Source organism: Kribbella qitaiheensis (genome assembly GCF_042657745.1).
Lineage (GTDB): Bacteria > Actinomycetota > Actinomycetes > Propionibacteriales > Kribbellaceae > Kribbella > Kribbella qitaiheensis.
In genome coordinates this window covers 277,263-333,084 of sequence record NZ_JBHSKE010000006.1, presented here as the reverse complement: position 1 = coordinate 333,084, position 55,822 = coordinate 277,263, and the positions used below count along the sequence as shown (strand labels likewise).

General features: G+C 68.1%; 51 protein-coding genes and 1 pseudogene (2 of these 52 only partly in view). 30 read left to right on the top strand and 22 right to left on the bottom strand.

Annotated elements, in window-relative coordinates:
• A protein-coding gene (locus tag ACFPJ1_RS06045; RefSeq protein WP_380101869.1) for a CCA tRNA nucleotidyltransferase crosses the window boundary here: on the top strand, window positions 1-1,130 show its 3' portion. 331 nt of this gene lie to the left of the window's left edge; the window shows 1,130 of its 1,461 coding nt (coding positions 332-1,461); its start codon lies beyond the left edge, outside the window; the stop codon is at window positions 1,128-1,130.
• 159 nt (window positions 1,131-1,289) lie between these two features.
• Window positions 1,290-2,060 (top strand): hypothetical protein, encoded by a 771-nt coding sequence (locus ACFPJ1_RS06040; RefSeq protein ID WP_380101868.1) that lies wholly within the window; start codon window positions 1,290-1,292, stop codon window positions 2,058-2,060.
• A gap of 13 nt (window positions 2,061-2,073) precedes the next feature.
• On the opposite strand, the gene ACFPJ1_RS06035 is transcribed toward ACFPJ1_RS06040, so the two are convergent.
• Window positions 2,074-2,889, bottom strand: coding sequence for an aminotransferase class IV (locus ACFPJ1_RS06035; RefSeq protein WP_380101867.1), 816 nt, complete (start codon window positions 2,887-2,889; stop codon window positions 2,074-2,076).
• A gap of 53 nt (window positions 2,890-2,942) precedes the next feature.
• On the opposite strand from ACFPJ1_RS06035, the gene ACFPJ1_RS06030 reads away from it, so the two are divergent.
• The gene (locus ACFPJ1_RS06030; protein ID WP_380101866.1) at window positions 2,943-3,572 is read left to right on the top strand and encodes a hypothetical protein; all 630 of its coding nucleotides are present in this window, start codon (window positions 2,943-2,945) and stop codon (window positions 3,570-3,572) included.
• Window positions 3,573-3,589: 17 nt separating this feature from the next.
• On the opposite strand, the gene ACFPJ1_RS06025 is transcribed toward ACFPJ1_RS06030, so the two are convergent.
• Window positions 3,590-4,039: a GNAT family N-acetyltransferase gene (locus tag ACFPJ1_RS06025; protein ID WP_380101865.1), complete on the bottom strand. Its 450-nt coding sequence runs from the start codon at window positions 4,037-4,039 to the stop codon at window positions 3,590-3,592.
• A 148-nt stretch (window positions 4,040-4,187) separates the two neighbouring features.
• Between ACFPJ1_RS06025 and ACFPJ1_RS06020 the strand changes: the two genes are divergently transcribed.
• Together ACFPJ1_RS06020 and ACFPJ1_RS06015 are read left to right on the top strand one after the other, a co-directional pair.
• Window positions 4,188-5,459 carry an amidase gene (locus tag ACFPJ1_RS06020; RefSeq protein ID WP_380101864.1) on the top strand — a complete coding sequence of 424 codons (1,272 nt, stop codon included), beginning with the start codon at window positions 4,188-4,190 and terminating at the stop codon, window positions 5,457-5,459.
• A gap of 17 nt (window positions 5,460-5,476) precedes the next feature.
• The gene (locus ACFPJ1_RS06015; RefSeq protein WP_380101863.1) at window positions 5,477-5,851 is read left to right on the top strand and encodes a VOC family protein; all 375 of its coding nucleotides are present in this window, start codon (window positions 5,477-5,479) and stop codon (window positions 5,849-5,851) included.
• Window positions 5,852-5,903: 52 nt separating this feature from the next.
• On the opposite strand, the gene ACFPJ1_RS06010 is transcribed toward ACFPJ1_RS06015, so the two are convergent.
• Complete coding sequence (locus ACFPJ1_RS06010) at window positions 5,904-7,862, bottom strand: discoidin domain-containing protein (RefSeq protein ID WP_380101861.1); 1,959 nt, start codon at window positions 7,860-7,862, stop codon at window positions 5,904-5,906.
• Between the two features lie 132 nt (window positions 7,863-7,994).
• Here ACFPJ1_RS06010 and ACFPJ1_RS06005 point away from each other — a divergent pair, with 132 nt between their 5' ends.
• Complete coding sequence (locus tag ACFPJ1_RS06005; RefSeq protein ID WP_380101860.1) at window positions 7,995-9,032, top strand: LacI family DNA-binding transcriptional regulator; 1,038 nt, start codon at window positions 7,995-7,997, stop codon at window positions 9,030-9,032.
• Between the two features lie 57 nt (window positions 9,033-9,089).
• Here ACFPJ1_RS06005 and ACFPJ1_RS06000 read toward each other — a convergent pair whose 3' ends face one another.
• Window positions 9,090-9,743, bottom strand: a complete 654-nt coding sequence (locus tag ACFPJ1_RS06000; protein WP_380101859.1) for a TetR/AcrR family transcriptional regulator — start codon at window positions 9,741-9,743, stop codon at window positions 9,090-9,092.
• Window positions 9,744-9,805: 62 nt separating this feature from the next.
• On the opposite strand from ACFPJ1_RS06000, the gene ACFPJ1_RS05995 reads away from it, so the two are divergent.
• The 6 genes from ACFPJ1_RS05995 to ACFPJ1_RS05970 are packed head-to-tail and all read left to right on the top strand — an operon-like array spanning window position 9,806 to window position 15,291.
• A complete protein-coding gene (locus ACFPJ1_RS05995; RefSeq protein ID WP_380101858.1) occupies window positions 9,806-11,041 on the top strand; it encodes an acyl-CoA dehydrogenase family protein in 1,236 nt (411 codons plus the stop codon).
• The gene (locus ACFPJ1_RS05990) at window positions 11,038-11,841 is read left to right on the top strand and encodes an SDR family oxidoreductase (protein WP_380101857.1); all 804 of its coding nucleotides are present in this window, start codon (window positions 11,038-11,040) and stop codon (window positions 11,839-11,841) included. The genes ACFPJ1_RS05995 and ACFPJ1_RS05990 overlap by 4 nt, the downstream gene beginning before the upstream one ends.
• Window positions 11,841-12,905, top strand: a complete 1,065-nt coding sequence (locus ACFPJ1_RS05985; RefSeq protein WP_380101856.1) for a phosphotransferase family protein — start codon at window positions 11,841-11,843, stop codon at window positions 12,903-12,905. The genes ACFPJ1_RS05990 and ACFPJ1_RS05985 overlap by 1 nt, the downstream gene beginning before the upstream one ends.
• Complete coding sequence (locus ACFPJ1_RS05980; protein WP_380101855.1) at window positions 12,906-13,589, top strand: histidine phosphatase family protein; 684 nt, start codon at window positions 12,906-12,908, stop codon at window positions 13,587-13,589. It abuts the gene before it with no gap.
• Window positions 13,590-13,597: 8 nt separating this feature from the next.
• Complete coding sequence (locus tag ACFPJ1_RS05975; protein WP_380101854.1) at window positions 13,598-14,347, top strand: SDR family oxidoreductase; 750 nt, start codon at window positions 13,598-13,600, stop codon at window positions 14,345-14,347.
• Entirely contained in the window at window positions 14,347-15,291 is a 945-nt protein-coding gene (locus ACFPJ1_RS05970; protein ID WP_380101853.1) for an LLM class F420-dependent oxidoreductase, read from the top strand. Before ACFPJ1_RS05975 ends, ACFPJ1_RS05970 begins: the two co-directional genes overlap by 1 nt.
• A gap of 4 nt (window positions 15,292-15,295) precedes the next feature.
• On the opposite strand, the gene ACFPJ1_RS05965 is transcribed toward ACFPJ1_RS05970, so the two are convergent.
• On the bottom strand, window positions 15,296-15,697 hold the full coding sequence (locus tag ACFPJ1_RS05965) for an SRPBCC family protein (protein ID WP_380101852.1): 402 nt from the start codon (window positions 15,695-15,697) through the stop codon (window positions 15,296-15,298).
• A gap of 52 nt (window positions 15,698-15,749) precedes the next feature.
• On the opposite strand from ACFPJ1_RS05965, the gene ACFPJ1_RS05960 reads away from it, so the two are divergent.
• Entirely contained in the window at window positions 15,750-16,160 is a 411-nt protein-coding gene (locus ACFPJ1_RS05960; protein ID WP_380101851.1) for a MarR family winged helix-turn-helix transcriptional regulator, read from the top strand.
• 70 nt (window positions 16,161-16,230) lie between these two features.
• Here ACFPJ1_RS05960 and ACFPJ1_RS05955 read toward each other — a convergent pair whose 3' ends face one another.
• Genes ACFPJ1_RS05955 through ACFPJ1_RS05945 form a run of 3 tightly spaced genes read right to left on the bottom strand, consistent with a single transcriptional unit; the run spans window position 16,231 to window position 19,274 of the window.
• The gene (locus ACFPJ1_RS05955) at window positions 16,231-16,653 is read right to left on the bottom strand and encodes an MmcQ/YjbR family DNA-binding protein (protein WP_380101850.1); all 423 of its coding nucleotides are present in this window, start codon (window positions 16,651-16,653) and stop codon (window positions 16,231-16,233) included.
• Window positions 16,654-16,687: 34 nt separating this feature from the next.
• Window positions 16,688-18,571 carry a sensor histidine kinase gene (locus tag ACFPJ1_RS05950; protein WP_380101849.1) on the bottom strand — a complete coding sequence of 628 codons (1,884 nt, stop codon included), beginning with the start codon at window positions 18,569-18,571 and terminating at the stop codon, window positions 16,688-16,690.
• Window positions 18,561-19,274, bottom strand: a complete 714-nt coding sequence (locus ACFPJ1_RS05945) for a response regulator transcription factor (RefSeq protein WP_380101848.1) — start codon at window positions 19,272-19,274, stop codon at window positions 18,561-18,563. The genes ACFPJ1_RS05950 and ACFPJ1_RS05945 overlap by 11 nt, the downstream gene beginning before the upstream one ends.
• A gap of 111 nt (window positions 19,275-19,385) precedes the next feature.
• Here ACFPJ1_RS05945 and ACFPJ1_RS05940 point away from each other — a divergent pair, with 111 nt between their 5' ends.
• The 4 genes from ACFPJ1_RS05940 to ACFPJ1_RS05925 all read left to right on the top strand — a co-directional run bounded on the left by ACFPJ1_RS05940 (window position 19,386) and on the right by ACFPJ1_RS05925 (window position 23,783).
• A complete protein-coding gene (locus tag ACFPJ1_RS05940; RefSeq protein ID WP_380101847.1) occupies window positions 19,386-20,462 on the top strand; it encodes a hypothetical protein in 1,077 nt (358 codons plus the stop codon).
• Entirely contained in the window at window positions 20,459-21,757 is a 1,299-nt protein-coding gene (locus ACFPJ1_RS05935) for a peptidoglycan-binding protein (protein WP_380101846.1), read from the top strand. Before ACFPJ1_RS05940 ends, ACFPJ1_RS05935 begins: the two co-directional genes overlap by 4 nt.
• Window positions 21,754-22,446 carry an ABC transporter ATP-binding protein gene (locus tag ACFPJ1_RS05930; protein ID WP_132293235.1) on the top strand — a complete coding sequence of 231 codons (693 nt, stop codon included), beginning with the start codon at window positions 21,754-21,756 and terminating at the stop codon, window positions 22,444-22,446. The genes ACFPJ1_RS05935 and ACFPJ1_RS05930 overlap by 4 nt, the downstream gene beginning before the upstream one ends.
• A gap of 155 nt (window positions 22,447-22,601) precedes the next feature.
• Window positions 22,602-23,783 (top strand): ABC transporter permease, encoded by a 1,182-nt coding sequence (locus ACFPJ1_RS05925; RefSeq protein ID WP_380101845.1) that lies wholly within the window; start codon window positions 22,602-22,604, stop codon window positions 23,781-23,783.
• Here ACFPJ1_RS05925 and ACFPJ1_RS05920 read toward each other — a convergent pair whose 3' ends face one another.
• Entirely contained in the window at window positions 23,784-25,064 is a 1,281-nt protein-coding gene (locus ACFPJ1_RS05920; protein ID WP_380101844.1) for an MFS transporter, read from the bottom strand.
• Window positions 25,065-25,089: 25 nt separating this feature from the next.
• Complete coding sequence (locus tag ACFPJ1_RS05915; protein WP_380101843.1) at window positions 25,090-25,566, bottom strand: DUF4188 domain-containing protein; 477 nt, start codon at window positions 25,564-25,566, stop codon at window positions 25,090-25,092.
• A 76-nt stretch (window positions 25,567-25,642) separates the two neighbouring features.
• Here ACFPJ1_RS05915 and ACFPJ1_RS05910 point away from each other — a divergent pair, with 76 nt between their 5' ends.
• Window positions 25,643-26,272: a MerR family transcriptional regulator gene (locus ACFPJ1_RS05910; RefSeq protein ID WP_380101842.1), complete on the top strand. Its 630-nt coding sequence runs from the start codon at window positions 25,643-25,645 to the stop codon at window positions 26,270-26,272.
• 1 nt (window position 26,273) lies between these two features.
• Here the strand turns inward: ACFPJ1_RS05910 and ACFPJ1_RS05905 are convergent, their stop codons facing one another.
• Window positions 26,274-27,206 (bottom strand): acyl-ACP desaturase, encoded by a 933-nt coding sequence (locus tag ACFPJ1_RS05905; protein WP_380101841.1) that lies wholly within the window; start codon window positions 27,204-27,206, stop codon window positions 26,274-26,276.
• A 228-nt stretch (window positions 27,207-27,434) separates the two neighbouring features.
• Here ACFPJ1_RS05905 and ACFPJ1_RS05900 point away from each other — a divergent pair, with 228 nt between their 5' ends.
• The 3 genes from ACFPJ1_RS05900 (at window position 27,435) to ACFPJ1_RS05890 (ending at window position 29,957) form a co-directional block, all read left to right on the top strand.
• On the top strand, window positions 27,435-27,851 hold the full coding sequence (locus ACFPJ1_RS05900) for an acyl-CoA thioesterase (protein WP_380101840.1): 417 nt from the start codon (window positions 27,435-27,437) through the stop codon (window positions 27,849-27,851).
• Window positions 27,848-28,978, top strand: a complete 1,131-nt coding sequence (locus tag ACFPJ1_RS05895; RefSeq protein WP_380101839.1) for a zinc-dependent alcohol dehydrogenase family protein — start codon at window positions 27,848-27,850, stop codon at window positions 28,976-28,978. Before ACFPJ1_RS05900 ends, ACFPJ1_RS05895 begins: the two co-directional genes overlap by 4 nt.
• 199 nt (window positions 28,979-29,177) lie before the next feature.
• On the top strand, window positions 29,178-29,957 hold the full coding sequence (locus ACFPJ1_RS05890) for a hypothetical protein (RefSeq protein WP_380101838.1): 780 nt from the start codon (window positions 29,178-29,180) through the stop codon (window positions 29,955-29,957).
• A 137-nt stretch (window positions 29,958-30,094) separates the two neighbouring features.
• Here the strand turns inward: ACFPJ1_RS05890 and ACFPJ1_RS05885 are convergent, their stop codons facing one another.
• Window positions 30,095-30,730, bottom strand: coding sequence for a dihydrofolate reductase family protein (locus tag ACFPJ1_RS05885; protein ID WP_380101837.1), 636 nt, complete (start codon window positions 30,728-30,730; stop codon window positions 30,095-30,097).
• Between the two features lie 316 nt (window positions 30,731-31,046).
• On the opposite strand from ACFPJ1_RS05885, the gene ACFPJ1_RS05880 reads away from it, so the two are divergent.
• Both ACFPJ1_RS05880 and ACFPJ1_RS05875 read left to right on the top strand, forming a co-directional pair.
• A complete protein-coding gene (locus ACFPJ1_RS05880) occupies window positions 31,047-32,492 on the top strand; it encodes a pre-peptidase C-terminal domain-containing protein (protein ID WP_380101836.1) in 1,446 nt (481 codons plus the stop codon).
• A 146-nt stretch (window positions 32,493-32,638) separates the two neighbouring features.
• Window positions 32,639-33,328: a hypothetical protein gene (locus ACFPJ1_RS05875; protein ID WP_380101835.1), complete on the top strand. Its 690-nt coding sequence runs from the start codon at window positions 32,639-32,641 to the stop codon at window positions 33,326-33,328.
• Between the two features lie 458 nt (window positions 33,329-33,786).
• Here the strand turns inward: ACFPJ1_RS05875 and ACFPJ1_RS05870 are convergent, their stop codons facing one another.
• A complete protein-coding gene (locus ACFPJ1_RS05870; RefSeq protein ID WP_380101834.1) occupies window positions 33,787-34,458 on the bottom strand; it encodes a transcriptional regulator in 672 nt (223 codons plus the stop codon).
• A 53-nt stretch (window positions 34,459-34,511) separates the two neighbouring features.
• Window positions 34,512-35,156, bottom strand: a complete 645-nt coding sequence (locus tag ACFPJ1_RS05865) for a hypothetical protein (protein ID WP_380102379.1) — start codon at window positions 35,154-35,156, stop codon at window positions 34,512-34,514.
• 376 nt (window positions 35,157-35,532) lie between these two features.
• Here ACFPJ1_RS05865 and ACFPJ1_RS43330 point away from each other — a divergent pair.
• Both ACFPJ1_RS43330 and ACFPJ1_RS05855 read left to right on the top strand, forming a co-directional pair.
• Window positions 35,533-36,255 (top strand): annotated as a pseudogene (locus ACFPJ1_RS43330) (PEP/pyruvate-binding domain-containing protein); the annotation flags it as partial.
• 153 nt (window positions 36,256-36,408) lie between these two features.
• On the top strand, window positions 36,409-36,678 hold the full coding sequence (locus tag ACFPJ1_RS05855; RefSeq protein ID WP_380102371.1) for a PEP-utilizing enzyme: 270 nt from the start codon (window positions 36,409-36,411) through the stop codon (window positions 36,676-36,678).
• A gap of 143 nt (window positions 36,679-36,821) precedes the next feature.
• Here the strand turns inward: ACFPJ1_RS05855 and ACFPJ1_RS05850 are convergent, their stop codons facing one another.
• From ACFPJ1_RS05850 to ACFPJ1_RS05830, 5 genes are all read right to left on the bottom strand, one after another.
• The gene (locus ACFPJ1_RS05850; RefSeq protein ID WP_380101833.1) at window positions 36,822-38,279 is read right to left on the bottom strand and encodes a hypothetical protein; all 1,458 of its coding nucleotides are present in this window, start codon (window positions 38,277-38,279) and stop codon (window positions 36,822-36,824) included.
• On the bottom strand, window positions 38,276-38,452 hold the full coding sequence (locus ACFPJ1_RS05845; protein WP_380101832.1) for a hypothetical protein: 177 nt from the start codon (window positions 38,450-38,452) through the stop codon (window positions 38,276-38,278). The genes ACFPJ1_RS05850 and ACFPJ1_RS05845 overlap by 4 nt, the downstream gene beginning before the upstream one ends.
• 91 nt (window positions 38,453-38,543) lie before the next feature.
• Entirely contained in the window at window positions 38,544-39,395 is an 852-nt protein-coding gene (locus tag ACFPJ1_RS05840) for a DUF72 domain-containing protein (protein WP_380101831.1), read from the bottom strand.
• Window positions 39,396-39,555: 160 nt separating this feature from the next.
• The gene (locus ACFPJ1_RS05835) at window positions 39,556-40,635 is read right to left on the bottom strand and encodes an inositol-3-phosphate synthase (protein ID WP_380101830.1); all 1,080 of its coding nucleotides are present in this window, start codon (window positions 40,633-40,635) and stop codon (window positions 39,556-39,558) included.
• 10 nt (window positions 40,636-40,645) lie between these two features.
• Window positions 40,646-41,227: a helix-turn-helix transcriptional regulator gene (locus ACFPJ1_RS05830; RefSeq protein WP_380101829.1), complete on the bottom strand. Its 582-nt coding sequence runs from the start codon at window positions 41,225-41,227 to the stop codon at window positions 40,646-40,648.
• Between the two features lie 394 nt (window positions 41,228-41,621).
• Here ACFPJ1_RS05830 and ACFPJ1_RS05825 point away from each other — a divergent pair, with 394 nt between their 5' ends.
• The gene (locus tag ACFPJ1_RS05825) at window positions 41,622-43,844 is read left to right on the top strand and encodes a transglycosylase domain-containing protein (RefSeq protein ID WP_380101828.1); all 2,223 of its coding nucleotides are present in this window, start codon (window positions 41,622-41,624) and stop codon (window positions 43,842-43,844) included.
• 117 nt (window positions 43,845-43,961) lie between these two features.
• The gene (locus ACFPJ1_RS05820) at window positions 43,962-45,173 is read left to right on the top strand and encodes a mannosyltransferase family protein (protein ID WP_380101827.1); all 1,212 of its coding nucleotides are present in this window, start codon (window positions 43,962-43,964) and stop codon (window positions 45,171-45,173) included.
• Here the strand turns inward: ACFPJ1_RS05820 and ACFPJ1_RS05815 are convergent.
• Window positions 45,151-46,425, bottom strand: coding sequence for a transglutaminase domain-containing protein (locus tag ACFPJ1_RS05815; protein WP_380101826.1), 1,275 nt, complete (start codon window positions 46,423-46,425; stop codon window positions 45,151-45,153). The genes ACFPJ1_RS05820 and ACFPJ1_RS05815 overlap by 23 nt on opposite strands.
• A gap of 272 nt (window positions 46,426-46,697) precedes the next feature.
• The gene (locus ACFPJ1_RS05810) at window positions 46,698-50,657 is read right to left on the bottom strand and encodes a GH92 family glycosyl hydrolase (protein ID WP_380101824.1); all 3,960 of its coding nucleotides are present in this window, start codon (window positions 50,655-50,657) and stop codon (window positions 46,698-46,700) included.
• A gap of 287 nt (window positions 50,658-50,944) precedes the next feature.
• On the opposite strand from ACFPJ1_RS05810, the gene ACFPJ1_RS05805 reads away from it, so the two are divergent.
• Together ACFPJ1_RS05805 and ACFPJ1_RS05800 are read left to right on the top strand one after the other, a co-directional pair.
• Window positions 50,945-51,871, top strand: coding sequence for an NAD-dependent epimerase/dehydratase family protein (locus ACFPJ1_RS05805; RefSeq protein ID WP_380101822.1), 927 nt, complete (start codon window positions 50,945-50,947; stop codon window positions 51,869-51,871).
• A complete protein-coding gene (locus ACFPJ1_RS05800) occupies window positions 51,868-54,099 on the top strand; it encodes a glycosyltransferase family 2 protein (RefSeq protein ID WP_380101821.1) in 2,232 nt (743 codons plus the stop codon). The genes ACFPJ1_RS05805 and ACFPJ1_RS05800 overlap by 4 nt, the downstream gene beginning before the upstream one ends.
• A 118-nt stretch (window positions 54,100-54,217) precedes the next feature.
• Here the strand turns inward: ACFPJ1_RS05800 and ACFPJ1_RS05795 are convergent, their stop codons facing one another.
• Entirely contained in the window at window positions 54,218-54,937 is a 720-nt protein-coding gene (locus tag ACFPJ1_RS05795) for a class I SAM-dependent methyltransferase (RefSeq protein ID WP_380101820.1), read from the bottom strand.
• Between the two features lie 148 nt (window positions 54,938-55,085).
• On the opposite strand from ACFPJ1_RS05795, the gene ACFPJ1_RS05790 reads away from it, so the two are divergent.
• On the top strand, window positions 55,086-55,822 hold the 5' portion of the coding sequence (locus ACFPJ1_RS05790) for an NAD-dependent epimerase/dehydratase family protein (protein ID WP_380101819.1). The gene runs 421 nt beyond the window's last position; 737 of the gene's 1,158 nt are visible here — the first part of the coding sequence; the start codon lies at window positions 55,086-55,088; its stop codon lies off the right edge, out of view.

The following is a 55,822-nucleotide window of genomic DNA, read 5'->3' as shown; positions in this document are numbered from 1 at the left end:
ACCGGTCAGAGTCCTACGATCCCACCTCGCGCAAACCGGAGGTCTCCTACGGCGACAGCCTGGAGGGCGACCTGTCCCGTCGCGACTTCGCGATGAACGCGATGGCGGTGCTGCTGCCGTCCCATCGGTTCGTCGACCCGTACGGCGGGATGGAGGACGTCGCGAACAAGGTGATCCGGACGCCGGGATCGCCCGAGGACTCGTTCTCCGACGACCCGCTGCGGATGATGCGGGCGGCCCGGTTCGCGGCCCAGCTCGACTTCACCCCGGATCCGGCCGTGGTGGCGGCGATGACGGCGATGGCCGAGCGGATCACCATCGTGTCCGCGGAGCGGGTCCGCGACGAGCTGATCAAGCTGGTGAACTCGCCGCACCCCCGCAAGGGCCTCGACCTGCTGGTGTCCACCGGCCTCGCGGACCACGTACTGCCCGAGCTGCCCGCGCTGCGGCTGGAGTTGGACGAGCACCACCGGCACAAGGACGTGTACGAGCACTCGCTCACCGTGCTCGAGCAGGCGATCGACCTGGAGCCGCGCCTCGGTGTCGAGCTGCCCGACTTCGTGACCCGGTTCGCCGCGCTGATTCACGACATCGGCAAGCCGAGGACGCGGAAGTTCGAGGGCGCCGGCAAGGTCACGTTCCACCACCACGACGTGGTCGGCGCGAAGCTGGCGAAGAAGCGGATGAAGGCGCTGCGGTTCAGCAACGAGCAGATCGACCAGGTCGGCAAGCTCGTCGAGCTGCACCTGCGCTTCCACGGCTATGGCACCGGTGAGTGGACCGACTCCGCCGTACGCCGGTACGTCCGGGACGCCGGTGATCTGCTCAGCCGGCTGCACGTGCTCACCCGGGCCGACTGCACCACCAGGAACAAGCGCAAGGCGGAGGCCCTCCGGTCGGCGTACGACGATCTGGAGGAGCGCATCACCCGGTTGCAGGAGCAGGAGGAGCTCGACTCCATCCGCCCGGACCTGGACGGCAACCAGATCATGGAGATCCTCGGCATCGGGCCGGGCCGCGAGGTCGGCGAGGCGTACAAGTTCCTGATGGAGCTCCGGATGGACGAGGGTCCGCTCGGCGAGGACCGCGCGCGGGAAGCACTCCTCAGCTGGTGGAACGCCCGCTCCTGAGCGGTGAGGTCTGCCGGCACCCTTCACGCTGACTGACGGCAACGGGTCGTTCGACCGAGGGCGACGAGTTGTTGCGGTCTGTCGCCGGTTCCGCAACGAGCCGGGACCGATCGTTCCTGGGCGCTCCACAGCGGCCGGAGGCGGCGGTACCGTCGGTAGATGTTGTGGCTTCTAGCGGTACTGGGTGGGGGCAGCATCGCGTTGGGTGGGCGGTACTGGTGGGACCGCCGAGCAGCCAAGCGCGGTGACGCCGAGGAACTCGAGGGGATCAGGAACCTCGCCGACGAGGACGTGACGTTGCTCGGTGAGGAGCTGAGCCGACTCGGTGAGTCGGTGCAGGGCCGGGAGTTGGACGCCGACACCCGGCTGGACTATCAGCGGGCCCTGGACGCCTACGAGTCAGCGCAACGGTCGGTCGGTGGGATCAAGTCCGCCGAGGCGATCAGCACGGTCACGGACACACTGGCGACGGGCCGGTACGCGATCACCTGTGTGCAGGCCCGGGTGGCCGGCGAGCCGGTGCCGGAGCGGCGGGTGCCGTGCTTCTTCAATCCGCAGCACGGCCCGTCCACCACGGACGTGCTCTGGAACCAGCCTGCCCATGGCACTCGCAGAGTGCCGGCCTGCGCGCAGGACGCCGCCCGCCTGCAGGCAGGTCAGCAGCCAGAGGTGCGCTACGTCCAGTACCACTCCCGCCGGGTTCCCTACTGGGAGGCGGGCGCCGCGGTCGCGCCGTACGGCACTGGGTACTTCGCGAGCGGGGCCGGGGCCTCCTATATCGCCATCGCGTCGTTCGACAGCATGAGCGGCGGGATGGGGTGGGGCGACTGGAACAGCACCGGCGGCCCGATCGACTTCGGCGGCGGTGGGTTCGACGGTGGTGGGTTCGACGGTGGTGGGGGCGATGGTGGCGGAGGCGGTGACGGCTAGCGGTGCTTGGCCGCTAGATCTCCTGTGGGGGAACAGCCTCGAACGCTGCCGTGATGAGACCTGCCGACGCTGAGTCGGCTGTGTACTCCGTGGTGTCTGCGGGCGTCGTGATGGAGGCGACGGGGAGTGCGGGGTCGATGGAGTTCGTGAGGTAGGCCGCGTCGTACGAAGCCAGCTCCGTCAGTGGGACGGGGACGGTCTCGCTGCGGACGCCGGTAGCAACCAGGCCCGCTCGGAGCGTGAGCATGGTGATGCCGGGCAGGACCTCGGCGGCCGGCCAGACGATCCTGCCCTCCGTCGCGAAGCAGATGTTCCAGATCGATGCCTCCGACACGTTCCCCGCGCGGTCGTAGAACAGAGCGTCGTCGTGCCCGGCCAGGTGCGCCTGGCGACCGAAGTACACGAGCGGGAAGGTGCCCGTGTGCTTGACATGCGGTACGACGCGTTCGTGCTCGACGGCGAGCAGCCGGGGCGGATCCGGGGTGGGCTCGAGCGGGTCGGTCACGGTGATCAGCAGCTCGGGTGATATGGGGATTCCGGCGTCGAGCTTGGCGCGTTCGCGGGTGAAGGCGTTGACCCGGATCGACAGGTCGGCCGAGTCCGCCCGATCCAGAGCCAGTCGCAAGTAGGAGAGCACCCGGTCGGCCGGGATGCCCTCGCCGAAGAGTTCGAGTGAGCTGCGATCGAGCCGTTCCAGGTGCAGGTCGAGGCCGCGGACCCGGCCACCGCGGACCTGCATGGACGTGAAGTGGCCGTAGCTGGTTGCTCTGAGCAACCCTGGCTCCACGGACTCGACAGGTGTGTCGTTCAACTGCAGGAAGTCGGTCACACCCCGAGTCTGACCGAACCAGTCCACCCTGCCCTCTGGTCTAGTCTCGCCACGTGGACGTCTTGAGCATCATCGGGTGGGGTGGATCGGCGCTGGTCGTGGCGTCGCTGCTGCAGGCGCGGATCTTGCGGCTGCGGGTGCTGAACCTGATCGGCTGCGTGGTTCTGGTCTTCTTCAACCTCGCCATCCAGGTCTGGCCGATGGTCGGCATGAACGCGGTTCTGGCCGTCATCAACGTCGTGCACCTGTGGCGGCTCCTGCGGCACCGGCACGACGAAGCGGAGTACACCGTCTTCGAGGTCAACCACGACGACGCCTACCTCGGGCACGTGCTGGCGTCGCACCAGAAGGACATCAGCCGGTTCAACCCCGGATTCACGCCTGAGAACAGCTCGTACGCGTTCCTGGTGCAGCGGGGCGAGCGGACCGTCGGGGTGGTGCTCGCGCACGACGCGGGCGACGGCCGGGCCCAGATCGACCTCGACTACGTGCTGCCGCAGTACCGCGACTTCACGCCGGGGGAGTTCGTCTTCCGGCGCAGCGACGTGTTCACCCACCACGGGTTCCGGCAGGTGATGGCGCCGCGCCGGATGCAGGAGTCCGCGTCCTACCTGAGCAAGGTCGGCTTCCACCCGGACGGCTCCGACCTCGTCCTCGACCTGCCGACCCAACCGACTGCCTGACTATCCCGACTGCATGACTAACCCAACTGCTTGGCGAAGCAGCGCGACACCGTCTCGTTCTCGAACGGCGGGTACGGCGGCGTCGGGAGGTAGCCGTGGCGCGTGTAGAGGCCGATCGCCTCGTGCTGCCGGGTCCCGGTCTCCAGCCGCAAGGTGGTCAAGCCCTGGACCAGTGCCAGCGACTCAACCTCCGCCAGCAGCAGGCGGGACAGCCCCCAGCCGCGCGACGACGGTTCGACGTACATGCGCTTGATCTCGCCGAGGCCGGGGCTGATCGGTTGCAGGCCGACGCAGCCGACCGCGGCGCCGTCCACCCGCAGGACGACGAACTCGATGTCCGGATGCAGGTCGACGAGCGGCTGGTCCTCGCCGTACAGCGCGGCCAGCTCAGCCTGCTGGGCCGTTGTCAATGCGAGCACGTCCGCGTCGGTCCGAGCGGCCGGCTTGATTTCCACCCCGTCGATCATGGCTCCGGACGGTAGCAACGAGCCGTGACACCACTGTTTCGCTTTCCTCTCTGCTCAGATCGGAGGCAGTGAGGTCCACGCTGTGTCACTGGTTGGTAGGTCCGTACTGCGCGGGGCAGTTCCACGGTCGAGGTGATCTGATGGGGCGATGACGTCTCTGGAGAGGATCGCCGCGGCGGTCCGAACGGGTGAGCTGGATCCGGTCGAGTTGGTCGAGCAGGCGCTGCGGCGAGCGGAGGAGACGGCGGCGCTGAACGCCGTCGTGCACCTCGATCCCGATGGAGCCCGAGAGGCCGCGCGACAGGTCAGGCGGGGCGCGTTGGCCGGCGTGCCTGTGCTGGTGAAGGAGATCGTCGAGGTCGAGGGACTCCCGTTCCGGTGTGGGTCGGCGTCGATGAACGAGATCGCCACGAAGGACGCCGAGATCGTCACCAGGTTGCGAGCCGCCGGCGCGATCATCCTCGGGCTCAGCTACAGCCACGAGTTCGCCTACGGCTGTACTGGCACGTCCAACCGCGTCGGGCCCTGCCGCAACCCGCACGACCACTCGCGGATGACCGGCGGCTCCAGCGCGGGTGCGGGAGCGGCAGTTGCGGCCGGGGTGGTTCCACTGGCGATCGGCACGGATACGGCGGGCTCGGTGAGGATCCCCGCGGCCCTGTGCGGTGTGGTCGGTTACAAGCCCGGCCGAGGGACTCTGCCGATCGACGGAGTGTTCCCGCTGGCGCAGAGCCTGGACCATGTCGGCGTACTCACCACCTCGGTCGTCGATGCGGTCTACGCGGTGAACTCGCTGTCCAGCACGGAATCGGGTGCGGCCATCGAGGCGCCGCGGCTCGGGCTGGTCTCGAATCCCGAGCACCAGGACCACTCTGAAGAAGTAGGTAAGGCGTGGTCGGCAGCGATCACCCGGCTCCGGGCCGCCGGGGCGGTCATGCAGGAGGTGGAACTGCCCGACTGGTCGGCGACCAACCGGACGGCGGTGGACCTCCAAGGGCCGGAGGCGGTCGCCAATCACGCCGGTCGATCCACCGCCGCCTACCAACCCGACGTAAAGCAGCGCCTGCGGGAGGCGGCCGAAGTACCGGCTTGGCGTTATGTGCAGGCGCGTGCGGAAGCCACAGAGCTCACCAGGACCGTCGCCAACCGCTTCAGCGAGGTGGACGCCCTCATCCTTCCGACTGTCCCGGTGGTGGCACCACGGATCGACGCAGTGGCAGACGCCGACGGCGCGGTAGCCGTCAGAGCGAGGCTGATGCGCAACACCCGCCTCGCCAACCTCACCGGGTTCCCCGCCCTCAGCCTCCCGCTGCCGACCACAGGCCTGCCGATCGGTCTCCAGGTGATTGCCGGAAGCAACCAAGTGGCAGCACAGGTCGCATCCTGGATCGAGCGCGTCCTTGACTTCGAGGAAGCTTGAGGTCCGAGGCTGTCGGTATGGATATGAGTCTGCGCGTGGAAGTGTTCGCGACCGACCCCGAGGCCTCGGGCGAGTTCTACCGGCAAGTGCTGGGATTCGAGGAGCTCTCGCGCCAACGTGCCGACGGAGTTGTCCACTACCTGTGGATGGGCCGGGGGACAGCGCGGATCGGGATCGGTACCGCCCGGCAGGTGGTCGATCCGGCGGTTCGATCGGTGCCCGCCGGCACCGAGATCGTGCTCGAGGTGGACGACATCGACGCGGAGTTCGCCCGGGTGCACGAAACCGGCTGGCCGCTCGAGGGAGGTCTGCGGGAGCAGCCGTGGGGGCTGCGCGACTTCCGCTTGCACGATCCCGACGGCTACTACCTCCGGCTGACTTCCCGGGGCTGATCAAACTGACGCCCTCCCACGCGGACTGCGTGGGAGGGCTTCAGGAGTGGGACTACTTGTAGAGACGGACGTCGGCCAGGCTCCACCAGTGGTCGCTGGTGCCGGTCGAGGTGATGCGGATGAAGCGGGCTCGCGTCGGGCGGACATCGACGTTGGTGAGCTGGCCGGAACTCGCGCCGCTAGCCAGTGGATGCCAGGAGGTGCCGTCGAAGCTGGTCGACACCTGCCAACCGCGGGCGTAGTCGCCGATGTTGCCGCCGCTGTCGATCGCGATGCGGCGGAACTGCTTCGCCGTACCGAGGTCGACCTGCACGTACTGCCCGGCCGCCTGGGCAGCCTTGGACTGCCACACGGTCGACCCGTCCGCGTCGAAGGCGAACGCCGCGTCAGCAGCCGGTACTGCGCTCGCCGTCGCGCCCACCAAGGACACCGGAGAGAGCTCGGGATCCAGCACGTGCGACCGCGGCCAGGTGAACGTCGCGATCGAACCACCGGGCAGCGTGTACTCGAAGTTCTGGTCGCCGACCGCCACCGCGAAGGTCCGGGGGTCGTCGTTCTCGTTGTGCACGAGCAGCGCGGTGGAGCCGTCCGGGTTGCGGAACGCGGAGCTCATCAGCTGCCCGTTCCACCCGGTCGTCCCGTACGACGTACTCGCGATCCGCTCGGCGCCGGACCGGACGAACTTCGAGAGGTGCCCGATCGTGTAGTACTCCGCGTCGGTGGTCACGGTGCCGTCGGGCTGCAGCGTCACCAGCCCGGTGCAGGTGTCGCAGCCGCCGTTGTGCGGGCCGCCCTTGGAGTCGAGCGCGATGTTCCAGTTCACGACGGACTTGGCCCAGTTGCGCGTCGTACCGAGCATCAGGGTGCGGGCGTGCCAGGTGAGGGTGCCGCGGAAGATCTGCTCCGGGGTGTCGTTCGGCCCGTGCGAGCCGGAGCACTCGGTGAACCAGATGCCCTTGTCCGGGAAGGTCTGGTGCAGGGCGGTCTGCGCGCTGGGATCACCCGAGTAGCAGTGGTACGCCGTACCGGCGATCCACTTGCCGGCCGGGCTGTCGAGCAACTGGTACGGGTAGTCCGTCTCCGGATCCTCGCCGGGCGGGGTGGAATCGATGTCGCCGGGGTGGGTCGTCCAGTTGTGGTCGTAGCCGAGGATCTTCGTCCGCGGGCTGGCCGCGCGCAGCATCGGCCCGAGCGCCTCGATCACGGCGGCTTCCTGCCGCACCGGCATATCCGTGCCGGGGTAGGCGCTCGGCTTGCGGTTCTGCGGCTCGTTCTGGACCGAGAGGAAGTCCACCGGTACGCCGGCCGCCTCGTATGCCTTCACGAACTTCACCAGGTAGCGCGCGTAGGCGTTGTAGACGGCCGGGTCGTCCTTAAGCCGACCACCCACCAGCGAGTCGCCGGTCTTCATCCAGGCGGGCGGACTCCAGGGAGTCGCCATCACCTTGAGGGACGGGTTGAGCTGCTTCGCCCGGCGCAGCAGCGGCAGGATCTGCGTCTGGTCGTGCGCGATGCTGAAGTGCCGCAGCGGGAAGTCCGTCTGGCCGGCGGGCACATCGTCGTACGTGTAGTGCTGCGGCGAGGCGGTGAAGTCCGACGAACCGACCACCTGGCGGAGGAAGCTCACCCCGATGCCCTTGTCCCGGTCGAACAGCGAGCGCATCGTCTTGTCGCGCTCAGCGGGAGTGAGCCGGTAGAGGATGTCCGCCGACGAGTCCGTGATGGAGGCACCGAAGCCGTCCATCGTCTGGTACTTCGTGTCCGGGTCGACCGTGATCGTCGTCTCCGCGCTCTGGCCCTTCCGGAAGGCGACCGGCGCTCGCTCGTGCAGCAGTTCGGCGCGGTCCGGAGTGGTCACCCAGACGCGGGCGGTCGCTGTCCCCTTGCCGGCCTGGCCGTCCTGCTGAGTCTGGCCGGACAGCTCCACCGCCTGGGCGCCGGCACCGCTCAGCATGCCGCTCACCAGTAGGGCGGACCCTGCCACGGCCGCCCCGATCGCATGTCTCCTCATCGCACTCCTCAGGTCAACCCCGTTGAAACAAATGAAACAAACACGCAACACTCGGCCTTCAGCAAACGACGGCCTGCTCTGGGTGTCAAGACTCCGAAGACTGAGAGCCGCCGATGCTCTACAGTGCTGGGTGTGAAACAAAGCGATGTAACAAAGCTTGGCGGGCGCGCCACGGTGCGGGACATCGCGGCCGAGACCGGGGTGTCCATCGCGACCGTCTCCCGGGTGCTCAACCAGCAGGGCAACGTCGCTCCCCAGACCCGTGCGCTGGTGGAACAGGCAGTCGAGCGCCTCGGTGTTCGGGCGCCCAGTCCTCGGGGCGGTTCGCCGAAGCCCGTCGGCGGCGCGGTGTTCGTCCGCTGCCCCTACGTCCTCACCGACTACTTCGGCCTGATCGTCTCCTCGATCGCCGAGACCCTCGACCGCCACGGCCGCCAACTAGTCCTCAACGCTGGGCAAGGCGCAGCCGGAGCGCAGGTCCTGCCCAGACTCCCGGCCGACAACGGCCTGGCGGGGGCGATCCTGATCCTCCCGCCGGAGTCGGCCGACGACTTGGTCCGCCTCCGCTCCAAGCGCTTCCCCTTCGTCGTGGTCGACCCCCGTACGGCGGTGCCGCGCGACATCGCGTCCGTCTCGGCCGCCCACTTCGCCGGAGCGCGCCAGGTGACCTCACATCTGGTCGGCCTCGGCCACACCCGCATCGGCGTGATCGGCGGGCCGCGGGAGTGGCTGGCCAGCGACGCGCGCCTGAGTGGTCACGCCGCCGCGTTGGCCGACGTCGGCATCCTCCCGGACCCGGACCTGGTCCGGCCGGTCGAGCCGACGACCGAGCATGGCCGTCGCGCCGCGGGGCAGTTGCTCGACCTTCCCCAGCGTCCGACCGCGCTGGTCGCCTTCAACGACAAGGCCGCCGTCGGTGCCCTCCAAGCGGCGGCCGAGCGAGGGCTCAGCGTTCCCACGGATCTGTCCGTCGCCGGCTTCGACGACATCGACCTCAGCCGCGCGACCTTCCCGACCCTCACCACGGTCCGCCAACCCCTCCAGGAGATGGGCCGGATGGCTGTCAGCCTGCTGATCCGCCTGCTGGACCGCCACGAACTCGAAGCCCTGCACATCGAACTGGCCACCGAACTGGTCATCCGCGACTCCACCGCCCCACCGCCTCGCTGACCCGCGGCCAGACCGGAGCGGTCAGGTCGACCTCGCCGTTGCGCAAGGTGTCCTGCTTCAGCCGGCCGATTCTGGTGGGTCGAGGGCGCGAAGGGCGTGCAGGGCGGCGATCGCCTGATCGACGAGTTGTTCATCGGTCGACGGGCGGTCGGCGAGGGAAAGGCCGGACCATTCGATGGTGAGGTCTTCGACGTAGGCGAGCCAGGCGTGCACGGTCATCCGGATCGGCGAGGCAGGCTCAGCAGCGGTCTGCGAGTCCAGCAGGCCCAGCACGCGAGTGGTCAGGGCTGCGCGGGTCTCGGCGTAGATCTCGACGACGTAGACATCGCCGCCGGCGGCTCCACGGACGAACGAGATGTAGGAGTCGCGGCGGCGGGTGACGAAGGCGACGAACGAGACCAGCATCTGGCGGAGTTGCTCGTCGGCGGGCAGGGACGGGTCGGGCTTGGTGACGCGGAGCAGGCGGCGGCCCGCCGCGCTGACCACGGCGATGTAGAAGTCGCGCTTGGTCGGGAAGTAGTGGAAGAGCAGGCCGCGGGAGATGCCTGCCTCGGCCGCGACGGCGTCGATCGACAGGTCGTGGATCGGCTGGGTGCGGAGCATCTGCAGCCCGATGCCGACCAGTTGCTTGCGGCGATCCTCCGCGCTCAGTCGTCTCCGCCTGCCGTCGGTCGCCTCCGCGGCAGCTGGCGGTGCGTCTCGGGCCTTCACGCTGTTGAGCATTGCTCAGTAACTGCGCTACCGTCAACAGGAGTCGAGGTGAGGAGCAGCTGATGGGTTTCGAGCCGTCCGCCAGGGCGCAGGAGTTGATCGGCAAGGTCGAGGAGTTCATCCGGACCGAGATCGAACCGGTCGAGGCCGAACTGCACGCGGCCACTCGCGCCGCGGCCGACCCCTGGCAGCCGCAGCCCGCCTTCAAGGAACTGCAGGTGAAGGCTCGCAAGCAGGGCCTCTGGAACCTCTTCCTCCCGCCGGCCGAGCCCGGCAACGAGAGCTACGGCGAGGGCCTGAGCAACCTCGACTACGCCCCGATCGCCGAGCTCACCGGCCGTTCCTTCCTCGCGCCGTACGTGTTCAACTGCAACGCCCCCGACACCGGCAACATGGAGGTCCTGCTCCGCTACGGCTCGGCCGAGCAGAAGAAGCAGTGGCTCGAGCCGCTCCTCGACGGCGCGATCCGCTCGGCGTTCTGCATGACCGAGCCCGATGTCGCCTCGTCGGACGCCACCAACATGGCCGCCACCGCGATCGTGGAGGGCGACGAGGTGGTCATCAACGGCCGCAAGTGGTGGAGCACCGGCATCGGTCACCCCGACTGCGAACTGCTGATCTTCATGGGCCTCACCGATCCCGATGCCCACCGGTACGCCCGCCACACCATGGTCCTCGTACCGCGTGACACCCGCGGCGTGAAGGTCGAGCGCCTCCTCCCCGCGATGAGCAGGTACGACGAACCGCACGGCCACGGCGAGGTGTCCTTCACGGACGTCCGGGTGTCCGTCGCGAACATCCTGGTCGGGCCGGGTCGCGCCTTCGAGATCGCGCAGGGCCGGCTCGGACCGGGCCGGGTGCACCACTGCATGCGGCTGATCGGCCTGGCGGAGAAGTCGCTCGAACTGGCTCTACAGCGCGGCACCAGCAGGACCGCGTTCGGCAAGCCCCTGGTCAACCTCGGCGGCAACCGCGAGCGGATCGCCGACGCCCGGATCGCGATCAACCAGGCCCGCCTGCTGGTGCTGCAGACCGCCTATCTGCTCGACACCCAGGGCCTCGCGGGCGCGCTGAGCGAGGTCAGCCAGATCAAGGTGGCGGTACCGCGGATGGCGCAGGACGTGATCGACATGGCGATCCAGTTGCACGGCGGTGGCGGGCTGTCGGACGACTACCCGCTGGCCGCGGCATGGACGAGTGCCCGGGCGCTGCGGCTGGCCGACGGGCCGGACGAGGTGCATCGTGGAGTGGTCGCCAGGATCGAGCTGGCGAAGTATCAGCCGAAGGAGTCGAAGTGAGCAGGGTTCTCGTCACCGGCGGAGCCAGCGGACTGGGCGCCGCCCTGGTCGCCCGCTTCGTTGCTGATGGCCACCAAGTGCTCAGCACCGACCTGGCCGCGGAGTCACCCGCGGCCGACGGAGCGCAGTACCGGCAGTTGAACGTGCGGGATGCGAGTGACTGGGAAGCGGCCGTGGCGTGGTGTGAGGAGAACTGGGGTGGGCTCGACATCCTGGTGAACAACGCCGGCATCGCCACCGGCGGCCGGATCGACGTCGAGTCGCTGGACGAGTGGGACCGGGTCGTCGACATCAACCTGATGGGCGTGGTTCGCGGTTGCCGGGCGTTCACGCCGCTGTTCAAGAGGCAGCGCTCCGGCCACATCGTCAACACCGCCTCCGCGGCCGGTCTGGTGCACCCGCCGATGATGAGCTCGTACAACACGGTCAAGGCGGGCGTGGTCGCGCTGTCCGAGACGCTCTCGCACGAGCTCCACCCGTACGGCGTGACCGTGTCCGTCGTCTGCCCGTCGTTCTTCCGGACCAACCTGGGGGACTCGATCCGGGGTGACGACACCGAGATGGGCGCGACCGCGCGGCGGCTGATCGAGAAGTCTCCCCGTACTGCGGACGACATCGCCGCGGGCGTGGTCGCCGGGATCAAGAAGAAGCAGTTCCTGATCATCCCCGACCGGCCGGCTTTGCTCGCCTGGCGAACCAAGCGCTTCGCCCGCCCGCTGTACGACCGCCAGATGCGCAAGATCGCCGCCCGGGCCAGGGAGCGCGCTGAGACCCAGGTGCCGTCAACCGGAGAGCGGTGATGGCGGTAGAGCAGAGTGCGGTGCCAGGCGCCCGGGAGGTCCGGGACGAGGATTCCTTCGACGTCGCGGCGGTCGACACCTGGCTGCGGGGACAGACGACGCTACCCGAGGGAACGCCGGAGGTCCGGCAGTTCTCCGGCGGCGCCTCCAACCTGACCTACCTGCTGCGCTACCCCGGCCATGACCTGATCCTGCGCCGGCCGCCGGTGGGGACGAAGGCGAAGGGCGCGCACGACATGGGCCGGGAGTTCCGGATCCAGCAGGGGCTCGCGCCGGTGTTCCCGTACGTGCCGATGATGGTTGCTCACTGCAACGACGAGGCGGTGGTCGGGTCCGAGTTCTACGTGATGGAGCGCATCGCCGGCACCATCCCGCGGCGCTCCGAGCTCGGCGTGGACCTGACGCCGGAGCAGACCCGGCAGCTCTGCTACACCCTGATCGACACCCTGGTGGATCTGCACCGGGTGGATCCGGCCGCCGCCGGGCTGGCGGATCTCGGCCGGGGCGAGGGGTACGTCGAACGCCAGGTCGCAGGCTGGTCCGGGCGGTACCGCAAGGCGAAGACGTGGAACGTGCCGAGCTACGAGCGGGTGATGGCCTGGCTCGAGGCGAACCGCCCGGCCGACGTACGGATCTGCGTGATCCACAACGACTTCCGGCTCGACAACGTGGTGCTCGCGCCGGACGACCCGCTGCGGGTGGTCGGCGTACTCGACTGGGAGTTGGCGACGCTCGGGGATCCCCTGATGGATCTGGGTAGCGCGCTCGCGTACTGGGTTCAGGCGGATGACGACTGGGCGTTCCGGCGGTTCCGCCTGCAGCCGTCCGACGTACCGGGGATGGTCAGCCGGGACGAGATCGTCCGCTACTACTGCGAGAAGTCCGGACTCGAGCCGGCGAACTGGGCGTTCTACGAGGTGTTCGGGTTGTTCCGGCTCGCGGTGATCGCCCAGCAGATCTACTACCGCTACCACCACAAGCAGACCCGGAACCCCCGGTTCAAGAACCTTTGGCTCCCGGTCAACCTGCTGGAGCGGCGCTGCCGCCGGATCATGGGCCGCTGAGTGCCGACCATCTACCTGATCCGGCACGCGCAGGCGTCGTTCGGGCGCAGCGACTACGACAGGCTCTCGCCGCAGGGTGAGCAGCAGTCCGTCCGGCTGGGCGAGGTACTCGCGGCGCGCGGGGTGAAGCCCGAGTTCGTCGTCTCCGGGGCGATGCGCCGGCACGCGCGGACCGCGGAGCTCGCCCTGCAGACCGCGGGCCTGACCAACTCGGTTGTCGTTGACGAGGGGTTCAACGAGTTCGACCACGACCAGGTGATCGTCGCGCACAAGCCGGCGTACGAGCGCCGCGCCGTGCTGCTCGCCGATATGGCCCGGACCGGTCACCCGGCGCGCGCGTTCCAGGAGATGTTCGGCGCCGCGACCGAGCGCTGGACCCGCAGCGACGGCGACGGCTATACCGAGTCCTTCCAGACGTTCTGCCGCCGCTCGGAGGACGCGGTACGACGTACTGCGGACCGGCTGGGCAAGGGGGAGACCGCAGTCGTGTTCACCTCGGGTGGTCCGATCGTCGCGGCGGTGAGCCGGATGCTCACCGGCACCGACGACCTGTGGCTGCGGTTGAACCCGGTCACCGTCAACACCGCGATCACCAAGATCGTGTCGGGGCGCAGCGGACTGACTCTGATCAGCTTCAACGAGCACGCGCACCTCGACGGCACCGACATGCTCTCCTACCGATAGGCGGTCTGATGCGACGCAACATCCTGATCACCGGGGCGAGCTCGGGACTCGGTGCCGAGATGGCCCGCCAGTTCGGGGCTCTCGGCCACAACCTGGTGCTGACCGCGCGCCGGGAGGACCGGCTGAAGGCCCTGCAGGAAGAGCTGATCGGCAAGTATCCCGGGATCAGCGTGATCCTGCACCGGCTGGACGTGACCGATCACGAGCAGGTGTTCGAGGTGTTCCGGGCTGCGGAGGCGGAGCTGGAGGGCGGGCTCGACCGGATCATCGTGAACGCCGGCATCGGCAAGGGTGCGCCGCTCGGCACCGGCCGGTTCGACGCGAACCGCGAGACCGCGATGACGAACTTCGTCGCCGCGCTGGCGCAGACCGAGGCGGCGATGGAGGTGTTCCGGGCCAAGAACGCCGGGCATCTGGTGATCATTTCGTCGGTCGCCGCACTGCGAGGTCTGCCGAAGACGGTGACCACGTACGCCGCCACCAAGGCCGCCGTGGCGACGTTGGCGGAGGGTCTGCAACTGGAACTGCTGGGCAAGCCGATCAAGGTCAGCACGATCTACCCGGGCTACATCCGGTCGGAGCTGAACGAGAAGGTGACCAGCACGCCATTCATGGTGGACACCGTCAAGGGCGTTCGTGCGATCGTGAAGGCGATCGAGGCGGAGAAGGCGAAGGCCTACGTGCCGCCATGGCCGTGGGTGCCGATGGCAAGGTTCCTGAAGTACGCGCCGTTGCCGTTGCTGAAGAGGATGATCTGATGCGCTGGGGTCTGACCGTTCCACTGACCGGGGTACCGCTGCGGGACCACCGTCCGCTGGTGTCCGAGCTGGCTTCGCTGGGGTACACGGATCTGTGGTCGGCCGAGGTGGCCGGCGCCGATGCCTTCACTCCGTTGGTGCTGGCGTCCGAGTGGGACGATCAGTTGCGCTTGGGGACGGCCGTAGTACCGGTTCACACTCGCGGACCAGCTGCGCTGGCGATGAGCGCGGCGGCGTTGGCCGAGTTGGCGCCGGGGCGGTTCGTGCTGGGGATCGGGGCGTCGTCGGAGACGATCGTGACCGGCTGGAACGGGATCGCCTACGACCCGCCGCTCGCCCGCACCCGCGACGTACTGCGCTTCCTGCGGCAGGCGTTCGCCGGGGAGAAGGTGGACGGCGAGTTCGACAGCTTCACGATCAACCGGTTCCGGCTGGAGAAGGCACCGGAGATCCCGCCCTCGATCATGCTCGCGGCGCTCCGGCCCCAGATGTTGCGGCTGGCCGCGCGCGAGGCGGACGGCGCGATCACCAACTGGTTGTCCGCCGACGACGTGCGGCAGGTCCGCGCCGAGCTCGGTGACGACAAGGAACTCGCGGCGCGGATCTTCGTCTGCGTCACCGAGGACGCGGAGATGGCCCGCAATATCGGCCGCTTCCTGATCGCCACCTACCTGACCGTCCCCGGCTACGCGGCCTTCCACGACTGGCTCGGGCGCGGCGAGGCGATGAAGGAGATGCGCGACGCCTGGGCGGCCGGCGATCGCAACGCGGCGATGGCGGCTGTCCCGGTCTCGGTCATCGACGACCTCATCGTTCATGGCACCGCCGCGGACTGCCGCGCGCAGATCAACCGGTATGTGGAGAACGGTCTCGACACCCCGATCATCGCCGCGCTTCCCATTGGTACAGATCTCTTGGACACGGCCAGGGCTCTCGCTCCCTGACGTCTCAGGGCTGTTCCTCGCAGAGCGCGCGGACGGCCTCCAACTCCGCCTCGACGATGGTCAGCTGCTCCGCGACCGCGTCGTCGGGGACTTCCGGGGGGAACATCAGCGTGAACTGGTACTCACTGCCCGCGCCGTTCGGCAGCACGCGGGTGAACACGCCCTGGTTCTCGGCGGCCAGCAGGTCGACGGTGCCATGGTCACGCGAGGCCCGCACAGTGATACGGGTTTCGCCCTGGTCGTTCTCGAGGATCCAGTCGTCACCCTCCACGCGGACGGCACGGGCGACACCCGGAGCCCATCGCGGCAGGGCGGCGGGATCGGTCACCAGCTCGAAGACGGCTCGCGGCGACGCGGCGATCGAGATGGACCGGGTTCGGGCAGTCAACAGAGTATTAGTAGGCATGCGCTGATGATAAGCGCCTGCATATCATTACTCGAGTCCTATCATCCGAGGCATGGAACGCGAAGAGCTGGGATCGCTGTTCGGGCGGATCACCCGGCGGCTCATCACTGCCGAGGGCCCGTTGCTGGACGATCACGGACTCTCGATGTGGGGCTACAGCGTGCTGTCGCAGTTGGCTCGGCAACCCGGGGTCAACCAGCTCACGCTCGCCACTGCGATCGGGTACGACAAGTCCCGGCTGATCGCGCTGCTCGACGTGCTCGAGCGCGACGGCTTGATCGTCCGCGAGCCCGACCCGGCCGATCGCCGGAACCGCCAGGTCCGGTTGACCGCCGCGGGTCAGGCGCGGCACACCGCCGTACAGGCTGACATCCGCACGATGGAAGACGACCTGCTCGGCGAACTGACCGCTGCAGAACGACGGTCATTGATCAGCATGCTGGCCCGCCTCGCCAAAGGGTGAACAACACCTTCCTTGCCCTTGGCATCGTTCATCCGCTGTACGTCGAAACGCGTCGGCGCATGCGCGCCGGTCAGGTGAGGCGGTGTTCTTCCAGCCACGTGGTGGCGCGGCGCTTGGAGGCGCGGGCGAGCCAGGCGTCCTGGATCACTTCGGCCAGTTCTTGCCGGGTGAGTTCGCCGAGGTGGCTGGCTCGGACCAGGACGGACGGGTGGCCGTTGAAGTGCGGCGTGGTGAAGAACGGGTTCGACTCGTCCGACACGAGGGCGAGCTTGTCGTCCGCGGAGGGCACCCAGATCACGATGACGTCGTCGTACCGCTCGCCGGTGTCGGGGTCGAAAGCGTCCGGTCGAGGTGTACGGAAGAAGACGAAGGACTTGCCGCCGACCTGGTAGACGGGGTTCCCAGAACCGCCCTGCTCGATCGTGACGTGGGGCATCCCCAGCGCCACCTCGTGCACGTCCGCGACGCGCGCCTTCCGTGCCCGACCGGCCATTGCCGCAGTCTAGTGCCGCCGGTCCGCGCCCAGGTCAAGCCTTACCGGGCGGGAACGGGCGGCTCGGCAGGTGGATGGTGAAGGTGGAGCCGTGGGAGAGCTTGCTGGTGACAGTGATGGATCCCTGGTGCGCCTCGACAAGGTGCTTGGTGATGGCAAGGCCCAGCCCGCTGCCACCCGTTGTCCGGCTGCGAGAGTGCTCGGCGCGGTAGAACCGGTCGAACAGGTGCGGGAGATGCTCCGCGGCGATCCCGGTCCCGTTGTCCACGACCGTCAGGTTGTAGCCGTCGCCTTCCCGTCGTACGCCGACCACCACCTTTCCGCCCGACGGGGTGAACCGGATGGCGTTGGACACCAGATTCCCCAGCGCCTGACGGACGCGGGCGTTGTCGACCACGGCAGGCGCCGGCCCGTTCACCTCGGCGATCAAGGTGACCGCGGCTGCTTCGGCGGCCGGGCGATGAGCCGAGACCACCTGTTGCGCCAGCTCGGACAGATCCCGCAGTTCGGGATGCACCCGGAGTTTCCCGGCATCGGCAAGGGCCAGATCCTGCAGATCCACGACCAGGCGTTCGAGCAGCCCGGCCTCTTCCAGCAGCGAGCTCACCAGTGCTTGGTCGAGGGCGACCACGCCGTCCTCGGACGCGACCAGGTAGCCCTTGATATTGGCGAGCGGTGTCCTCAGTTCATGGGCGACATCGCTGACCATTGCCTTGCGCTGGTGGTCGTGATGCTGGATCGACTCCGCCATCGCGTTGAACGCGTGCCCGAGCCGAGCCACTTCGTCCTTGCCGGTCACCGGAACCCGAGTGGCGTGGTCCCCGTTCGTCATCCGCTGGGCGGCACCCGTCAGCGCCAGGATCGGCCGGACCAGGCGGCGCCCCGCGAACACCATCACCAGCGCCGCGATGACGAGCACGCCGAGCGCGGTGGCCGCAGTACGGAGGAGTCCTTCGCCGGAGAAGACGTTGAACGCGTTCTTGGCCCCGAGGTAGAGCCGCGCCTCCGGAGCGACGTACGGCGTGAGCGCGTCCGAGCGTGCCTTCGATGTGCACTCGAGCATGGTCTGGGAGAACGGCTGGTCGGTGTTCGCCGGCACCACTGTTTGCAGTCCCGGGAGCTTGAAGGAGCTGAGGGAGAAGGGCTCTCCGGCGGCCTTCAGGCAGGAGACGGCACGCCGTACCTCGTCCTGGTTGATCATCAACGCCTTGGCGCTTGGGGCGTTCAGCTCGGTCGGCATGCACTCGTCGTCCACCGGCGCGGTGCCGACCTTCATCACCTGCGTGACGGCCATGCCGTCGACGCTCCCGCCGGATTCGACTATCACTTGCGGACCTTCGCCGCCTCCCTTGGAGACCGACGCGGTGGTGCCCTTGGACTGGTAGCAGGCGACGGCCTGGTCCGCCAGCCGGTCCCGCTCACGGCGCTCCTGATCGGTCAGCCCCCAGCTCGGGGACATCAGGTACGGCGCGCTCATCATCACCCTGGCCTCGGCCTTGCCAGGCGGCATCCGGGTGGCGATCGCCGTGGACGCCTTGGTGAAGAGCGCGTTGCCCTCGTTCCGCACGTCGATCGTTGCGGCCGGCATCGAGGGGAGCTCGGGACCGGCGCCGAGCATCCGGGCGGAGTCGGCGAGCACCGTGCCGTCGGGCTCAGTCACCGCGATCCGCCGGCCGGTCTCGTCGGCGAGCTGCTTGACCACGTCGTCCACCCCGGACCAGGTCGGATGCTCACCGGCGTAATCGTTCAGCCGGCTGTAGATCTCGCCGTCGGTCTGCAGCTGCGAGGCGTTCTCGGCGATCTCGCCCTGGAGCTTCTCCGAGGTGCTGTAGGTGGCGATCACCGCGGTCGCGATGACGGCGCCGAGGGCGACCGCGAGGGACAGCCCGAGGAACCGGAGCAAGACGCTACGACGCATCCGAGATCACCACCTTGTCGGCGAGCTTGTAGCCCACCCCGTACACGGTTTTCAGGTACGCCGGGCTGGCGGGCTCCGGCTCGATCTTCTTGCGCAGGTTCATCACGTGCACGTCGATCGTCCGGTCGAACACGTAGTGGTCGAACCCGAATGCGTGCTCGAGCAGTTGCTGCCGGGAGAACGCTCGCCCGGGGGACGCGGCCAGGCAGGCGAGGATCTTGAACTCCGCCGGGGTGACGTCCACCATCGCGCCGTCCAGCCGTACTTCGTGCCGGACCGGGTCGATCTCCAGTCCGCCCACCCGGTACACCTCGCCCTCGGAGCGGCTCCGGGTACGGCGCAGTACGGTCCGGACGCGGGCGACGAGTTCCCGCGGGTTGTACGGCTTGGTCAGGTAGTCGTCCGCGCCCAGGTCGAGCCCGAGCAGCAGGTCGTCCTCCGTGGACCGGGCAGTCAGCATGATGATCGGGACATCCCCACCACCCGCGCTGTCGGCTCGCAGGACGCGGCAGACGTCGAGGCCGTCGACCTTCGGCATCATCACGTCGAGCACCAGCAGGTCGGGGCTGCGCCGGCGGGCCTCGTCGATGGCGGCCCGGCCGTCGTGCACCACGACGGTCAGATGGCCCTCGCGCTCGAGATAGCGCCGGATCAGCTCCGCCTGCTTCCGGTCGTCTTCGGCGACGAGGATCCGGGCTGGCATGCAACGACCATGACTGATCTTCATGAGATTTCGATGAAGATCGGCTGAGAGCATCGGGTGCTGATCGGTCCTTCACAGCTTCTTCACGGCCCCGCCGCCAGGCTCCCACCCATGAAAACCACACGGAAAGCACTAGCTCTGGTCGCCGTGCTGGCGCTGGCCGGCTGCGGTGGCACCAATGACCCGGGTGCCTCGGGCAGCGAGGACCAGGGCGACAAGAGCCCGCTCGCGGAGTACATGGGTGACGGGTTCATGAGCAACTCAGGCGGCGGGATGCGGATCGCCGTCCGGGCCGGCGGCGGGCAGGGCTCGTCGGAGGAGGAACTGGCCAAGCAGCGCAAGGTGGAGGACGGCACCGCCGCTTGTATGAAGGCGGCGGGATTCGAGTACGTCGCGGTGCCACCGGAGTCGAACCCCAAGTCCAAGTTCGACGACGCGTTCAACCTGCCGCCGGACAAGTTCGCCGAGCAGTACGGCTACGGCATCAGCACGATCGACTGGTCCAAGCCGGGCGGCGAGGACGACACCAACCCCAACACCAAGATCCGCAACGCGCTGTCCGCGACCGCCAAGAAGGCCTACGACAAGGCGCTGAACGGACCGAACGCGACCGGCGACGGCAACGTGATCTCGGTGCCGACGGACGGCAAGAGCAACAGCAGCGGTCCAACTGACATGGGTTGCCGGGGCAAGGCGGTCGAGGAGGTCTACGGCAAGCGCGACAAGCTGGCCGACTTCAGCAAGTACGAGTCGCTGTTCAAGGATCTCGACGCGCTGCGGAAGCGGATCGAGTCCGACCAGCGCGTGGTCGACGCCACCGCGGCCTGGGCCGACTGTCTGGCCGACTCCGGGCACGCCGGGTTCAAGAAGACCGACGAGCCGCGCGAGAAGGTCAGCCAGAAGCTCGACGCTCTGACCGGCAACGACAACGGCGCGCCCACCGGCGGGACGACGCCCAAGAAGGGCAAGGTAACCGCGGTCGGCCCGCCGTCGTTCGACAAGGTCGACGCGCAGAAGCTGGCAGACCTGCGCAAGTTCGAGATCGAGCTGGCCAAGGCGGACCAGGGCTGCAAGGCCAAGTTGTACGACGAGCCGTACAAGAAGGCGCAGTACGAGCAGGAGACGGAGTTCGTCGCCTCGCACAAGGCTGAGCTCGAGGCGTACCGCGACGGAATGGCGGAACGGTGACCGCTTCGCCCAAGTCGCGCCGGCGCGTACTGGTCGGGGTCTCCGCGGTGGCGACGTTCTCGCTCGGCGTGGGCGTCGCCGCCGGTAGCCGGCTGATGTCACCGGAGGATGCGGCCGCCAAGACCGCGCCACCGAAGGCCTCCCAGATCACCGTGCCGGTGGTGAAGAAGGCGCTGTCCAGCAAGGTCGTCGCACGCGGCGACACCTCGTTCGACGGAGCGGTGAACGTCCGGGTCGAGACGAGCGGTCTGGAGACCCCGGCCGTGGTGACGGGCAAGGTGCCGAAGGTCGGCTCCACCATCCAAGCGGGCAAGGCGCTGCTGGAGATCGCGGGGCGTCCGGTGATCGGGCTGCCCGGTGTGCTGCCGATGTACCGCACGCTCACCCCGGGCTCCAAGGGACCGGACGTGCTCCAGCTCGAGCAGACCCTGGACAAGCTGGGGTTCGACCCGGGCACGGTCGACACGAAGTACGACAGCAGTACTGCGCGGGCGGTCGACGAGCTCTACGAGTCAGCCGGGTACGAGGCGCCTGAGCCGGACGAGCGACTCACGCAGGAGGTAGAGGGCGCGGACAAGAACGTCGACGCGATGAAGAACGCGCTCCGCCAAGCGCAGGCCGCGCTCAAGCAGGCCAAGGCAGGCCCGGGCAAGGGCGACACCTCGGTCCAGCAGGGGGCGGTCGACGACGCGGAGGAGAACCTGGACGATGCCCAGGACGCGCTCGCCGAAGCCGAGTTCAAGGCCGGTACGCCGCTGCCCGTGTCGGAGATCGTCTTCGTGAAGACGCTGCCGCGCCGGGTGGACGACGTGAAGGTCGAGCGCGGCGGCACCGTGAACGGCGTGGTGATGTCGGTCAGCGGTGCCTCGCTCGTGGTCACCGTCAAGGTGGACGCGGCGACCAAGGAACGGCTGAAGGTCGGCATGCCGGCCAGCTTCGATCTAGGCGACGGCAGCCTCATCGCCGCCACGGTCCGCCGGATCACCCGGAACGCGGACCAGTTCGACGTAGTGGTCGCGCCGAAGACCCTCACCGCGACCCAGTTGGAACGCCTCCGCGAGGCGAATGTCCGGGTCACCATCCCGGTGAAGAGCACCAACGGCAAGGTCCTCGCCGTGCCGCTCGCCGCCTTGTCGGCGGGCTCCGACGGCAGCTCCCGCGTCGAAGTACTGCGGGACGGCAAGGTCGAGCTGATCCCGGTCACGGTCGGGCTCTCCGCGGACGGCTATGCCCAGGTCACCGCCTCGGGCGACGTCAGACTGGGCGAGGGCGACCAAGTGGTGGTCGGCCGATGAGCGCCACGGCAGTCGCGTTGCCGGCGCCGGTGGTGGAGATGATCGGCGTCCGGCGGTTCTTCCCCGGACCGCCCGAGGTGCAGGCGATCCGGGAGGTCGACCTGACCATCGGGCAGGGGGAGTACCTCTCGATCGTCGGCCCGTCCGGCTCCGGCAAGTCGACCCTGCTGCATCTGCTCGGGCTGCTCGACAATCCGACGGGCGGCGTCTACCGGCTCGACGGCGTCGACACCCTCAGCCTCCGCGAACGCCGTCGCGCCGTACTGCGGGGCGAGCGGATCGGGTTCGTCTTCCAGTCGTTCCACCTGCTCGATCACCGCACGGTGCTGGAGAACGTGGCGCTCTCGATGGTGTACGTCGGCGTGCCGCGGCGCGAGCGGATCGCCCGTGCCCGGGTGGCACTGGAGCGGGTCGGGCTGGCGCATCGGATGGACTTCGCACCGACGACGCTCTCGGGTGGTGAGCGGCAGCGGGTGGCTATCGCCCGGGCGCTGGTGGCCGAGCCGAGTCTGCTGCTTGCGGACGAACCCACCGGCAACCTCGACAGCGCCAACGCGGAGGCGATCCTCGAAGTGTTCGACGAGTTGCACCACGAGGGCATGACGCTCGCCGTCATCACCCACGACGACAACGTCAGCCGCCGCGCCCAGCGCCAGGTCCGCATCGTCGACGGGACCCTCCAGTGGTGACCCCACCAGCAGGCCCCCCGGATCCCGCCGGCGGGCCGTCCACTTCCCGCTCCACCAGATTGCTCCGTCGTACCCGCCTCGCGCTCGCAGGCGTGGTACGGCGGGGCGCTGGATCACGGCGGAAGCGGTTGACGCGCTCGCCCGCAATACGGGATTTGCTCGACGAAGCGTTGGCGGGGGTCGCCGCTCGGCCGACGCGGTTGATCCTCACCACGCTCGGCACCGTTCTCGGTATCGCCGCGCTGGTGGGTACGGTCGGGCTCGGGCAGACCGCGGCCGGACAGATCACCCAGCGGTTCGACCTCGCGGCCGCCACCCGGGTCGTAGTACAGCCGGATGACAAAGGTGGGCAGGAAGGCGAGGCCGCGACGCAGTTGCCCTGGGACGCGCCGGAGCGGGTCGCCCGGCTGAACGGCGTGGACGCGGCCGGCACAGTGAGCCAGCTCGAGGTCGTCGACGACCTGGTCCGCAGCGTCGCCGGGCTGGACGGCCAGAGGGAAGGGCACGCGCTGCAGGTGATGGCAGGCTCTCCCGGGCTGTTCGACGCGGTCCGCGGCATCCTGAAGACCGGCCGGTTCTTCGACGCCGGGCACGACAACCGCGGCGACCGGGTCGTCGTCCTGGGCAAGAATGCGGCGGAACGGCTCGGCATCAACCGGGTCGACTCGCAGCCGGCGATCTTCCTCGGCGACCAGGCGTACACCGTGATCGGCATCCTCGACTCGGTCAGCGGCCGGGCCGAACTGCTCGACGCGGTGATCATGCCGAATGGCGCGGCCAAACTGGCCTACGACCTGGAGGCGCCGGACGCGGTCGAGATCCGTACTGCGGTCGGCGCGGCGCAGCTGATCGCCGGGCAGGCGCCGGTCGCGATCGACCCGAACAACCCGAGCGCGTTGAAGGTGGACGCGCCGCCGAAGCAGGGTGGCGTCCGCAAGGGGGTGGAGTCCGACCTGAACGCGTTGTTCCTGCTGCTCGGGGCGGTCGCGCTGCTGGTCGGCGGGCTGGGCATCGCCAACGTGACCCTGCTGTCCGTGCTGGAACGTGTCTCGGAGATCGGCCTGCGCCGCGCTCTGGGAGCCGCGCGTCGACACGTGGCAGCGCAGTTCCTGGTGGAGAGCGTGATCGTCGGGTTCCTTGGTGGACTACTGGGGACGGCGGTCGGGGTGCTGCTGACGGTCGGCGTCTCGTGGTTCCGGGACTGGACGCCCATCCTGGACAGCCGGCTGTCGCTCGGAGCGCCACTCCTGGGTGCGGTGATCGGCCTGATCGCCGGCACCTACCCCGCTTGGAAGGCCTCGGCCATCCAGCCGATCACCGCCTTGCGTGGGACCTGATTATGACGTGGCCGGCAGCGGGTCTTTAGCGGACAGGCGTGAATAAGCGAGGGCGGTCAGCAGGAAGCCGAGTACCACGAAGATGAGGACCGAGTAGGACTTCCCGTCGTCGGGCAGGATCACCGCGCCAAGCGCGGCGGCGGACACCTGCCCGACGTTGAAGATCATGTCGTAGAGAGAGAAGACCCGGCCGCGGTAGACGTCCTCGATACCCGTCTGGACGAGGGTGTCGACGCTGATCTTCACGCCCTGCGCGCAGAAGCCGGTGAGGAATCCCGCCACCAGGATCGCCGGCTGGGTGTAGAGACCGCCCGGGACCGCTGTCACCACGCCGGCCGCGACGAAGAGCACGGTGATCCACCGTCGCAAGGTCAGCGCCCGGGTCGCCGCGGGAGTCACGAGGGCGGCGAGGAACAGGCCGGCTCCGACGGCACCGGTGGCCAGCGCGAGTGCGCCGAAGGCCTTGTCGAGTTGGTCCGGGCCGTAGAAGCGGTTGCGGTACAGCAGGATCATCGCGACCGTCACGAGTCCGAAGAAGAACCGGAGCGAGCCGATCGCGGCCAGCCCGAGAGCCGGCTGCCGCCGCTCCTTCAGGTGACGAGCGCCGTCGATCAAGCCGGCCGCGATACCCCGGATCGCCTCGCCCACTCCGGGCCGCTGGCCGGTCAGGTCGGGCCCGAGTTGGTACCGGCCCAGCCGGAGGGCCAGCAGAGCCGCCGCCAGGTAGACGACGGACGTCGTACCGAGGACTGCCAGGTCTGAGTCGGTGATCAGTTTCACGCCGGCGCCGACGCCACCACCGATCAGGAACGACGCGGTGCCCGACGTCGGCGTCACCGCGTTCGCCATCACGAGTTCGTCGGTGTCGACCACGTGCGGCAGACCCGCGGACAGGCCGGACAGCAGGAAGCGGTTCACCCCGAGGGTCAGCAGCACCGCCAGGTAGAACGGCACACCTGCGTTGCCGACAGCAACGATCGCGCCGACCACCAGGACCAGCGCCGCCCGGGTCAGGTTCGCCCCGAAGAGGATCTGCCGGCGCGACCAGCGGTCCAGCAGCACCCCGGTGAACGGGCCGAGGACGGAGTACGGCAGCAGTGCGACGGCGAACAACCCCGCGATCGCGGCCGCATCCGGCGCCCGCTCCGGCGAGAACAGCACGTACGACGCGAGCGCGACCTGGAACACCCCGTCGCCGAACTGCGAGGTCAACCGCACGGCAAACAGTCGCCGAAAGTCACCTCGCCTCAGCAACCGCCCAAGATCCCGCAAGAACTGCACGCCAGCACTGTAACCACACAGGGCTCTAGTGCTTGATGCTGAGCCGTTCGGCGGCAGTGCGACCCCGAGAGTTCACCGGGACGACGCCAGAGATCTTGCCGAGACCGAGCAGTGGCATGTTGCCGTAGATCGTCTCGGTGTGTCCGGCCGGAACGACGTACGTCTCGTGCCAGATGCCGACCGTGTTGCCCTTGTAAGACTGCTTGTAGAACTCGGTCCAGGCCGGCCGATGGGTCCGCTGCGCGTCGTTCGCGAACGCCTCCAACTTCTCGATCGACTCCCAGTACTGGATCATCGTGACGCTCCGCAGCCCGATGAAATTCCGGAAGCCGAGCAGCCCGCTGTCCGGATCGGCGCTCAACTCCGTCAGCATCGGCCCCATGGCCCTGGCGACCGGGAGCCACTGCCGCCAGGCGCGCCACGAGTTGACCCGCATCCCGATCAGGAAGACCACCAGGTCGCCCTCGTACGCGGCCGTCTGCCGTCCCTCGATCACCGACATCTCATCCTCCCCCTTTGGATACTTACGCTCTCTAATATTGGAAAGTGATACTCTCCAAAAGTCAAGAGGAGGCCGGATGTGGATCGCTGAGTTGTCCCGGCGGACGGACGTCCCCGTGGCGACGATCAAGTACTACCTGCGCGAGGGCCTGCTGCCGCCCGGCGAGTCGGTCGGCGCCACCAGATCCCGGTACGACGATGCGCACGTCCGCCGACTGCGGCTGATTCGCGCGTTGGCGGAGGCGGGTGGTCTGTCGCTAGCCCGGATTCGCGGCGTACTCGCTGCGGTCGACGAGGAGTCGCGCGAAATGCACGAAGTGCTAGGCGCGGCCCATAGCGCTCTGCTTCCCGACATCATCGAAGCCACTCCGGACTCGCTCGCCCGGGTCGACAAGCTCCTCAAGGAGTACGATTGGCAGGTCGACGAGGAATCCCGCGACCGCGCTCTCCTCGCCAGCGCCCTCGACGCGCTGGAGAAGGTCGGGTATCACCTGGATGACGACCTGCTGGAGACGTACGCGACCACAGCCCAGCAAACGGCCGAGGCAGAGGTGGCCCACCTACCCTCGGGCGATCGCCAGCACACGGTGGAGACCACCGTGCTGCTCACCGCCCTCGGTGGACCAGTACTTCTGGCCCTCCGCCGGCTTGCCCAGCAGAACGCCTCAGCCCACCGCTACAACGCAGTACGGAGAAACTGCCCCTGACTCAGACTTCGGCGCGAGCGGCCTGGCGCTCCCGCAGGCGGGCGCGTTGCTCGACGAAGCGGTCGGCCTGGGCGTCGAGGGCGGTCATGAACTCGGCCAGCTCGTCGCGGGCCTTGGCGCCGTCGCCGCTCAGGTCGTCGCGCTCGAACACCTTCCACATCCGAAGGATCGGCGCGACGACCTCGTCGTGGTGCAGCCGCAGGTCGTAGATCCCTGCCTTGGCGATCGTCACCGAGTTCCGGGCGAACCCCTCCATCGTGGCGCCCGGCATCGAGAAGTCGCGGACCTCGTTGACGACGGCCCGCATCGTCTCGTTCGGCGCGGACTCGAAGGCGGCCGCGACCAGGTTCCGGTAGAAGATCATGTGCAGGTTCTCGTCGGTCGCGATCCGGGCCAGCAACTGGTCCGCGATCGGGCAGCCGGTGGCCTTGCCTGTGTTGCGGTGCGAGACGCGGGTGGCGAGCTCCTGGAAGCTGACGTACGCGATCGCCTCGAGCATGTTCTTCTCGACCACGTGACCGGCGGTCATGTGCGCCATCCGGGCGTTCTCGAGCTCGACCGGGTCCACTCCGCGGGTGACCACCAGGTAGTCGCGCAGCGCGATCCCGTGCCGGCCCTCCTCGGCGGTCCACCGGCCGACCCAGGTGCCCCAGGGGCCGTCGAGGCCGAACTGGGTGGCGATCTCCCGGTGGTACGAGGGCAGGTTGTCCTCGGTCAGCAGGTTGGTGATCATCGCGACCTTGGCGACCGGGTCCAGCCGCGACTGCTCCGGCGCCCAGTCCTCGCCGCCGAGGAAGGCGAAGTCGCGGCCCTCGCTCCACGGCACGTAGTCGTGCGGGTTCCAGTCCTTGGTGATGGCCAGGTGCCGCTCGAGATTCTGCTCGACGACAGGCTCCAGCTCGTGCAGCAGGTTCGTCACCAGCTTGTCGGTCACCGGGGTCTCCTTGTCGTCGGGTCCCCCCTACCCTACGGCACCGTAAGTTACGCGACCGTAGGTTACGGCCTGTCGGCAACCGCATCGGCTTCTGGCAGGACTAAGCCCGTACTGCGTTCCGGTATGTCTCGAGGAGATCGGCGACCGGGTGCGGGTGCCAGTGCCAGGGCGCGCAGCCCGCGCTTGGGATCAGGAGGTACGTCATCTTCTGCACCTTATGGTGGGCGGATGGACCGGAGCTCCTACCCGCACTTCCTGGCGATCACCACGCGCTGGAAGGACAACGATGTGTATGGGCACGTGAACAACGTCGAGTACTACAGCTTCTTCGACACGGTGATCAACGAGTTCCTGGTCCGGGCCGGTGAGCTCGACATCCATCGCGGCGACGTGATCGGGCTGTGCGTCGAGTCGGCCTGCACCTTCAAGCAATCGCTCGCGTTCCCGGAGACGGTGGACGCCGGCTTGCGGGTGTCGAAGCTCGGCAACTCCAGCGTCCACTACGAGATCGGGCTGTTCCGCGCGGGCTCGGAGGAACCCGCTGCCACGGGCCGCTTCGTCCACGTGTTCGTGGATCGCGACAACCGTCGCCCGGTCGCTCTGCCTGATCGGCTCCGTACCGCCCTGGAAGGAATCACCGGATGATCGTGCGAGGCGCAGTACTGCGGGAGATGGGACTGCCCAGCCCGTACTCCGAGTCGCGGCCGCTGCGGATCGAAGAGGTCGAGCTGGCTCCACCCGGCCCGGGAGAGCTGCTGGTCCGGATCCGTGCGGCCGGGTTGTGCCACTCGGATCTCTCAGTGATCGACGGCTCCCGACCGCGGGTGATGCCGATGCTGCTCGGCCACGAGGCAACCGGCGAGGTGATCCAGTCGCAGGCTGCCGGTTTCGCGGCGGGTGACACGGTCGGCTTCGCGTTCGTCCCGGCCTGCGGCGCCTGCGGCCCTTGTGCGGAAGGGCGCGCGGCCCTGTGCGAGCCAGGAGCAGCGGCCAACACCGCAGGCACCTTGCTTTCCGGCGCGCGCCGGCTCGGCCAGCTGGGTGAAGGTCTGTCGGGTCAGGTGCACCACCACCTCGGCGTCTCCGGTTTCGCCGCTCATGCGGTGGTCTCTGCGCGGTCGGCCGTGAAGATCGACCCCGACCTGCCACCGGAGCTCGCCGCGCTCTTCGGGTGTGCGGTGATGACGGGCGTCGGCGCCGTGGTGAACACGGCTCGGGTCCAGGCGGGCCAGAGTGCAGTCGTCTTCGGCCTCGGCGGCGTCGGGTTGTCGGCCCTGCTCGGCGCTGAACTGGTCGGCGCGCATCCACTCGTCGCGGTCGATGTCATACCGGAGAAGCTCGAGCTCGCACTCTCGCTCGGCGCGACCCACGCTATCGATGCCCGAAGCAACGACGCGGTCGAGCAGGTACGCGAGGCGACAGCCGGCGGCGCGCACTACGCGTTCGAGACGGTCGGCAGCGCAGCCGTCCTCGGCCAGGCCTACGCAGCCACCCGCCGAGGCGGCACCACCGTCACTGTCGGCCTCCCACATCCCTCGCAGACATTGAGCATCCCCGCGGTAAGCCTCGTCGCCGAGGAACGCACCCTCAAAGGCTCCTACCTGGGCTCCGCCATCCCCAGCCGCGACATCCCTCGCTACATCGCCCTCTACAAGGCCGGCCGCCTACCGGTCGACCGCCTCCTCACCTCCACCGTGGACCTCGACAACCTCAATGAAGCGTTCGACATCCTGGCCGCCGGCACCTCAATTCGGCAGGTTCTCGTCCTCTGACATTCCGGTTTGATTCCATGCCGGCCCCGGTGCTCGCGGATCCATTGACCTGGCGGAGATTGCGGAGAATCTTGGAATCAAGGCACATGCGACCGGCCGGGGGCCCGCGCCAAAGGGGTGCGGACGGAGCCAGTCGCTCGATCGGATTCGGTGGATCAGCCGTCTGGCGGTCCGGTCGAATGCCGGTCAGGGGGAACGTATGAACATCTTGACGGTCGAGCCGCAGAGTCCACCGCGGCCGACGCCGGAGGAGAAGGACAAGATCGCCTACCTGCGGTCCTATCTGCTGATGCGAGCAGTCATCGGATTCATCGGCATTATCCTGCCCGTCGTTCTGTTGCTGGGGGACATCTTCGTCCTCAAGGGTGACGTGCTGCCGCGGGGATCGCTCAGCGCCTATTACCACTCGGGAATGCGTGACTTCTTCGTCGGCAGTCTGTGCGTGACGGGCCTGTTCCTGATCACGTACCGCGTGTTCGAGCGGATCACCGACAATCTGCTCAGCGTGATTGCGGGGATCGCCGCACTCGGAGTCGCGATGTTCCCCACCGGCCGGCCGGCCGGGAATGGAATTCTGATGACGCCACTGCAGGAAAAGCTGGGCGAGCAGACGGTTGCCGGCATTCATTTCGCTTGTGCGGCGATCTTCATCGTCTCGCTGGCGATCACCAGCTATTCCTTCGGAGTGCGGGAGGGGAACCGCCCGAGGATCCGCAACGGTCAGCCGGCCAAGGGGTCGCCGGAATTCTGGCGACGTTTCCACTGGTCCTGCGCCGCGATCATCGTGCTCGCTCTCATCTTCATCGTGGTGACGATGCTGACCGACTGGTTGCGCGACTACTCGTTGATCATCGGCGAAGCGGTGGCGGTCTTCGCCTTCGGAGCGTCCTGGCTGACGAAGGGTCTCGAACTCGACTTCTTCCGGCAGCCACCGCCCGCTGATCTGCCGGCTCTGGCTGAGGAAGCCGCGGCGTCCTGAGAAACCAGTGGCTCCGGAGAGTCGGCAGAGGTCCTGGCCGATCTCCGGAGCCGGGCGGGCAGTTGTCCACGATGGTGCCGGCCACCACAAAGTTCGAGGTACCGGCCGATTTCAGGTCCTGGCCGCAGTACCCGGCATCAGCGGATCTCCTTCTCCTTGCCGTCTTCCACCTCGATGTCGCCGACGTGGAACGGCTTCGGCTGGAGCGCGACGTACGTCGTACCGGTGCGGGTGATGCGGCTGTCGACCACGGTGAAGCCGGATGCGGGGGCGCCGTCGGTGAAGAGGCGCTTGCCGGTGCCGACCGCGACCGGGAACGTCAGAAGTCGGTACTCGTCGATCAGCCCGGCCTGGTGCAATGACTGGGCCAACCCGCACGAGCCGTGCACTTGGAGCTCGCCGCCGGGCTTGTCCTTGAGCTCGCGGATCTGCTCGATCGCGTTGTCCGACAGCGCTGTGCTGTTGTTCCAGGCCGGCTCGAGCGGGGTCGACGTTGCGACGTACTTCGGCAAGTTGTTGAGCGCGGCCGCCACCGGATTGTCCGGATCTGTCACCTGGGTCCAGAACGTCTGCATCATCGTGTAAGTGGTGCGGCCGAGCAGGATCGCCTCAGCGTGGGTGAACCAGTCGCTGACAATCTCGCCCATGCCCTCGTCGGAGTACGGGACCAGCCAGCCACCCCGCTCGAACCCGCCGCTGCGGTCCTCGTCGGGTCCGCCGGGACCCTGCATGACGCCGTCGACACTGAGGAAGGTGTGCAAGGTGAGCTTCATGGTCGATCTCCCTTTCGCTGCCAGACATCGGTTGTCGGGTGCTTTCACCCAGGCGTCGGCCGGTGGTCGCCGTACTCGACATTCCGGTTTGTGTGACCTGCATCACAGGCATCCACTGCGCCGTCGACGAGCGATGGTCAGGCTCGGGAAGCCTCTGGAGAAGGTAAATTCCGCGGAAAAATGTATACACCGGGACAACCGATGAGGCACTCTACGCAGAGTGCGCGCACGCGTACGACAAGTGAGGCAAACGGCACGCCCCGGCCGTCCCCCCACAGCGCCGGTGGTGCCACGGAGTCCCTGAGGAGGGCCCCAGATGCACAGCAGGTTCCGCCGAACCGGTGCGCTCGTAGGCGCCGGTGCCGTTCTGTTCGGAGCGCTGGCCGTCGTCGCCGGCAACCAGGCAGACGCCCAACAGGGTCCGTCCCCAGCCCCGTTAGACCAGCTACTCGGCCAGCCGCTCCAGGGTAAGACCGCTCTCGGCAGGGTCCAGCCGCGGCTCGCCGAGCTGGCTGAGCGCAACGGGATCGCCGAGCAGCAGTTGCAGCGGATCCTGGCCAGCGACAAGACCAGCTGGCTCGACAAGGACGGCAAGCTCTTCTACAGCGAGCCCGTCGCCTCCGCCAAGGAGCGGGCCGCGACAGCGAAGTCCCCGAACTGGGCGAAGCGGGCCGTCGCGGCCGTCGCCGGCCCGGCGTTCGAGCTGCACAGCAAGGCCGGCTCGAACCGGGTGATCTACCTTGACTTCGACGGCCACACGATCAGCGGTACGGCGTGGAACACCGGCGGCAAACCCGCCACCGTGAACATCACGGCGTACGACACCGACGGCAACATGAGCAACTGGAGCACCGCCGAGCAGAACGTGGTTCGCGAGGTCTGGACCCGGGTCGCCGAGGACTACGCGCCGTTCGACGTCGACGTGACCACCCAGGCGCCGCCGGAGTCCGCGATCACCCGGTCGGGTTCGTCGGACCAGCAGTACGGCACGCGCGTCGTGATCGACCCGACGACCTGGTACCAATCCGGCTGTGGCTGCGGTGGGGTCGCGTACGTCGGTGTCTACGACAACACCAGCCAGCACAGCTACTACCAGCCCGCCCTGGTCTTCACCAAGGGCGTCGGCACCGGCGCGAAGAACATCGCCGAAGCGGCGTCGCACGAGGCCGGCCACAACGTCGGGCTCAACCACGACGGCACCTCGTCGGTGGGGTACTACGCCGGCCACGGCGCCTGGGCGCCGATCATGGGCGTCGGCTACTCCAAGGCGATCAGCCAGTGGAGCAAGGGCGAGTACTCGAACGCCAACAACAAGGAAGACGACTTCGCGGTCGTCGGCCAGAACGGCTTGGCCCTGCGCGCCGACGACCACGGCAACGGTACGGCGGACGCCACCGCGCTGACTCTGGGCGCCACCGCGAACGGTATCTACGCGAACGACTCGGACGTCGACACCTTCCGGATCGATCTCGCGGCCGGCACCTTCACCTTCGCGGCCAACTCGGCGGCCACCGGCGGCGACCTGGACATCAAGCTCCAGTTGCTGAACTCGGCCGGTACCGTCGTCGCCACCGCCGACCCGGCCTCCGGCCAGTCGAACTCCGGTACGCCGACCGGCCTGAGCGCGAGCATCAGCCGCCAGGTCACCGCCGGGCGGTACTACCTCCGGGTGGACAACACCGGCTACGGCAGCCCGCTGAACACCGGCTACTCGACCTACGGCAGCCGCGGCGCCTACTCGGTCAAGGTCACCGCCGGGTAGTACGTCCGGCCCGGAGCCCCCGGCGTTCGCAGTACCGGGGGTTCGCACAGGGGTTGCCCGCGTCGCCGCCTTCTGGTGAGGGCGGCGGCGCTGGGCTCGGGGGAAACATCCGTGAGGTTGGGGGGAATCCTTGAGGAGGATTCCAGGTGCAGAGCAAGTTCCGCCGAACCGGTGCGCTCGCGTGTGCCGGTGCCGACGTGTTCGGAGCGCTGGCCGTGGCCGCCGGCACCCAGGCCGACGCACAACAGACACCACTCGATCAACTGATAGGTCAGCCCACGCCCGGGCTGGCCGCGCTGGACGAGGTGCAGTCCCGGCTGGCAGAAATTGCCCAGAGCAACGGCCTGTCCGAGCAGAAGCTGCGCGACGTGCTCGCCACCGACAAGACCAGCTGGCTCGACTCCGACGGGAGACTGTTCTTCCGTGAGCCGGGTCTGACCACCCCGCAGAAGGCGCCCGAGGTCTCGCCGCGCTGGGCGACCGAGGCGGTTGCCGACGCCGAGGGACCCGCCTTCGAGCTGCACAGCAAGCCGGGCTCGAACCGGGTGATCTACCTCGACACGGCCACGGCCAGCCCGGCCGCGCTCGGTGGCAACCTGGACATGAAGCTCGAGCTGCTCGACTCCGCGGGCGCCGTTGTAGCCTCCGCCGACCCCGCCTCCGGCCAGAGCAACGCCGGTACTCCGACCGGCCTGGGCGCGAGCGTGGCGAGCAATCTGCAGGCCGGCACCTGCTACCTGCGCATCGACAACGCCGGCTACAGCGATCCGCTGAATACGGGTTGCTCGACGTACGGCAGCCGGGGTGCTCACGCCCTGGCAATCAACCCCTCCTGAACCCCTGCGGTTGGTCGACCTCTGGCGGGTCGACCAACCGCAGGCCCATTCCTCGCTGAAAGTCAAGAGGGTCTCCGGCTCACACTGACGGTCACGGCAGTCGGCATCTCGGTGCTGGGCGGGTGGCGCGGCGGATGCCAAGGTCACCGGTGCTTCGGCTGCCAGCGCGACTGTGACGTATCCGCTGATCGCCAACTCGGTGGCCAGAAGCCAGATCGTGAACCGCAGCATCGCGCACATCGACTACGACGGTGGCGAGCACGCCAAGGTGCTGACCGCGACCGTCAGCAAGGGCCCGGGACTTCCCCTTCTCCGGATCGGTCGACGCCCTGAAGTTCGGCGGCAAGACCTACAACTTCGAGGCCGCGGGCGTCACCGCCCAGTAGTTTCAACGCTGCTCCGTCCGACGTGTGGGCGCTCCGGGGTTATCTCTCCGGTGCGCCCACTCGCGCGTTGGCTCAGTTCTCCACAGACAGCTCGGCGCCGCGCGCGAGTCCGAGGGTGGCGATGAGGTCTTCGTGCAGCTCGAACCAGACGGTGTGGCAGGAGTCGGCGCCCGTTCGGTCGACCCACGAGCTGTCTCCGGCGATCACCCGGCCGAGCGCAGCACTGAACCTGGTGTCGTAACCCTGGAAGCGATCGAGCACTGAGGTGAGCCGCTCCGACACCGCCTCGAGCGCCTTGCCTAGCGCGGTGAGCTCGTCGATCACCTTGCCGTCCCAGGCGGGATCGCTGTGGTCGTTGAACGCCAGTGAGTCCTCGGCTGTCGGCCTGATCTGCCAGTCGGTGCAGGCCCGCTGCAACCGCTCGTTGAGCGAGAGAAACACCCCGTATGCCTCACGAACCACCTCGGCGCCGGCTATATCTGCCGACTCCTCCTCCCCGGCCGGCTCCTCCAGGTCTGCAAGGCCCCCGAGCTCTGCCCGCCCGCCCAGCTCTGCCAGCCCTGCGAGCTCTGCCGCCAGTTGCCTCTCGTTCTCCGCCCGCCCAGCCTCGGTGAGCGACCACCCGCCCGTACCGGCGAACTCCGACCACGTGACCCACCCGAACGCCTGGCAGTCGAGCAGGACCTCAGCAGCAACCGCCCGCTCAACCCCGAACCGCGCCGCGACAACCCGATCATCTGCCATCCCCCGAAGCCGAACCGCATGAAGCACCAACAACTCCACCCCCGACCCCCGACTCACGACGCCACCCCACCCACAGCGCCGCCAGCCCCGGCCGAGTCTTCGGTCGGGCGCCCGCTGCGAGCGGTGAGCCGATCGAGCCGCTGCTGACAGGCCTGCGGCGAATTCAGCCCAAGCGCGTTGGCCATCTGCGCCCAGGTGAGCCCAAGCCCACGGGCCGCAAACAACAACCCAGTCTCCAGCTGATCGAGCTCAGCCCGTGCCGCCGGCAACAACTGCAAGGCAGCCACCGCAGCCTCCGTGAGTTCCTGATCCGGCGGACTCCCCAACCCCGCCGAGCCGGACCGCCACAGAAAGAACTGAATCAAGTCAACGGCAGACGGCGGCATAGACCCGGCCTGCCAAGGCCGCCGCTCCAGCCCATCAGCCCCCGCCGCCAATAACAACTCCCGCGCCTCGCGCTCCCGCTGCGCCTGAGCCTGATCGTCAGCCCCACTGCCCTTGTCATTGCTTCTCACCCGCAAACAGTCCATCATCAACAAAATGTTGTCAACACCATGTTGAAGCCCACCGCCAGCGAGAAGAGCAGCAAGGGAGCAGGGACGAGCGTCCGCACCCGCAATCGGCCCGGCGAGCTCGCACTCGCAATCGACCGGAAAGGAAGGGTCTTTGATCACCGGACAAGGAGGGTCTTTGATCATCCGTCTCGTCGACGCCACACCGGAGAACGCCGGCCCCAAAGCCGCGACCCTAGGCAGACTCGCCCAGGCCGGCTTCCCAGTCCCACCGGCCTTCGTCATCCCCGCCTGCGTCTACCGCGTTTTCGTCAGCGACCTAGACCTCCCCACCGTTCTCTCCACCCACAGCGCAGCCGAAGCCCGCCGCCTGATCAAGCACCACCCCATCCCACCCGCGCTGCTCAAAGAGCTGACCGAAGCACTAACCGATCTAGGCAGCATCCCCACCCCATCCTGGCTACACAGCCAGTCGACCGAGGCTCCGACCGAGCTGGGCACCCTCCCCGCACCGCAGCGTGAATCCCAACGCTCGCCCAGGTCCGCAATACCGCCAGTCGCGGTGCCGCCGGTCGCCGTGCGCTCGTCAGCCACCACTGAGGACACAGCCGCAGCCTCAGCTGCCGGCCAGCACGACTCCTACCTGGGAGTGCGGGGGGTCGATGCGATCGCTGACGCGATACGAGCAACCTGGGCATCGCTTTGGACCGACCGAGCAATCACCTACCGCCGGGCACCCGGACCTTCTCCCGATCCGGCTATGGCGGTCATCGTCCAGCGCCACATAGACGCCGAGGTATCCGGCGTCCTCTTCACCGCCGACGCGAACACCCCGGACGGCGCCTCCCTCATCGAAGCATCCTGGGGCCTCGGCGAAAGCGTCGTCCAAGGCCTGGTCACCCCGGACGCCTACACAGTCACCCCCACCGCCATCCTCGAACGCCACCTAGGAACCAAACACACCCGAACCGACCGCACCCTTACAGCAACGAGCACGCGAACCGGAACTACCACTCCAACTGGAACCGCCGCTCCAGCCGGAACCACCAGGCCAATCGGAACCACGACGCCAACTGGGACGACGACGCCAACTGGGACCACCACGCCAACTGGGACCACCACCACTCCGGTCCCACCAGCCCACCGCACCCGCCCCTCCCTGACTGACCCCCAACTCCACCAGTTGAACCTGCTAGGCCAAGAAGTAGCCGCCCATCTCGGCGCCCCCCAAGACATCGAGTTCGCTCTGACCCCCACCCACCTCTGGCTCCTCCAATCCCGCCCCATAACGGCGCCGACCTCCAGCCTTGCTCCGAGCGCCGGCTCGACCACAAGCTCAACGGTCGCCTCGGTGGAAGGTCCCTCAGGAGAAGATGGTTTGCGCCTGCTCCAGGGAACCGCCGGAAGTACTGGGGTTGCGTCGGGTACGGCTCGGCTCGTGCACGGGCCTGCGGACTTCCAGCGGGTGCAGGCCGGCGACATCCTGGTGTGCCGTTTCACGGATCCGGCCTGGACCCCACTGTTCGCCGTCGTGTCGGGAGTGATCACCGAGACCGGCGGTCGCCTGTCCCACGCCGCGATCGTCGCCCGCGAACATCGAATCCCCGCAGTACTCGGCGTTCCATCCGTCATGACCACCCTGCACGACGGCCAGCCCGTCACCATCAACGGCAACACCGGCACAGTCCAACCAACCCCCACGCACTAGCCGCAGCCCCCGCCAGCACCCGATCCACGCCCGGGTCCGGCCGAGGACGTGCCACCAGGCGTAGTCCCGCCGCCGACCCTGCCGCTGCCACCGGTGTTGTCGGCGGTCGAGTTGCGTCGCTCTCCTGGTCTGCCGCGTTCGGGCTACCGGGCTTGTCCTTGGTCGGCGGTCGAGGGGGTGATTCGGGGTACGCGTCGTTGGTTGGGGGGACCCGGCGGGCCGGGATCGTCGGCTGGCGCGGGGATCGGTGGTGCCGGGGCTGCCGGAGTGTGCGAGGTGTCGGGTGGTGTCTCTTCGGTGATGGCTGATGGGGCCGGGGCTGGACTTCTGGTGGGGATCGGCGGTGGCGAATCGGTTGGTGTCTGGCGGCTTGAGACCGGCGGGGGCGCGGTGGTTGGGGTATGTGGCGTGCGGACTGCGTCGTTGGGGATGAGTGGCTTTGCGGTGGGGCGGGGCTGATGGTTGCCGGGGGTTGGTGGAGCTAGGCCGGAGAGGGCCTGGTGGAAGGCGGCTTGGGGGTCTTGGTGCGAGGGCTTGGAGAGGGCCGTCCCGCGCACTACCTCCCCGCGCGTCACCTCTCCGCGGGCTGGCTGCTCGCGAATCGCTGCCTCGGGGGTGGGCGCCGCGGGCACGGTTGCCTCGGGGGCAGGTGCTTTCGGTTGATGGGGCTTGAGGTGGCTGGGGGAGGGCTGGCTAGGGGAGGACTGGCTGGGTGTCGGGTTGGCTGATCTGGTGGTGGCGAGGTGGGTGGATGTGGAGTTGGGGGCGGGGGAGAAGTGGGTGGTGGCAGTGGTTAGTTCGTTGTGGAGGAGGGTGAGGATTCGGGTGCCGGCTGAGTGGGAGCGGGAGGAGGCGAAGCCTCGGGGGAAGGGTTCGTAGGTTTCCAGGGCCTGGAACGAGGTTCGGAGGGCCTTCTCCAGGTGGAAGCGGACGCCTGGTTGCTGGTCTGGGGGGACCACCTGGGGGAGGCGGCTCGAGCGGTAGATGAGGTCGACCGCGACCAGCCACTGGTGTTCGGCGGTTTGGCGGTTCAGGCGCTGGAGGGTCTCGCCTCGTGGGAGGTCGGCCTGGCGGTCGATGTCACTGGTGAGCAGGCGGACGGCGGGGACGAAGGCGGCGTACGAGGGTTCGCTGCGGACGGTGGTGATGCCGGGGGCGACCTTGTCGATGCCGAGGTGGCGGATGAAGTCGTTCAGGTGGTCGTGGGCCCAGGCTTCGGCGACGCCCTCTTCCAGGTGGCGGCTGCCGGGGACTTTGAAGGCCGCCCGCGCAGCCTCCTGCGTCGCGCCGACCGGGCCTAGGAAATGGGACTGCTCGTGCAGAAGGGTGACCAGGGCTTCGCGGTAGCGGATCAGGTCCGCGTCGGAGTGTGGGTAGCCGGAGCGGTCGTACATCTCCTGCAGTGGGTTCAGGATGCACTCGCGGTCGAGGTGGAGGGTGCCGTCCCAGTGCGCCAGGCCGAGGATGCCCTCGCCTGCTTCGACGACCCTGCCGCTCCAGGCGGTCTGCTCGGCACCGCTGATGTGGACAGCTGCCTGGGCGTGCTGTTCGAGCAGCTCCGTCAACGAAGTCGGAGTGGCTGCTGTCGAAGCCGCCGTCATGGGCGGAGCGCCGTGGCCAGGCGGACGAGGGAGTCGGCCGAGCGGCGCAGGTTGGCTTGTTCGCGCGGGTCTTCGCAGGTCTCTGCGCGCCGGCGGAGATCGGCGATCAGTACCTGGGTGCGCTCGTAGCGGTCGTCCGGGGCGCTGGTGGGCTTGCTGCGGTCTTGATCCATGGCTGTCCTCCCGAGAGTTGTTCCTCTCCGGAGAACATAAGGAGATGCACCCGCCGCTCAGCCGCGGATTTGCTGCCTGTGGATAACGGCTCTAGAAGAGCGTCGGCGGCTCGGCAGGGATCGGCTCGGGGAGCGGATCGAGCTCGGGGACACGAGCTCGGACGTCGTCGTGGAACCGACGAGCCAGCGCCAGGGATTCGGCGTTGTCGGGAGTGTGAAGGAAGATCGTGGGCGAGCGACCTTCCCGCAGCCACGAAGCGGCCTGGTCGGCGAGGTACTGCCAGCCCTTGATCGTCACGTCGACGTCGTCCCGGCCGATGTAGCGCACGATCGGATACTCGGTGAGCGCGCGTGTCCGGCGCTGCACCCGCGGCTTGTTCAGCCAGGCCTCGCGTTCGCCGTAGCTGCTCGCCGGAGTCTGGAAGAGCGTCACCGTGTCGAACGGAACCCACTCGGCTCCCACCCGCGCAAGGACCTGCTCGAGTTGCCACGCCGGACGCTCTTCTTCGAAGAATGCCGGATGCCGTACTTCGACCGCGTAGCGGAAGCCGGTCGGGGCGTGATGCAGGAAGGCGGCCAGTGAGCCCAGATCGGTTGGAGCGAAGGAGGCCGGGAGTTGGATCCAGAGCGCATGGACCCGCGGACCGAGCGGCTCCATCGCGGTGAGGAAGGTCCGCAGTTCCTGGTCGACCTTGTTGAGGCGGTGCTCGTGGGTGATGACCTTCGGGAGTTTCAGGACGAAGCGGAAGTCCGGCTCGACCTGGCCGGCCCACATCTCGACGGTTGCTCGGGAAGGCGTTGCGTAGAAGGTGGTGTTGCCCTCGACGGCGTTGCACCAGCTTGCATAGGCGTGCAGTCGTTCCTTGGGTGGTAGTGGGTGCGGTAGGAAGCGGCCCTGCCACGGCTGGTGCGTCCACATCGCGCATCCCACGTGAAGCCGCATGGGGCAAACTTAGTGGGCCGCCAGGGAGCTGGACGAGTGGCCAGAAGTCTGTGGCTGGGTACGCGAGGAAGCTCGCAGGAGCCGGAAAGAGCCGAGCCCCCGCCGCCGGATGATCCGGCGGCAGGGGCTCCGTGCTGATCAGCCGCGGTGGCGGCCGGGATCAGCGGTCTACTTCGCCCTTGATGAACTTTTCGACCAGGTCGCGGCAGACGTCGTCGGCGTACTGCTCCGGCGGGGACTTCATGAAGTACGACGAGGCGGACAGGATCGGGCCGCCGATGCCGCGGTCCTTGGCGATCTTCACCGCGCGGATCGCGTCGATGATGATGCCGGCCGAGTTCGGCGAGTCCCAGACCTCGAGCTTGTACTCCAGCGACAGCGGGACGTCGCCGAAGTTGCGGCCCTCGAGCCGGATGAAGGCCCACTTGCGGTCGTCCAGCCAGGCCACGTAGTCCGACGGGCCGATGTGCACGTTGCGCGGGTCGATGTCGTCGACCAGTTGCGAGGTGACGGACTGGGTCTTGCTGATCTTCTTGGACTCCAGCCGGTCGCGCTCCAGCATGTTCTTGAAGTCCATGTTGCCGCCGACGTTCAGCTGGTAGGTCCGGTCGACGGTGACGCCGCGGTCCTCGAACAGCTTGGCCAGCACCCGGTGGGTGATGGTGGCGCCGATCTGCGACTTGATGTCGTCGCCGACGATCGGCACGCCCGCCTCGGTGAACTTGTCCGCCCACTCCTTGGTGCCGGCGATGAACACCGGCAGCGCGTTCACGAAGGCGACCTTGGCGTCGATCGCGCACTGCGCGTAGAACTTCGCGGCCTGCTCCGAACCGACGGGCAGGTAGCAGACCAGTACGTCGACCTTGGCCTCACGCAGTGCCGCGACGACGTCGACCGGCGACGCGTCGGACTCGGTGATCGTCTCGCGGTAGTACTTGCCGAGACCGTCGAGGGTGTGACCGCGCTGCACCGTGATACCGGTCGGCGGCACGTCGCAGATCTTGATCGTGTTGTTCTCGCTGGCGCCGATCGCGTCGGCGAGGTCGAGGCCGACCTTCTTGCCGTCCACGTCGAACGCGGCGACGAACTCGACGTCGCGGACGTGGTACTCGCCGAACTGGACGTGCATCAGACCGGGCACGCGCTCGTCGGGCTTCGCGTCGCGGTAGTAGTGCACGCCCTGGACGAGCGAGCTGGCGCAGTTGCCGACACCGACGATCGCTACGCGGATCGAAGTCATCTGGAACTCCTTAATTGGGGGGTGTTGCAGGCGGTTGGTGCTGTTCAGGGGGCCGCTGCTGGCGTCGTTCGCCGTCGATCAGCTCGTTCAGCCAGCGGACCTCGCGCTCGGCCGACTCCAGGCCGTGCCGTTGCAGCTCGAGGGTGTACGCGTCGACCCGCTCCGCGGTCCGGCTCATCGCGGCCCGGAAGTTGGCCAGCCGCTCCTCCATCCGGGCCCTGCGGCCCTCGAGGATGCGCAACCGGGTGGCCGGATCGGTCCGGCCGAAGAACGAGAACCGGACGCCGAACGTGTCGTCCTCCCACGCCGACGGACCGGCGTCGTGCATCGCGCTATCGAAGTGGTCCTTGCCGTCGGCCGTGATCGTGTAGACGATCTTCTGCCTCCGCCCGGCGTCCGGCGTACCGGCGTCGGCGGAGATCAGTCCGTTGCGGAGCATCGCCTTCAGACACGGGTAGAGCGACCCGAACGACAGCACGCGTCCCCAGCCGAACTGGGCGTTGACGCGCTTGCGGAGCTCGTAACCGTGCATCGGCGCTTCGTGTAGCAGGCCGAGTACGGCGAGCTCCAGGACCCCAGTGCGGTTTCCCATGACCCACCTCGCTCGACCTAGTTTGTCATGACCTGATGTATCGGCTCGATACATCGCTTCGCCACTGTAAGCACGGCGGTCCTCGTCCACAACTCCTGACAAAGGTGGACTTTGTCAGGTCCGTCACGCTCCGCCGGGCCGAAACCTGTTACGTCAGGCGCCGACCTGCGTTAACCCCGCTCCGTGGTCGCCTTTCGTCGCTGCGGTGGCACCATGTTCCTGGCCTGTTTCCCGACCGTGTTGCTGGCCGTGACCTTGCTCGCACCGCACGTGAGCGGCTGAGCGGTGCGGGTGACCGCCCGAGCCGCTACGATCCAGGCGGAATAGGGAGCGCTACCACACCGCCCGTACTCTGGGTCGCAATGACTTCAGCGAGATCGTCGAGGATTGCACTGTGAGTGAAGCTCGTAGGAAGGCCCCTTCCCGTGCGCGCGCAAAGAAACATTGGGCACTGAGGATCGCGGGCTGGCTGCTGGCACTGTTCTTCCTCGGCGTGATCGGGGCTGCCGCCACCTTCTTCATCGGGTACCAGACCACGGACATCCCGGACCCCAACAAGGAGTTCGCGACCAACACCACCACGGTCTACTACTCCGACAACAAGACCGTGCTCGGCACGTTCTACGAGCAGAACCGGCGCTCCCTCCCGCTGGCCAAGATCCCGAAGCACGTCCAGGACGCGGTGATCGCGGCCGAGGACCGGACCTTCTGGACCAACCCGGGCATCTCGCCGTCGGGCATGGCCCGCGCGGCATTCAACATCGCCCGCGGCGAGCAGTTGCAGGGTGGCTCGACGATCACCCAGCAGTACGTGAAGGTCATGTACCTGACCCAGGAGCGGACCTTCTCCCGGAAGTTCTCCGAGCTCTTCATCGCCACCAAGCTGAGCCGCTCGGAGGACAAGAAGAGCATCCTCGAGGGCTACCTCAACACCATCTACTTCGGTGAGGGCGCGTACGGCATCTCTGCGGCCGGCCAGGCGTATTTCGGGGTGGGCAACCCGCAGAAGCTCACCGTCCCGCAGGCGGCCCTGCTCGCCACGGTGCTCAACAACCCGACTTTGTTCGACCCGTACGACAAGTCCCCGACCACGAAGAAGCGGATCCTCGAGCGCTACCGCTACGTGCTCGACGGAATGCGCCAGACCGGCACCATCACCGACGCCCAGGCGCAGGTGTACAGCAAGCAGATTCCCAAGGTCGTGACGGCCAAGCGGAGCGACCGCTTCAAGGGTCCGCAGGGCTTCCTGCTCGACATGGCCCGCAAGGAACTGGTGAAGGTCGGCATCCCCGAGGACGAGATCAGCGGCGGCGGCCTGCGGGTGGTCACCACCTTCGACAAGAAGCTGCAGGACGACATCGTCAAGGCGGGCACCGAGCGGCTGCCGAAGAAGCGGCAGAACCTCCACGTCGGCCTGGCCTCGGTCAGGCCCGGCACCGGTGAACTGGTCGCCATGTACGGCGGCCCCGACTACCTGAAGAGCCAGTTGAACTGGGCGACGCTGAAGGCCCGGCCGGGGTCGGCCTTCAAGCCGTTCGCGCTCGCCGCGGCGCTGAAGGACGGCAGGAGCATCTACGACGTCTTCCAGGGCGACAGCCCGATCGAGGTCCAGGGGCTCAAGCTCAACAACGAGTTCGACGAGGACTACGGCGACGTCAATCTGCTGAAGGCGACTCAGGAGTCCATCAACACCGCCTTCTACGACCTGGTCGACAAGCAGATGGACAACGGCCCGGACAAACTGGTCGACGCCGCCGAATTGGCAGGGATCCCGAAGACGACGGCGCTGGAGCGTGGCCGCAACAACCCGTCCACGGTGCTGGGACCGGACCCGTATGCCTCGCCGGTGGACATGGCGAACGCGTACGCGACGTTCGCTGCCGGGGGCAAGCGCATGCCGGTGCACACGATCAAGTCGGTCAAGGGTCTGGACAACAAGACCAAGTGGGCGGATACGTCCCTGGCCAAGCAGGGCGAGCAGGTCTTCGAGCCCGAGATCGCCAACACGGTCAACTACGTGCTGCAGAACGTCGTCGAGAAGGGCACCGGCGAGGACGCCAAGGAGCTCGACCGTCCGGTGGCCGGCAAGACCGGTACGGCCGGTGGTGTCGCCCTCGAGCACCGCGCGGCGAACGCCAAGTGCGATGGCTGCAAGGACGGCGATGACACGCTGACCTCCTGGTGGGCCGCTTATACGCCGCAGTTGTCCACAGCGGTGCTCTACCGGGCCGGCGCGAGCGGTGAGGGCGACCTCGACCCCTACAGCTCGGACAAGGCCTTCTTCGGTGGCAACTGGCCGGTGAAGACCTGGCTGGCCTTCATGGAGCCGGCGCTCGACGGGCAGCCGGAGGCCGAGTTCCCCGAGCCGGACGAGGACTCGATCAAGGACACCTCGACACCGACGTTCACGCCGAGCGAGCCGCCCCCGAACACCCCGAACGACCCGCCGACCCCGACGCCCTCGCGCACTCCGGACAAGCCGACGGAGACGCCCACCGACAAGCCCACCGGCAAGCCGACCAGGACCAAGACACCGAGGCCGCCATGGCCGACGTTCACCCCACCGGTCAGTACGCCGAACCAGCCCCAGCCAGGCGACAACCCCGCCAACGGCTGACCACGGAGACGGCACCCTTGACCCGGGTGCCGTCTGCGTTCATGGAGAGTGACTGGGGATGGGGCACCATGGGGATGTGGAGGGTGACGAGGCGGCCGGGCGCGCGCGGATGGGCCTGTGCGCAGGAACGAGCGCCTAGTGGTGGTTGAGCGGACGGCTGACGAGGAGCGGCCGGGCAGGGCGAGGCGGGCTCGGGCGGCTGGTCGGTTCCGGGAGTTCGTGCCTGACCTGATGGCCCGGGAGACGCTCGGCTGGTGGCTGGTCAGCCGGATCGGGATCTTCGTCCTGTCGATCTCCGCGCCGATGCTGTTCAACCGCGGCGACACCTACCCGAACGTCTGGCGCGCCTGGCTGCAGTGGGACGTCTGGCACTTCAAGGCGATCGCGGAGTTTGGCTACAACAACGGTGAACCCTCCGGGGCGCCGCTGGCCGCGTTCTTCCCGGGGCTGCCGTTCCTGATGCGCTGGGTCGGCTGGATCGGGATCGGCCCGGTCGCCGCCGGCATCGTCATCTCCCTGGTCGCGAGCGCCTTCGCGGGAGTCTCGCTCGCCCGGCTCGCGCAGTACGAGTTCCCACAGCTCGCGAACCTCGGCCCGAAGGCGGCGCTGATGTGGTTCGCGGCGCCGGTCGGCGTGTTCCTGGCCGCGCCGTACACCGAGGCGCTGTTCTGCGCTTTCGCCTTCCCCGGCTGGCTCGCCGCGCGACAGGGCCGCTGGGCGCGTGCGGCGATCTTCGTCGCGCTGGCGGCAACCGTCCGGGTATCCGGGATCTTCCTCGCCTTCGCGCTGGTGGTCGAGTTCCTGACCTCGAAGAAGCGCGACTGGCTCTCGATCCCGTGGCTCGCGCTGCCGGCCATCCCGGTGCTCGGCTTCATGGCGTACCTGAAGCAGATCCACGGTTCCTGGTTCGCCTGGCAGGACGCCCAGGAGAAGGGCTGGGCGCGCGAGTTCACCAAGCCCTGGATCTCGCTGATCCACACTGTGGAGGCCGCGACAAAGGGGCACTTCTCGGCGGATCGCAGTGACTGGACCTGGATGTTCCGGGCGGAACTGGTCGCGCTGGCGGTCGGCCTGCTGCTGCTCGTCTGGTTGCTCTGGCGCCGGTCATGGGGCGAGGCGGCCTGGGTGGCGAGCACGATCGCCGCGTTCGTCACCTCGTTCTGGATCTACTCGCTGACCCGCGCGACGCTGCTCTGGTGGCCGCTGTGGATCGGCCTGGCGGTGCTCGCGGAACGAAGACCGTGGCTGGGCCGCCTCTATCTGGCGGTGGCGATACCCCTCGGGGCGATCTGGGCAGCCGCCTTCTTCACGGGCCGCTGGTCCGGCTGACCTCCCGCACCAGGTAGCTGAACCTCCGCGCCGCCGTTTCGCCGTACGGCGTGATGATGCTGACGGCGAGTTCGTGGACGCCGGGGGTGAGGTCGAGCGTCCACTCGTCGGTGTCGACCACCTCTGTGCCGATGCGCAGCCGGATCCCCGTGCCGTAGGGATGGGAGTGGGTGAAGAGCGCGGTCGACGTGGTCCCGGTGCCGCCCAGGCCCGTGGTGATCGCCGACAACCGCGGATAGGCGAGATCGCCGTCGCGCAGCAGCCTCGGAGTACGGATGGCTCGCATCTCCTGGAAGACCGGCGCGAACGAGCCCTCGGCCCAGGTGTATCCCGTGGTCGTGGCGGACGCGAAGTACGTGAACCAGCCCGCCGCCTGCGCCTCCGTCAGCGACTCCACCTCACCCGCCCCGACGAACGCCGGTACTGCGGACCCAGCCGCGGCCAGTCGCTGCAGGTCCCGCACGCCGAGGGGGTTGCCACCGGCATCGGTCCAGTACGAGCCGTTCTGCCCGTCCAGCAATACCCACCGGTCGAGGTCGTCGATCCACGCCTCGCTGACCACGTGGCCGCGGCCGACGCCGACGTGGTGGTTCAGCTGCCGCAGATCAACCCGGCGCGACGGGATTTGTACTGCGTTCAGCGCCTGGCTGAGCACGATCGAATACTCGACACAGGCGAACCGCGCGCCGGCATCCACGCGCTCCAGCACGTTCAGCGCATCCGGGTCCTCGACGTGGTCGTTCGCGTGGGCCCAGGAGTCGTGCACCCAGGCGAGCAGTCGAGTAGCCGTCTCCCAGGCCGACGCCGTGGCCTCGGGCAGCCGGTCCAGCAGGGCGGCCTCGCGCTCGGGGCTGATCCGGTAGAGCTCGATGGGCAGTGCGGGACCAGGCTCCGGCCACTCGGTCAGTTCCACGAGCGCCAACGGCACATTCGCCTGGATCCGGCGCTGCAGCTCCGGCCAGGTGGCGTCGACCCCGAACAGCTTCTCGAGTTCCCCCTCGAACAGCTCCGGCTGGCTGAATCCGGCTGCGATGCTCTCCTCGAGCAACCCGACCGCCTCGGGCGCCCCGAGACGCCGCGCGGCGATCGCGGCGGCCGGGCCCCAGAGATGGGCCCACCACTGGCCGTCGGCCCGCAACTCGCCCACCAGGTCCAGCAGCGACTGGTCGTCCTCATCCCGCGCGAACTGCTCGGCCCGAAGCCGCAACTCAGCCAAGTCACGCGACGGCAGATCATTCACAGGCTCGGTCACCCGGCCATCATCAGCCCCGGTGAGGGTCGCCCCAGGCGGTCATTGTCCGGGATGTGGACAGTTTTGTGGGAAGGCAACCTATCGTGGGACTCGCTCGTCAGTAGGAGTGTTGGGGTGGCAGACCGGGCGGGGTCGCCACCCCTCCACTTCTTCTCCTCACCACCACAAATGTCCGGCGGAACCTCTCAGGGGCAGGTTCCGCCGGAAATTTTTGCCCTGACAGACCTACGGCGCCCGCCGGCCGAGGAGTCGACCGGCAGACGCCGTGAGGGTCAGCCGTAGTTCCTGTCGATGGACTGCGACGGGGTCGGGCTCGGCTGGGTCTGGGCGACCCGCTGGTCACTCGGGTGAGTGCCCGCCTCGACACCCTTCAACGTGCCGAGCAGCTCGAGCTCGGAAAGCGTCACGCCGTCCGCGCCCGCCGGAGTCATCACCAGCCGGTACTGCGTGTACGGCTTCGGCGCGACGACACTGAAGGACCGGGTGTAGGCCGGGAACGCCCAGGTCTGACCCGTACGCCGGTCAACCGTGGCCCAGGTGGTCCCGTCGTTCGAGCCCTCCAGGACCCACGCCGACGGCGCAGTACCGGTGTTTCCGCTGGTCAGGCTGTACATCGCGACCGGGCGACCCTGCTGCAGCTGGACCGTCACCGTCGGGGTGGCCCCGGTCAGCGTGACCTGCTTCTTCGAGTCGTTGTCGGTCAGCGCGGACACGTCCACCCCATCCGCGGCGGTGACAGCGCCTTCGTCCTCCGTCGAGTCGCGCCAGGTCTTCGGGTCCTCACCCGGCTTGGTGAGCGACGGGGGAGCGTCGTTGCGGCCGGCGCCCCAGCTGGACGGCTTGTCGGTCATGTCGAACTCGATCTTGCCGCCGTCGGCGATCAGCGAGTGCGGCAGCGCGGTCGAGGACCACTTCTTGCCGTTCACGTTGACGCCCTTGACGTACAGGTTCTTGGCGCTGTTCTTCGGCGCGCTGATCACCAGCTTCTTGCCGTCCGCCAGTCGCACGGTCGCCTTGGTGAACAACGGAGCACCGATCGCGTACGACGGCGAGCCGACCTGCAGCGGGTAGAACCCGAGCATGCTGAACAGGTACCACGCCGACATCTCGCCGTTGTCCTCGTCGCCCGGGTAGCCCTGGCCGATCTCCGAGCCCAGGTACAGCCGGTCCAGCACCTCGCGGACCTTCTCCTGGGTCTTCGCCGGCTGGCCGGTGAAGTTGTACATGTAGGCAATGTGGTGCGACGGCTGGTTGCTGTGGCCGTACTGGCCCATCCGGACGTCCCGCGCCTCGAGCATCTCGTGGATCGTGCCACCGTATCCGCCGGTGTGCAGCGCGTCCTCCGGAGTACTGAAGAACTCGTCGAGCTTCTTCGCCAGGCCGTCGCGCCCGCCGTACAGCGCGGCCAGTCCGGCGCCGTCCTGCGGGGTGGAGAACGCCATGTTCCAGGCGTTCGTCTCGGTGTAGTCGTGACCCCAGTCGCGCGGGTCGAACGTGCTCGGGGAGTTGCCCCAGACACCGTCCGGACCCTTGCCCTGGAAGAAGTTCAGCGCCGGGTCGAACAGCGTGACGTAGTTGCGAGCCCGGTTCAGGTAGTAGTCGTAGTTGTCCAAGTACTCCTGCTTGCGCGGATCGTTCTTCTTCGCGGCGTCGTACAGCGCCTTCGACATGTTCGCGATGCCGAAGTCGTTGATGTAGCCGTCCATCGACCAGCTGAAGCCCTCGCCGGTGGTGTTGGCCGTGTAGCCGTTGAAGACGCCGCGGTCGAGACCCTTGCGGCCGACGTTCTCTGTCGGCGGGCGGGCGGCGGCGTTCTTCAGCGCCGCGTCGTAGGCCGCCTGGACGTCGATGCCCTTGATCCCCTTGAGGTAGGCGTCGGCGAAGGCCACGTCCGAGCTGGTGCCGACCATCAGGTTGGCGTAGCCCGGGGAGGACCAGCGGGAGATCCAGCCGCCGTCCTTGTACTGCTGGACGAACCCATTCACCAGGTCGGCGGCCTCGTCCTGCGCGAACAGGCTGTACGCCGGCCAGACGGTCCGGTAGGTGTCCCAGAACCCGTTGTTCACGTACGTCTGCCCGGCCACGATCTTGGAGCCGGTCGTCGTCGGGGTGTCCGCCCCCACCTTTGGGGAGGTCGGCGACGCGTAGGTGATCACCGGCTTCTTCGCGGTGCCGGTGTTCTCGGAGCCGTTGTTCGGGTAGAGGAACAGCCGGTACAGGTTCGAGTAGAGCGTGGTCAGTTGGTCCGCGGTGGCACCCTCGACCTCGATCGTGCGGAGCTTGCCGTCCCACGCCTGCTGGGCGGCCGCCTTCACCTTGTCGAACTTGCTGCCCTCCGCGAGCTCCAGCTCGAGGTTCTTCTTCGCCTGCGCGGTGCCGATCAGCGAGGTGGCGATCCGCAGTTGCACCTGCTTCACCTTCGGGTCGAAGGAGAAGTAGCCGCCGACGTTCGCGCCGCCGCCGTCGGCCAGCTTGCCACTGGCGGTCACCTTCTGGTCGACCACGCCGTACACGAAGAGCCGTCCGGCGCCTGTGGACAGGCCGCTTTTCACGTCGCTGTAGCCGGTCACCACGCCGGTCTCGGCGTCCAGGGTGAGGCCGCCGAGGTTGCTGGTGTTGTCGAAGATGAGCGACGCCTGGCCGGCCGGGAACGAGAAGCGCAGCATCGCCGCGTGGCCGGTCGGGGTCAACTCGACCGCGTTGCCGTTGTCGAACGTGACGCCGTAGTAGTACGGCCGGGCGATCTCGTTCTCGTGGCTGAACGCCCACGCGCGGACGTCGCGGTCCGCGGTCGGAGTCGCCGCAGTGGACGGCATCACCTGGAACGTCTGCCGGTCACCCATCCACGGGCTCGGCTCGTGGCTGATCGAGAACGCCTCGAGCTGCGGCTTGTTCTGGTCGTTGTTGCCCTTGGCGTAGTCGTACAGCCAGGAGGTCGACCCCGCGTTGGTGACGGGCGTCCAGAAGTTGAAGCCGTGCGGTACCGCGGTCGCCGGGAAGTTGTTGCCCCGGGAGAAACCGCCGGTGGAGTTCGTACCGCGGGTCGTGATCGCCAGGTCCGACGGGTGCTTGGCCGCGGTCTTCCGGGCTGCGTCGTCCGGGTTCGTCGCCTTGCTGATCCGCACGTCGTCGATCCAGCCGCGGAAGTCCGCCGGGCCGGAGGGCTTGTCGTAGCCGACCAGGATCCGCTTCACCGTCTTGCCGGCGGCCACCTTGCCCAGGTCGGCCTCGACGTTGTTCCACTGGTTCGTGGACAGGCCCTTCGCGTCACCCTGACCGCGCGGGCTGAGCGGGAAGCCGTGGTGATCCTTCGCCTTCAGGTCGCTCAGGTAGGTGCCGTCGGAGAACGCCAGGTCCACCGCCGCGAACGTGCTCGGGTAGCTCAGGTCACCCTCGACGTGCTCGGGGAAGATCTTGTACGCCAGCCGGGTGTCCTTGCCGACCTTCAGGTCCACGTCGGCGATCTTGTTCCAGGTGAAGCCCCGGCCCTCGGCGGTCTGGTGCCCGGCGTACCGGAAGGACTTCACGCCGGTGAAGCCGGTCCGGGCGCGGGCGTTGTACGCGCTGGTCGGGCCCGAGTCGAGCCGCGACTCGGCGGTCTCGCCGGGAGGCGGCAGCGGAGCGCCGTTGGACAGGTACCAGTCGGCCAGCTGGACGATGTCCTCGCCGTGGTTCAGCGTGATGTCCAGCTTGAAGAACTTGTACGCCGTGTCGTTGCTGAAGGTGTATTCCTTCGTCTGGAACCGGTTCTCGAAGTCCTCACCCGTCCGGGTGTCCAGGGTGGTCCAGGCGGTGCCGTCGTTCGAGCCGGACACGGTCCAGTTCTTCGGGTCGCGGCCGTCGGCGTCGTTCGCCGAGGTCAGCGCGTACTTCTTGATCGTGACCGGGGCCGACGTCTCGTAGACCAGCCAGCCGGTCGGCTCGAACACCAACCACTTGGTGAACTTGTCGCCGTCGGCCACGTTCGTCGCGATCTCACCGCCACCGGTGTTCTCGTCGTTGGCGGTCACCTTGGTGACCTTGTCCATCTCGCTGCCGCCGATCCCGGTCGGCGTCGGACCCTCGACGCCGCCGGCGCGCGGTTTCCCGTCCGGGCCGGTCTCGACCTCGTCGGTGTAGCCGGGTTGCGGCTGGCCTGGTTCGAAGGACGTGAAGAAGGAGGAGGACCCGGCGACGACGGGCTGGGCCGTCGGTGCTTCGGCGGGTACGGCGGCGCTTGCTGGCTGCGTCATGGCAGTCATTGTCACAACAAGCCCGAGAGACGTGACGAGCCCCAGGGGGCGGCGGAAGTTCATCTACGGCTCCTTGCGGTTACAGACCGGCAGGCGGAGCCCGAGTGAAGGGTCCCCCACACCGAGATGTTTACGCGGCCCCGATGACAAGGTTGTCAGCACGCGTCGGGGCCGATCCTGCCCACCATCGTCACCCGCGGTCAAGACCTCGTCGCACACCGTCCGCCCGGGTCCCCCGATCAGACGCCGAACGGTCGTTCCGGGCGACCGGCGGTAGGTTGGCTGACATGGTTGAAACGAACTCGGACCTCGACCGGGTGCTGGTGACCGGAGGAGCCGGGTTCATCGGCCGGGCCGTCGTCGCCGCGCTGCGCGAGCGGGCTGCGCCGGTGACCGTGGTGGACCGCGAGCCACCCGACCCGTCGTGGGACGAAGGCGTGACTGTCATCACCGGGGACCTGGCGGACCAGGAGGTTTGCATCTCGGCCTTCGAGACCCGGCCGCGCGCGGTGATCCACCTGGCCGCGCTCACCTCGGTACTGCGCTCGGTGGACGCCCCGATGCGGACGTTCGCGGAGAACGTCACGATCACGCAGGTGCTGCTGGAGTTGTCCCGCGGCAGTGGCGTCGACCAGTTCGTGCTGGCCTCCACCAACGCCGTGGTCGGCGACGTCGGGACCGCCACCATCACCGCGGAGCTGCCCCTGCGCCCGCTCACGCCGTACGGGGCGACCAAGGCGGCGTGCGAGATGCTGCTCTCGGCGTACTCCGGGAGCTACGGCCTGGCGACGGCGGCGCTGCGGTTCACGAACGTGTACGGGCCGGGTATGTCGCACAAGGACAGCTTCGTGCCGCGGATGATGCGCGCCGCGCTGACCGGCGAGGGCGTCCGCGTGTACGGCGACGGGCTGCAGCGGCGGGACCTGGTCTTCATCGATGACGTGGTCGGCGGAGTCCTGCTTGCACTCGACAACCGGTTCGACGGCCGGGCGATCATCGGCTCGGGGAACTCCGTCTCGGTGCTCGACATGCTCGAGACCGTGCGCGAGGTGACAGGTGCCGCGGTGTCGGCGGAGCACATCGAGGCTCCGCCCGGGGAGATGCCGGCCGTGGTGGTGGACGTGTCCGCGAGTGCCGAGACGCTGGGCTACCGGCCTGCCGTCTCGCTGAAGGATGGTTTGGCCCGGACGTGGCAGTACTTCCAGCAGCAGTGAAGAAGGTTCTGAGGACGCACTGGCTGCTCGCCATCCTCCTGGCGGCCGGCCTGGTCTTCCGGGTGCTGGCGACCGTGGCCTACCGCCCGGCGATCATCTACACCGACTCGGTCCAGTACCTGAACAACATGGAGGACCTGAAGCCGGACCAGCTCAACCCGATCGGCTACGACTTCGTACTGCGCCCGCTGGTCGACCTCGGCGGTCTGACCTTGGTCGTGATCGTGCAGCACCTCGTCGGCCTGGCTCTGGGGATCGCCATCTACGCCCTGGCCCGCCGGCTGGGCGTCTACCGCTGGCTTGCCGCGCTGGCCGCCGCACCGCTCCTGCTCGACGCCTATCAGGTGCAGATCGAGCAGAACATCATGGCCGAGACCACCTTCGACCTGCTGCTCGTCGGGATCCTCTGGACCTTGCTCGGCTGGGGCAAGCCCGGCTGGAAGCGTGCGGCGCTCGCAGGGTTGCTCCTGGGCGCCGCCTTCGCAGTACGCACGATCGGCCTGGCTCTGATCGTTGCCACCGTCCTCTACCTCGTCGTGGTGGGCTCGGCCTGGCGCCACCGGAAGACCTGGCCCCAGCTCGTACTGCGGGTCGGGTCGGCGGTGGCCTGCTTTACTCTCGTGTTCGGCGCCTATGTCGGCTACTTCCACGCGGAGACCGGCAAGTGGGCCATCTCCGGCGCCGAGAACCAGGTGCTCTACGGGCGGACCGCAGTGGTCGCCGACTGCGCCAAGCTGCCGCTCAACGAAGGCACCCGGCTGTTCTGCCCCACGGAACCCCTCGGGCAGCGCCTGGGGGTCGACAAGTACGCGCACAACCACTACGGCGACCCGAACTGGCCGGGACCGTTGCCGCCGGGGACCACCAAGCAGCAGTTGGCCGAAGAGTTCAGCGCTCTGGTGATCCGGCACCAGCCGTTCGACGTCGCGTGGGCGGCCTTCAAGGACTTCCTGAAGGGCTTCGCTCCCACCCGGACCACGTCGCCCGACGACGTGCCGCTGGATCGCTGGCAGTTCCAGCTCAGCTACCCGAACCTGTCCGACCCGAACACGGCCAAGGCGGCGGAGAAGTGGGGCGGCTCCGCGCCGCACGTGAACCACGAGCCGGCCGTGATCCTGCGCGCCTACCAGCTGAACGGCGGCTACACCTCCGGCCTGGCGCTGGGATTCGCAGTACTGATCGCACTGGCCGCTGTTGCGGGGTTGGGTCGGGCCAAGAAGTCCGGGCTCCGTTCGGCCGCGTTGCTGCCGGTAGCCGCCGGGCTGATCCTTCTGCTCGGGTCTGCCGCCTTCGAGTTCTCCTGGCGCTACCAGTTGCCCGGCCTGGTGTTGTTCCCGCTGGCGGGAGCGATCGGGCTGCGCGCGTTGCTCGGCGCTGACCAGGGGCGTCCTGCCATGGCCGACTACCCGGACCCGGTGGACTCCGAGGCGCTGGACGACTTCCGCGAGCGGCACGGCGAACCCGCCTTCGCGCCGCTGGTCGTGGTGATTGCCGCCTACAACGAGGCCGGCGGGATCGGCTCGGTGCTGGCGAACATGCCGAAGACCTGCGCGGGGCTGCCGGTCGACGTCCTGGTGGTGGTGGACGGCGCCGAGGACGACACGGCCGAGATCGCCGCCGCGCAAGGTGCGTTCGTCTGTGTTGCTCCCCGCAACCGTGGCCAGGGTGCCGCGCTCAGGCTCGGGTATCACCTCGCTGCCCAAGGCGGAGCGGAGTACGTCGCCACTACGGACGCGGACGCGCAGTACGACAACTCGGAGCTCGACGTGCTCCTGAAGCCGATCCTGGACGGCCAGGCCGACTTCGTCACCGGGTCACGCCGGCTGGGCGCGGAGGACGCGGACAGCCGGTTGCGCTGGGTCGGCGTACGGGTGTTCGCCACGCTGGCGTCGATCCTGACCAGACGGAAGCTGACGGACACCTCGTTCGGGTTCCGCGCGATGCGGGCGGGCCTGGCCTGCGCGGTGACGCTGCGGGAGCCGCAGTACCAGTCGTCGGAGTTGCTGCTCGGGGTGCTGGCCAGCGGCGCGCGGGTAGTCGAACTGCCGATGACGATGCGGCGGCGTGGTGACGGCTCGAGCAAGAAGGGCCCGGGACTCGTGTACGGCGCCAACTACGCGCGGGTGATGACGACTACCTGGTGGCGGGAATACGTGGCTCGGCGGGTGCCCCGGGCCGGGCAGGTCTGGCGAACACGAACCGGTCGAACAGCACGAACTTCAGGATGAACATCACCCCGTAGGTGCCGAGGAACGCCGCGCTGACGATCACGATGATTGCGTACGGCAACAGCTCGCGCCGCCTGTCGGCCCGGCCGGTGTGGCCCCAACAACTTCGGGGTCCTGATCAAGAGGGGACTCGGGCCACGCACAGCACGGTCTGCCCGAACGGCACCCGGACCCGGCTCTCCACCGCACGGGTCGCCGGCACGACGAACCGGTCGTAGATGGCGACCAGCTTGGGATTCGGCGCGGTACTCCCGCCCCGGCGGACCGCGGCCCACCAGGCGATCCCGCCGAGCAGGTTCACCGGTTTCGCGAGCTCCACCTGCAACCCGGCCCGCAGTACGGCGTCACTGACGGTGGCGGGGGTGTAGCGGCGGACGTGGCCGACGCGGCGGTCGAACTCGCCGTACAGCTGCTGGTAGCCAGGCACCCAGAGCACGATGGTCCCGCCGGGCACGACCAGCTCCGCGAGGGAGCGCAGCGCGCCCGCGTCGTCCTCCATGTGCTCGAGCACGTTGATCGCGATCACCGAGTCCACCGGCTTGTCCAGGCTGAGCTCGTCACCCAGGGCGAGCTGCCGCGCCTCGACCTCCGGCCGGTCGGCGAACCGCTCGGCCAGCAGTTCCACCGCGCCCGGGTCCGCATCGGTCACCACCAACCGGTCGAGACCGGTGAAACCGGCGGCGAACTCGCCGAGGCCGGCACCCACCTCCAGGACGGTGTTCCCGCAGTGCGGGGAGATCAGATCCAGCTGGTAGCGGCGGTAACGCGGCTGGTCGGCACCGCCCTGCTCGAGGTCGCGGCCGGTGGCGTCGCTGAAGGCTCCGGTGTGTTCTGGCATCCCGCCCATTCTGCACCGTGCGCTCGGGCGGTGGTCCGTGCGACCTTATTCACAGCAGATTCCCAGCTTCCGGCAAGGTGTTTGAAGCCGGAGTTGGGTAGACATGATCAGGACATAGCAACATTCCTGTCCGGAAGGTGGTCGCTTCGTGCGTGTTCTCGTCCTGGGTGGTGACGGTTACCTGGGGTGGCCGACAGCGCTGCATCTGTCCGACAACGGGCATCAGACGGCGGTGCTGGACAACTTCGCCCGGCGTGGCTACGACCAGGAGCTGGGGGTCGAGAGTCTGGTCCCGATCGAGGACCTGGACACCCGGATCGCCGCGTGGGAGGAAGTCTCCGGGCAGCAGATCGCGTCGTACATCGGTGACCTGCTCGACGCCGACTTCGTCTACCAGGTACTGCGGGAGTTCCGGCCCGAGGCGATCGTGCACTTCGCCGAGCAGCGGGCCGCGCCGTACTCGATGATCGACCGGCAGCACGCTGTGTACACGCAGCAGAACAACGTGATCGGCACGCTGAACCTGATGTACGCGATGGCCGAGGTCGATCCGGACATCCACCTGGTCAAGCTCGGCACGATGGGCGAGTACGGCACGCCCAACATCGACATCGAGGAAGGCTGGCTGGAGGTCGAGCACAACGGCCGCAAGGACCGGATGCTGTACCCGAAGAAGCCGGGCTCGTTCTACCACCTGAGCAAGGTGCACGACTCGCACAACCTGGAGTTCGGCTGCCGGGTCTGGGGACTGCGCGTCACCGACCTCAACCAGGGCGTCGTCTACGGTCAGCAGACCCCGCAGACGGTGCGCGACCCGCGGCTGGCCACCCGGTTCGACTACGACGCGGTGTTCGGCACCGTGCTGAACCGATTCGTCATCCAGGC

Excerpts from the sequence above, each read along its gene's own strand:
- ACFPJ1_RS06040 (WP_380101868.1), top strand. The coding sequence starts at position 1,290 with ATGTTGTGGCTTCTAGCGGTACTGGGTGGGGGCAGCATCGCGTTGGGT.
- ACFPJ1_RS06025 (WP_380101865.1), bottom strand. The coding sequence starts at position 4,039 with ATGATCGACGGGGTGGAAATCAAGCCGGCCGCTCGGACCGACGCGGAC.
- ACFPJ1_RS06020 (WP_380101864.1), top strand. The coding sequence starts at position 4,188 with ATGACGTCTCTGGAGAGGATCGCCGCGGCGGTCCGAACGGGTGAGCTG.
- ACFPJ1_RS06015 (WP_380101863.1), top strand. The coding sequence starts at position 5,477 with ATGGATATGAGTCTGCGCGTGGAAGTGTTCGCGACCGACCCCGAGGCC.
- ACFPJ1_RS06010 (WP_380101861.1), bottom strand. The coding sequence starts at position 7,862 with ATGAGGAGACATGCGATCGGGGCGGCCGTGGCAGGGTCCGCCCTACTG.
- ACFPJ1_RS05995 (WP_380101858.1), top strand. The coding sequence starts at position 9,806 with ATGGGTTTCGAGCCGTCCGCCAGGGCGCAGGAGTTGATCGGCAAGGTC.
- ACFPJ1_RS05985 (WP_380101856.1), top strand. The coding sequence starts at position 11,841 with ATGGCGGTAGAGCAGAGTGCGGTGCCAGGCGCCCGGGAGGTCCGGGAC.
- ACFPJ1_RS05975 (WP_380101854.1), top strand. The coding sequence starts at position 13,598 with ATGCGACGCAACATCCTGATCACCGGGGCGAGCTCGGGACTCGGTGCC.
- ACFPJ1_RS05970 (WP_380101853.1), top strand. The coding sequence starts at position 14,347 with ATGCGCTGGGGTCTGACCGTTCCACTGACCGGGGTACCGCTGCGGGAC.
- ACFPJ1_RS05965 (WP_380101852.1), bottom strand. The coding sequence starts at position 15,697 with ATGCCTACTAATACTCTGTTGACTGCCCGAACCCGGTCCATCTCGATC.
- ACFPJ1_RS05960 (WP_380101851.1), top strand. The coding sequence starts at position 15,750 with ATGGAACGCGAAGAGCTGGGATCGCTGTTCGGGCGGATCACCCGGCGG.
- ACFPJ1_RS05955 (WP_380101850.1), bottom strand. The coding sequence starts at position 16,653 with ATGGCCGGTCGGGCACGGAAGGCGCGCGTCGCGGACGTGCACGAGGTG.
- ACFPJ1_RS05950 (WP_380101849.1), bottom strand. The coding sequence starts at position 18,571 with ATGCGTCGTAGCGTCTTGCTCCGGTTCCTCGGGCTGTCCCTCGCGGTC.
- ACFPJ1_RS05945 (WP_380101848.1), bottom strand. The coding sequence starts at position 19,274 with ATGCCAGCCCGGATCCTCGTCGCCGAAGACGACCGGAAGCAGGCGGAG.
- ACFPJ1_RS05940 (WP_380101847.1), top strand. The coding sequence starts at position 19,386 with ATGAAAACCACACGGAAAGCACTAGCTCTGGTCGCCGTGCTGGCGCTG.
- ACFPJ1_RS05930 (WP_132293235.1), top strand. The coding sequence starts at position 21,754 with ATGAGCGCCACGGCAGTCGCGTTGCCGGCGCCGGTGGTGGAGATGATC.
- ACFPJ1_RS05915 (WP_380101843.1), bottom strand. The coding sequence starts at position 25,566 with ATGTCGGTGATCGAGGGACGGCAGACGGCCGCGTACGAGGGCGACCTG.
- ACFPJ1_RS05910 (WP_380101842.1), top strand. The coding sequence starts at position 25,643 with ATGTGGATCGCTGAGTTGTCCCGGCGGACGGACGTCCCCGTGGCGACG.
- ACFPJ1_RS05900 (WP_380101840.1), top strand. The coding sequence starts at position 27,435 with ATGGACCGGAGCTCCTACCCGCACTTCCTGGCGATCACCACGCGCTGG.
- ACFPJ1_RS05895 (WP_380101839.1), top strand. The coding sequence starts at position 27,848 with ATGATCGTGCGAGGCGCAGTACTGCGGGAGATGGGACTGCCCAGCCCG.
- ACFPJ1_RS05890 (WP_380101838.1), top strand. The coding sequence starts at position 29,178 with ATGAACATCTTGACGGTCGAGCCGCAGAGTCCACCGCGGCCGACGCCG.
- ACFPJ1_RS05885 (WP_380101837.1), bottom strand. The coding sequence starts at position 30,730 with ATGAAGCTCACCTTGCACACCTTCCTCAGTGTCGACGGCGTCATGCAG.
- ACFPJ1_RS05880 (WP_380101836.1), top strand. The coding sequence starts at position 31,047 with ATGCACAGCAGGTTCCGCCGAACCGGTGCGCTCGTAGGCGCCGGTGCC.
- ACFPJ1_RS05870 (WP_380101834.1), bottom strand. The coding sequence starts at position 34,458 with ATGGCAGATGATCGGGTTGTCGCGGCGCGGTTCGGGGTTGAGCGGGCG.
- ACFPJ1_RS05865 (WP_380102379.1), bottom strand. The coding sequence starts at position 35,156 with ATGATCAAAGACCCTCCTTGTCCGGTGATCAAAGACCCTTCCTTTCCG.
- ACFPJ1_RS05850 (WP_380101833.1), bottom strand. The coding sequence starts at position 38,279 with ATGACGGCGGCTTCGACAGCAGCCACTCCGACTTCGTTGACGGAGCTG.
- ACFPJ1_RS05845 (WP_380101832.1), bottom strand. The coding sequence starts at position 38,452 with ATGGATCAAGACCGCAGCAAGCCCACCAGCGCCCCGGACGACCGCTAC.
- ACFPJ1_RS05840 (WP_380101831.1), bottom strand. The coding sequence starts at position 39,395 with ATGCGGCTTCACGTGGGATGCGCGATGTGGACGCACCAGCCGTGGCAG.
- ACFPJ1_RS05835 (WP_380101830.1), bottom strand. The coding sequence starts at position 40,635 with ATGACTTCGATCCGCGTAGCGATCGTCGGTGTCGGCAACTGCGCCAGC.
- ACFPJ1_RS05830 (WP_380101829.1), bottom strand. The coding sequence starts at position 41,227 with ATGGGAAACCGCACTGGGGTCCTGGAGCTCGCCGTACTCGGCCTGCTA.
- ACFPJ1_RS05810 (WP_380101824.1), bottom strand. The coding sequence starts at position 50,657 with ATGACGCAGCCAGCAAGCGCCGCCGTACCCGCCGAAGCACCGACGGCC.
- ACFPJ1_RS05805 (WP_380101822.1), top strand. The coding sequence starts at position 50,945 with ATGGTTGAAACGAACTCGGACCTCGACCGGGTGCTGGTGACCGGAGGA.
- ACFPJ1_RS05795 (WP_380101820.1), bottom strand. The coding sequence starts at position 54,937 with ATGCCAGAACACACCGGAGCCTTCAGCGACGCCACCGGCCGCGACCTC.